Origin of the sequence: Litoribacter populi, assembly GCF_007483685.1 — a bacterium.
Classification (GTDB): domain Bacteria; phylum Bacteroidota; class Bacteroidia; order Cytophagales; family Cyclobacteriaceae; genus Litoribacter; species Litoribacter populi.
The window spans coordinates 1-41,913 of sequence record NZ_VMKN01000002.1; the positions used below are offsets into that span (position 1 = coordinate 1).

Sequence of the window (41,913 nt, forward strand, 5' to 3'; positions counted from 1 at the left end):
CCCGAAAGATCGAATCCCGTTCGACTTGCATGTATTAGGCCTGCCGCTAGCGTTCATCCTGAGCCAGGATCAAACTCTCCATAGTAAAGTGTTTTTCGATGGTCTTAACCCATCATTGTTTCTTGCCTGGATCCAAGCATATTATGCTTGGATGTTTTGTCGTATTTTGTCTTACAGTACTTCAAAGAACTTCTCGCCGGACGTTTCCGGCAAATGAGGTTAAATCATCAACCTGTGGGTTTTACAATGCCATTCCTGCTGAACGGGTTGCAAAGGTAACTCCTTTTTTCAAACCTGCAAAATTTTGGAGAATAAAATTTGTAATATTTTTATCCGCGTTTTGCAGTATTTCAATTTTTCCGCCAGTGGACTTTTCCACTGAACAACCCTTTTTCCGATTGGGTTTGCAAAGGTGCAACCCTTTTCCTAAACTACCAAATCTGAAAAGGAATTATTTTACAAATTCTTAAATCAAACTTAATGTTTATTACACTATCATAACAATAAGGCAAAGTAATTGCAAAATCAATAATGATTCAGTGTATATCAGAATTTCAATAGAACAACAAAGGGATAAAAAAACTCTTACATCAAATAAGGATGATGTAAGAGTTTTTGTGACCTCGTCAGGATTCAAACCTGAAACCTCTTGAGCCGTAATCAAGTGCTCTATTCAGTTGAGCTACGAGGCCATTCCGTTGAACGGGAATGCAAATGTAGTTATTAAATTTAAATCTGCAAAGACCAAACACAAACTATTGATAAAAATTCCTATCCATATATTAGCGTTAAGAATAATTAAGATAAAAACAGAATGTTATCCATGAAGTTTTTCTAATTTAGCCCGCTGAAATTTATTAGACTCCAATTCTTTCATGAAAAGACTTACCTTTATTTTATTTGCCCTATTAATAACATCTTCCTCTCTGTATGCTCAGGAAAGAGCCCGAACTCCTATAGGAGGAAGACCTGATGTAAAAGGCGACCTGTTCCTTGATTTTGGTTTTAATCTATTAAACAATAGACCAACAGATTTGAACACCAGGTTTTTTGCCTCTCGAACCTTTAATGTATATTATCAAAGACCATTTAATATAGGTGAGAACACCGGGCTTACTTTCAACCCCGGAATTGGCCTTGGTTTGGAAAAATTGTCCTTTCAAAGAGACCAAATGCTGATCAATGACCCGGAGAGAGGGCCTAATTCCAGCGAACTTGTGAATATTACAAGTGTATATGGTGAAAATATATCAATAAACGGCCACACTACCGCTGCTAACTATATTGACATCCCGTTGGAATTACGATACCACCTCAATAAAACTGATTATAGCAAAGGATTTAGATTTGCTGTAGGTGCTAAAGTCGGGGTTCTGTTTGATGCACACTCAAAAGTATCATTTGAAACCGAGGAAGGCTTGTCAAGAACAGTAAAAGACAAACAAAACCTAGGCTTCAGTCCAATTAGATATGGGGTATATACGCGGGTCGGTTTTGGAGGCTTTAACGTATGGTCTTATTACGGGCTTAATTCAGTATGGAGAAACGAACAAGGACCTTTTAATACTGAAGCCAATCAGTTTAACTTCGGAATCTCTGTGGCATTATTCTAAAAAGAGAACCTGACGAAGTAAAAAAAAGGAGCGACTAAATCGCTCCTTTTTTTATTTGCCTTGAAACTCAGGTTTTCTTTTTTCTAAAAACGCCATAACCCCTTCTCTAAAGTCGGAAGAGCTACCGGCCTTTTGTTGATAAACGCTTTCCAACTCCAATACCTCTTCCAGTTTCATCCCTGTGGATTGATTAAGCATTTCCTTAATTAGACCTATTGCATAGGTAGGGGCAGTGGTGTAATAGTCTACCATTTTTTGGACTTGAACATCCAGTTCCAATGCAGGGACTGATTTATTCACCAAACCTAGGCTTTCAGCCTCTTTTCCAAAAACTTTTGCGCCAGTTGTCGCAATTTCAAATGCCTTATAAGAGCCCAAAGCTCTAGGAAGGAAAAAAGTAGATCCTGCATCCATGATAAGGCCAATGTTTACGAAGATCTCGGCAAGATAAGCTTCATCTGAAGCAATGATCATATCACAAGCTAATGCCAAGGAACAACCGGCCCCTGCTGCTACACCATTAAGTTTGCAAATAATTGGCTTACTAAGAAAACGCATTTTTAGGATCAATGGATTATAGTATTCCTTAATGATTGACTCGAAAGGCACATTACTTAAGTCCCCTCCTACTGATTTGAGATCTTGCCCGCTGCTAAAAGCTTTATCGTAACCGGTAAGCACAACACATCTGATTTCGTCTGTCTTTTCAATTGTCTTGAATGCTTCCAATAATTCGGATAGCATTTCAGGATTCAGCGCATTATAAACAGTTGGCCTATTGAGTTTCAATTCGACATATTGTTTATATTCTGAATAGATGATGGTGTTATATTGCATAATGTTCAGTTAAAAAGGTAGATATAATAACCAATGAAACAAATGGAAAATCCAAGTAGGAAGCCTCCAGCCACTTCCGCGGGCTTGTGTGTATTAAGATAAAGCCTAGAGGACATTACTGCTCCACAAAGTAAAATAGAAAATATTAGGGGATAAAGTAGTCCGTCAGAATTATACTTCATATGAAGTACTATGACAAATGCTAGCAATCCCGCAAGACCTGTTGTATGAGCGCTTATTTTCCAAAAGGCTGTAATAACGGTCAATATAAGGATGCAGAGGGTAATAAGCCCCAATGTATACCCAATAAGTTCATCAAAATCCATTCTAAAATAAAAAAAATAAGTGGTCAAACCATAAAAAAGCGTAACCATCGAGAACGGGAATACCCGGTCCTCAATGGTTTGCATATGAATACTTTTGATAGCCTTGGTAAGCCGCATACCTATCACGCTGATCAAAGGAATGACCAAAGTGGTAAGCACAATAAGGTATAGAATTGTACTTTTTGCTTGTAAGGGTACGCTTGTGGCTTCAGGGATTAGGTAAAACACAAAAGCGAATACTACCGTGGGAACCAACAACGGCTGGAACACTACGGATAAAATCAGCGCAAGAGTTCTAATCACTATTATAATTCTTTTCTTAATCGGGCTACAGGTATCTGCAATTGTTCCCGGTATTTGGCCACAGTCCTTCTTGCGATATTATAACCTCTTTTATTTAGCAGTTTCACAAGTTTATCATCGGACAAAGGCTTTCTTTTGTCTTCATCACTCACCATCTTATTCAAGACACTTTTCACTTCCCTGTTACTCACATCCTCACCACCTTCAGTAGCAATTCCTTCTGAGAAAAAGTACTTTAGTGGAAAGACCCCAAATTCTGTTTGAATAGCCTTACTATTAGCAACCCTGGAAACGGTAGAAATATCCATATCAATCTTTTCGGCGATATCTTTCAGAATCATTGGTCGCAATTTGGCTTCATCCCCTTCAACAAAGAATTCACTTTGGTAATCTAGGATAGCTTGCATAGTTCTTAATAATGTTTGTTGCCGTTGTTTAATAGCATCTATGAACCACTTGGCTGCATCTAGCTTTTGTTTTACGAAAGTAACAGTCTCTTTGAGTTTCTTATCCTTTTTATCACTTTTATCATAAGCATCAAACATATCCGTATAGGATCTGCTTACCCTTAGATCCGGAGCATTTTTGGAATTTAAGCTAATTTCGAACTTCCCGTTGACATTGTTGAGGATAAAATCTGGTATGATATATTGTGTTTTCATCAAGCCCTCCGACACCCCTCCAGGTTTTGGATTAAGTCTTGTAATCATGTGGATCACATCCTTAAGTTTGGTCTCATCGATACCACATTTCTTTAAAATTTTATCATAATGCTTTTTGGTAAACTCCTCAAAACAATTATTTATAACTGTAAGGGCATACTGTACTGTCTCGTCTTCTGGATGTTCTTTACGCAACAATTGTAATGTCAAGCATTCCTGAAGACTCCTTGCCGCGATTCCAGCAGGGTCAAAAGATTGAATTTTTCTCAATACTTCCTCTACCTCATCAATATCGGTCTCCACATTTTGGCTAAAAGCCAAATCATTAATAATTGCCTCTAAATCTCTTCGAATATAACCGTCATTTTCAATACTACCGATAAGCTGTTGGCCAATCATTCTTTGATTGTCGTCAAGCCTCATAAAATTCAATTGAGAAATCAATTGCTCATGTAGCGAAGTACCACTTGATAAAGGAATCTCCCTATCCTCATCATCGGGACTGTAATTACCGTCCCCTTGCATTTTATAACCTCCATAATCATCTCCGAGATAATCATCTAGGTTCAAATCACTCTCCTCTTTACTTCCTTCATTTTCATAATTATCCTGCATCTCTTCATTGGAATTGTCATCATCCTTACCTTCCTCCAATGCTGGATTAATCTCTAACTCCTCCTCAACCCTGGCTTCCAACTCGGCAGTCGGAACCTGCAACAACTTAATGAACTGTATTTGCTGTGGAGACAGCTTCTGAGATAATATCTGATTTAAATTCAGTTTTTGCATGTGCGTATGCTAATAGAAGTTATTAAAAATTGGTTACTCGATACAGATTATAACAGGGCTCTCTTTTACATATGTAAATTTAGGAAATTACCCCAAAATTTTGATAAAAAGCTTATTATATCGTTTTTTTGCATTCCTTTAATCACAAAGGTAATCACTTATTCAGTTTTGATTGGACACTTTAAATAAATTACCTAATGGCATTTAACAAGCGCATCAAAATTAAACATCTGCTAGACAGCGGAAAAGTCGGCGAACAGGTAACTCTCATGGGCTGGGTAAGAACCAAGAGAAGCAATAAAAATGTAGCCTTTATTGCTTTGAATGACGGCAGCACCATCCATAATTACCAAGTAGTAGCTGACCCCAATGCCATTTCAGAAGACATTTTGAAAAAAGTTACCACCGGTGCTTGTATCAAAGTACAAGGTGAAATTGTAGCATCACAAGGATCAGGCCAATCCACAGAATTGACTGTAAAAACAATTGAAATATTAGGTGAAGCAGACCCTGAAAAGTACCCCCTACAGCCTAAAAAGCACAGTTTAGAGTTTTTGAGAGAAATTGCACATTTAAGGATGAGGACCAATACTTTTGGTGCAGTCTTTAGAGTGAGACATGCCTTGGCTTTTGCTGTCCATAAGTACTTTAATGACAAAGGTTTTTTCTATATCCACACCCCCATCATCACGGCTTCGGATGCCGAAGGAGCAGGTGAAACATTTAGGGTGACCACCTTGGATTTGAAAAACCCTCCGTTGGATGAAAAGGGAAATATAGACTACAGAGAGGATTTCTTTGAGAGAGAAGCCAACCTTACAGTATCTGGACAGTTAGAAGGGGAACTGGCTGCCATGGCACTTTCTGAAATCTACACCTTTGGCCCAACATTCCGGGCGGAAAACTCCAACACGACACGCCATCTAGCGGAGTTTTGGATGATTGAGCCTGAAATGGCATTCTATGATGCCGAAGACAATCAAGATTTGGCCGAAAACTTTCTTCAGTATGTTATTTCCTATGCTTTAGAATATTGCAAGGATGATTTAGACTTCTTGGACAAAAGAGCCGCTGAAGAAGATGCTGGTAAAAAAGCAGATCAAAGAAGTGATATGGGTCTTTTAGAGCGCCTTCAATTTGTTACCCAAAACGATTTTGAAAGAATCACTTACACCGAGGCAATCGATATTTTGAGAAACTCAAAACCTAACAAAAAGAAGAAGTTCAACTATTTGATTGAAGAGTGGGGAGCAGATCTTCAATCCGAGCATGAAAGATTCTTGGTAGAAAACCATTTCAAAAAACCAGTCATCTTGACCGATTATCCAAAAGAAATTAAGAGTTTCTATATGAAACAAAACGATGATGGAAAAACAGTAGCCGCTATGGATATATTGTTCCCAGGAATCGGCGAAATTGTGGGTGGAAGTCAAAGAGAAGAGCGCTTGGACAAACTCACCCAACGAATGGACGAGCTAGATATCCCCCAAGAAGAAATGTGGTGGTATCTGGAAACCCGTAAATTCGGGGCAACTCCGCACTCGGGGTTTGGACTAGGCTTCGAGAGGCTTGTCCAGTTCGTGACAGGCATGGGCAATATCCGAGATGTTATTGCTTTCCCAAGAACACCTGGAAACGTTGAGTTTTAACAAAAATAAGCCACAATTGACATTGTGGCTTATTTTTTGACCTTTTATAAATTTTTATGAATAAATTTAATAATGGAAAAATTTTTAAAATTTCTCAAAACTGAAACTATTGGGGGATTGATAATACGGTTTTCGTTGGCCGGACTCTTATTATTCGGAGGATTTACAAAATTTACACTTATTGGAGCTGAAGGCTATAGCTTACAAGGTGCCATATTAATGGCAGGGATAGAGACTATCAGCAGCTTTTGTCTAATTTATCATTTCCGCAATCCCTTGATGGGTATAGTTGGTGGCCTGCTTGCACTTCTTAGTGTCGTAGTGAGATTCATATTTACTCTATACTGGATAAGAACTGAAGTGTCAAGCATCAACTCATTTTTCGAGTCATTTAATATAATGACCTTAATTTTTAACAATGGCATGTTCCATATTTTCCTACTAATAGGGGCAGCAGTGTATTGCATTGGCAATAGCTACAAGGCATATATTACAGAAAGAATCACGAAGCCTTGGCCACATTAATTTCCTTTATGAAAACGAAAGGTTTTCTTTTCTTGAGTATCCTTATCGGTAACACTTAAGAAATAAGGCCCTGGTTGAAGCCTGTTGATCTCAAAACGATATAATCCTTTCTCAGGAATTTGAAGGTAATAATTTTGCTTATTGCCAATTAAGCTGTAAATCTCAAATTCAAACTTTCGGTCTAATGAATCGGTTTGAAAATATATGAAATCTGTGGCAGGATTGGGGTAGACTTTATCATGAGAGAAAGTCTTGTCATCTAACGAAGCAAATAGGCTCGTCGAAATTGCGAATGTAAATATTAAGAAGAATTTTAGAAAGTAGATTTTTACCATAGAATATATTTTGCTCAAATGGAGCAAAAAACCTACCAAATGAAATAAAAATCAAACTATTATGACAAACCCAAATTTTTATATGTTTCCGGTATTTTTTCAATGACATCTGAGGCGATAGTCCCCCTCCGAAGCGTTTCACCTGCCAATTGCCCAGCTAGTCCATGATGATAAACTCCACACAATGCCGCATTTTCCACACTATAGCCCTGGCCTAAGTAAGATGCTACCACACCCGTCAGCACATCACCTGTGCCACCGGTAGCTAAAAACTGGGAACCAGTAGGATTAAAGTATTGGACTCCCTTGGGAGTAGTAATAAGACTATGTAGTCCTTTTAAAATTAACACACAACCATAAGTTTGACTGAATTCTACTGCTTTTTCGATTCTGCCTTCTGGGTATTTAACATCGTCCCCCACCATTCTTTCAAACTCTTTCAAATGAGGAGTTAAAATCATTTTATCAGTTATCAATTCTTTCAAATCTTCTCGCTCGGAAATTATGTTTAAAGCGTCAGCGTCTATCACCATTTTTCCCTTATAGGACTGCAGAATTTCCTTCAAGGCAATCGCAGTTTTATCATTTGTACCCATTCCGGGACCTATAGCCACGGCATCATACTTATTTAGACTTTCTGGAGTAGAATCTAGTAGATCCATACCCGCACAAGTTTCGACCATCACTTCATGAAGACTCGACTGAATGATAGGCAATCCAAACCGAGGCACAAAAGTAGAAACTAATCCACTGCCAGTTCTCAATGAAGCTTTAGCTGATAACATAATTGCACCTAGCTTACCTAAGGAGCCTCCTATAAGCATCACCTTGCCGAAATCCCCTTTATGGCTGGCCTTATGAAAAAACCGATGCCTTTCTGAAATATCTTTCTCTTCAACAAAATACCTTGAAGATTTATATCCTTTGAAATATTTTTCATCAAGACCTATATCTTTCACAACCAATTCTCCTACGTAAGCAGCATGCTCAGGGAACAAGGCACTAAGTTTGGGAGTTTGAAAAGTAACTGTGAAATTTGCCTTAAAAGCCTCCCCTTGTACTAACTTATCCGCCGGTAAGCCAGTTGGCATATCTACCGCAATACGGGTAATTTTTTGTTTATTTAGACATCTTATCGCTTCAAGATAGTTCCCTTCCAATGGCTTATTCAAACCTATCCCCAGCATAGCGTCAATGACCACATCACATTGAAACTTATCCCAATCAACCTTTTCAACTGGTTTATTAACAATATTGGTAGGCAAAATACTTAGATTGGAATTATAATCTGCTGTACCCTCATGTGAATCACCTAAGGTAAAAACGCAAACAGGATAGCCTTGACGGGATAATAGTCTAGCTATAGCCAAACCATCACCACCATTGTTACCAGTCCCACAAAAAACAGCTATGTTTTGCCTTCTGTTGAAGTTCTGCATATACCAGTGGCAAAAAGCCTCAGCTGCAGTCTCCATAAGTTCTAAGGAAAGAATTCCTCTATCTTCCAAGTAAGATTCTTCGAGGCCTTTAATCTGTTGGGCGGATAAGATTTTTAACATTGCAAAAAAGTTTTTTTGTCCAGATGCCCATAATAAATCAAAAAATGAACCAAACAAAAAAAGCCGATTTTTCAATCGGCTTTTTTTGTATTAGATAGTTTAAATCGCTATTAATCTACTCGACCTACTGCGGCATAAAGAACTCTTCTGGCGTCAACTTCTCTTAGTTCAAACTGAACATCAGAGATTGGACCCATTTTAACTTCTCTATCAGCTTTCATTGAAATTGTAATCTGATCTCTTTCCGCCTCAGACAATTTGTCTCTTTCTTGGTTTACCCACTGAGCGATGTCATTGGTACCGATGAGAACATCGTTGGCCTGAATTCTAGGCTCTGTACCATATCTGCTAGCATCCTTAGGTGCACCAACATACAGGTAGGAAATCAAACTTTTCTTTTCAAGTTTCTGAAGCTGTGTCGCCTGAGGGATTCTTTGCTCCACTAGGATCTCTTGCTCTCTCAATACGGTGGTTACCATGAAGAAGAACAAAAGCATAAAAATAATATCGGGCAAAGCTGAGGTAGGGATATTCTCCGATACCTTATTCTTTTTCTTAAACTTTGACATATTAGTTTCCTCCTCCTATTTTATCAGGTTCAGCAATAGAAATCGCCATAGGGATTCCTTCTTTACCTCTGTCAATTAGCTCCTTTTCTGCGGCATTTCTTCCGGAAAGGGCTCTATATTGATCGGCGGTAATACCTACTCGCTCTGCATAGATTTCAAAATAAGCTCTTTTGGCAATATCGAGAACTTCAAGATAACGCTCATAGCTAGTACCCCTGTTGGTTTTGATGGAAATTACTGCTCCACCAGCCATTGGGTGATCTGAAGATCTGCTGTCTCGTTCAGCTTGATTTCTTAAAGATGCAGGCAAGCTATTGAACAATGCTTGTGCCTCTTCATCCGGCGCACCGAAATTCAAAAGAAATGACTTGATTTCATCTGATAAACCAGCGGTTGTCTGTCTCACTTCTCCTTCTACCAACAACTGATCGTTAGCATTAACAAGAATGTTGAAGATATTACGCTCGTTCAATTTAATTTCTGGCGGCGGCTGATTTGGATCTTGCTTAGGAGGAAGGATGTTCAAAACCCCCTTGTCCGAAGCAATCGTCGTAGTGACCAGGAAGAAGATAAGGAGCAAGAAGGCGATATCCGCCATAGACCCTGCATTCACTTCCTGAGCCATTCTGCCTTTCTTTCTTGCCATTATTTAATAATTTTATTGATTTCAGTCACTATAATCCCCAAGATTGCGAAGCCGAATAGGAAGTAAACTGTGATCAGAATTCCACCTACCAACTGGGACAATGCCGGAGTCAAGTTGAATGGTGCCGCTGCATATCTTGGTATCACTTCGCTGTCAGCGATGCTGTAAGCAATGAAGAATAATACAAGTAATGCTACGATACCTATTCCTGTTTTTATTAGACTTTTTGGATTATCTAATGATTTGATCAAAGGCATGACAAGAGCTGCCACCACTCCAACCGCAATCAAAAGATAACCTACATATAAGAAAATATCCGTAGTATCCATATTGATTTGATTCTTAAGTTATTGATAATTTGAATAAGTTACAAGATTAACTAGGATTATCTAGTCAACTTGTACTTCACAAGGATATCTACCAATGTGATAGAAGCATCCTCCATATCATTAACCAAAGAGTCGATTTTAGCTACGCAATAGTTGTAGAACAACTGAAGGATAATCGCAACGATCAAACCAGCAACAGTAGTCAAAAGGGCGATTTTAATACCACCAGCCACAAGGGAAGGAGAGATATCACCCGCTGCCTCGATAGAGTCAAATGCACCAATCATACCGATTACAGTACCCATGAAACCAAGCATCGGAGCCAAAGAGATAAATAGAGAGATCCATACTAGACCTTTTTCCAATCTACCCATTTCTACTGATCCGTAAGCGATAATGGATTTTTCTACCATGTCGATACCTTCGGAGTATCTCATCAAGCCTTGAGTAAAGATAGAGGCAACAGGACCTTTAGTGCTTCTGGTCACGTCTTTGGCGGCTTCGATTCCACCTTGCTCTAATGCTTCCTCAACTCTAGCCAACAATTTCTTGGTGTTGGTAGTAGAAAGGTTCAAGGTAATGATTCTCTCAAGCGCTACAGCAAGACCCAAAATCAAACAGATCAATACTGGAGTCATGAAAGTAGGATCACCTTCGATAAATTTGTCTTTAATTACTTGGTGGAATCCTCTATCTTCTTCGATGACATCATCATCTGTAATAGCCGGACTGGTTTCTTCCACCTGAGCTTCTTCTTCCTGTACTACTTCAGTAGTATCGACTACAGCTGTATCTTGATCAACTGCGTCTTGAGCTTTCGAGATCACCGGATTCATCAGAATTCCGGATAGCATGAACAAAGCGATTAACTTTCTCATAATTTGGTTTTTAATAGACTTTAAATAAAGGTTAAACGGTTTCTAATTGTAATGATTTAATTTTAAAGTTATCATTTTTTCCATTCAAATAGCAAAATTTGTTACCATTAATTTCAAAAATAATATCTAATTCCTCCACTTTCGATTCTTGGCACAAGCTAAAACATCTTTTCTAATATCTATAAAGCTTTTTATGTAAAAGGAATCGTAGTAAGTTAAGCGGAGGATTTCATTTATGCTATTCTATCAACTTCAACAATGAAACTGGAATAAAGCTAGAAAACATCATTGGGGATAGGTATGCAGAGAGGAAGGGATTCGAACCCTCGATACCCTTTAGGGGTATACACGCTTTCCAGGCGTGCTCCTTCGACCGCTCGGACACCTCTCTGTATTTGTGTTGCAATCGTGGCAACAAATAAATATATTAATTTCCCCCCATGCAACATTTTCTCCCCTTAATTATTTAAAAAAATGCCTTTGAACGGATTTAAAAGAATGACAAAATTTTACCTCCTTGATGATCAAGCTCTTAAACAAGCCCCATTTTCAATGAAAATTCCATTTCTTATCCCCCTAATTGCTCGTTAAAGACATTTCTCCTGCTAATGGGGTCACCAGCTTTCTCCTGATCTCCTGCTCACTGGTCTCGTTCCCTAGCAGGTACATCATTTTCGTTACTGCGGCCTCCGTCGTGATATCACCACCACTTAGTACGCCTACCCTTTTGAGGTCTTTACTGGTTTCATACCTCCCCTGGATCACTCGCCCCCCATTACATTGGGAAACATTGAAAATATGGACACCTTTCTTCATGGCTTTTTCCAGGGTTTTGATAAACCAACTCTCACTTGGACTGTTGCCCGAGCCGTACGTTTCCAAAACAACTCCTCTCAACCCTTCAATATTAAAGCAGCTATCAAGCACCTTTTGGGTAATGCCCGGAAAAAGCTTAATCACCATTACATTGTTATCCATTTTACTGCTATAGCTAAGGCTTCCGCCCTCCTCAAATGGTCTGATGGCAGCAAAGTTATAGTCGATCACAATCCCTGACTCTGCCAAAGCTGGATAATTTTCAGACTCAAATGCATCAAAATGTACACTCTGAACCTTTTTTGACCTATTGCCTCGAAGCAACATGTGATTAAAGTATAGGCAAACTTCCGGCACAATTGGATTTCCGTTGGCCTTGGAAGTAGCAATTTCCAAACTCGTCATCAGATTTTCCCGGGCATCTGATCTCATGGCTGATATCGGCAATTGGGCACCAGTGAAGATGACAGGTTTTCTCAACCCCTTAAGCATGTAACTCAACATAGATGCCGAATAGGCCATGGTGTCTGTGCCGTGGAGCACCACAAAACCATCATAGGAATCGTAGTTCTCATATATTATATAAGCCATGTCAATCCAGTGTTGCATATTGACATTGGAGCTATCAATCGGCTCAGGGAAGGATATCACTGTAATGGCAATATTCATATGGGTTAGAGTCGGGATTTTCTCTAAAATTTGTCCGAAATTAAACGGAACCAATGCTCCGCTTTCATCATATGCCATACCCAAAGTTCCTCCCGTATAGATTATCAATACGGAGGATTCTATATCGCTTTTGGCTGCTGTATTGAGCCTTACTATCTTATAATTCATGATTTAACAGAGCTAAAGAGTTCTTCTGTATTTTGGGTGGTTACCTCTGCCACTTTGTCGAGAGTGTTTTCGGTTAAGTCTCCTACCCTTTGGGCAATGATTGGAATGTACTCTGGAGAGTTTCTCTTGCCCCTATACGGCACCGGGGCCAAATATGGCCCATCAGTTTCCAAAATCAATCTATCCAAGCCCACTTCTGGCAAAACTTTGTCCAACCCACCATTCTTAAAGGTTGCCACACCGCCTATTCCCAGCATAAAACCCAGGTCCAAAATCTCTTTTGCTTGCGTCAGGTTTCCCGAAAAACAATGAAATACACCGGTAAGCCCTTCCTTAAACTCTTCCTTCACCACCTGTATGGTCTCATCAATAGAATCCCTGCAATGCAGCACTATTGGGTATCCTTTATCTACTGCCCATCCAATCTGAATCCTCAAAGCCTCCTTTTGATGTTCAAAATAAGTTTTGTCCCAATATAGGTCAAGCCCAATCTCTCCCACTGCTGCAAATGGACGCCTTTTCAACCAGTCTTCCATCACATAAAGCTGCTTTTCAAAATCTTTATCCACATCGCATGGATGTAGGCCCATCGTAGGGATGCACACCTCAGGATATTTTTGCTCTGCCTCCAACATGGCATCAATGCTCTCCACGTCGATGTTAGGCATATAAATTTTATTTACCCCTTTACCCAGACAACTTGCTATGACCGCATCTCGGTCTGAGTCGTATTTTTTGGAATAAATATGGGCATGGGAATCCACTAGGTACATAATAGGTTTATTTTGGGTTATTGAATGGATAGGTCCTCCCTTTCCAAGTTATTTTAGCAGGCCAAAAATAGTACACTATTGTTGACCATGAAATGATTAAATAATAAAATTCAAAGAGCAGTAAGCTACTTGCGGCCAAACGTGTATTTGTTTTTAATGCAAAATACCTTAAAAATACCCCTTGGATAAATATCTTTAAGCCCCAAACCACCCCGCCTATGAGAGTGGATTGCAAAATCAGAAAGATGATAGATGGAAAAAATAACACTTGAATTGCCAGTAAGGCTTTCCAGAAAATACCCAACCCCATAGCTCCACGCATCCAACGTTTTCGTTGCTGCAACAAATCTTTATAACTTGGGATCGCATTGGTAAGAACCAAACTTTGCTCCGAAACCTGATGGATGCTTTTATACCCAAAGGATGAAAAGGCTTTGGCCAGCTCAAAATCTTCAGTTACGGAAAATGGCAGGCTTTCAAAACCTCCCACACTTTCATATGCCTTTCTGCTTACGAGCATATTATTTCCCATCGATGTGACATTATTATTAAAGTCAACCATTACCTTAACCATACCTAAAGTCAGCCACCAATCCAGAGATTGAAGTTTCCCAAATAAGCTAACCTCCTCCAAAGTAGTAATCCCAGTAACTAAAGATGCATTGGCGTCCAATACAGCACTCACCATTTCCTTAGCCCATTGGGACCCAACCCTACAATCTGCATCAGTGAAAAGTAAAAAATCCCCTTCAGCCAGCTTTGCCATTTGGGCCAAAGCATTAGCCTTTCCATTCATATTGAAATTATCAGGAGAGGGCAAAATGTTCAGTAACTCCCAATTTCTTTGAGACTCTGTCCAACCTTGCATGATATTGCCGGTATTGTCAGTGGAACCATCATTACCTAATATCACTTGAATTTTGTCGTGGGGATATTCCAAACGTGCAACTGCTGCCAAGCAATCTTGAATATTTGCCTCCTCATTTCTGGCTGGCACCAGAATGCTTATGCTAGGCCATACTTTTTTATAAGATTTTACATGGTTTTTAAACCTGAAGGCCAAACAAATGAAAAGCAATATGAATTGAATAAGTAAAAAAGCAACTATAAAGCTGGCCACCCAAATCATAATGCATCGAACTCAAATCCCTTATCGCTCAATTGAAATAACACCTGCTCTAAAATATAGGGAGTCTTTTTAGCTGTCTTTTCCTGGTCATGAAACACTAACACACTACCGTTTTGGGTATACTTCACTGTTTTTAAAATGCTTTTTTCTACAGAAAGACTTTGGGAATAATCACCGGAGAGCACATCCCACATGACGATTTCGTGAAATTCTCTCACGGCTTTCCATTGCCTTTTTTTGATCTTCCCATAAGGAGGGCGAAAAAAAATGACTTTTTGCCCCAAAAGATCCTCTAAGTAATTTCTTCCCTTATGTACATTCTCAAGATACTTTGATGCTCTTGTCCACAGCCCATTCAAGTGATTGAAGGTATGGTTGCCGATTGTGTGTCCTTGGTGTTGCACTTCCTTAGCCAAAGAAGGATTTTTGGAGGCATTTGCCCCCACCATAAAAAATGTGGCTTTTGCCCCGAATTTTTCCAATACCTCCAGCACCCCGTCAGTGACTTGAGGCACGGGGCCATCATCAAAAGTCAAATATACTTTTTGATGCTCGCCGCTCTTCCGCCAAATGAATTCCGGAAAGGTTTTTTGGACTCGTTTGGGCACTTTATGGATAAACATGCCAGGGAAATAATTATTTAAATCTCAAACTCATCAGGGTAATGTCATCCTGACGATTTTTACCATTGGAAAATTCCTGTAAATCCTGGAGAAACTTGTCGTGGAATTCAATTGGGTCCATACAAAGATTTTCCTTTACAAACTCCCCAAACCTTTCGTCTCCATATTCTTCATCCTCATCATTAAAAGTTTCAGTCAATCCATCAGTATAAAGATGCAGGGTAAAGCCCTTAAGTCCGTCCCTTTTTCCAACTGAAAGAAACGGTAACTCCTCAAAAGCACCCAGAATAGTAGTGCCCGCCTCGAGCGGTTCAATTTTCTTCTCTCCTTCCCAACAAAGAATCGGAGGATTGTGTCCTGCATTTACATAGACAAGCTCTTGCGTCTTGTAATTATAATACCCCAGAAAGAAAGTGATAAACCGCTCCCCTTTGGTGTTTTCAAAAATGGTATAATTCAATTGGTGTACTATCATTTCCAAATCAGAACTACTTCGCAAAAGTGTGCGAAGTGCTGCTTGGAAATTTGACATCAACAACGCTGCAGGCATTCCTTTACCGCTTACATCAGCTATACAGAAAAAAACCTCGTCTTCAGATTTTTTGACAAAATCATAATAATCTCCCCCTACAGTACTGTGGGGCACATAGGTGACTTTTGCCTTCAATCTATCTGTTTCGGGAAGTGATGAAGGGAAAAGCATGCGTTGTACATTGCTGGCAATCTCGATTTCCTTCTTAAGCCTCTCCTGTTCAAGTTGCTTTCTTGCAAAACGTTTATTCTCCAAGGCCACCACCAGAATATTGGTCAAGGCCTGGGTATAATCCATGTCTAGCTCCCCATCTTTTCTTTTCAGTAGAAGGATTGCTAGCATTTTGTCTTTATGATATACTGGGATATAAAAATCGAGTTCGGAAAAGGAATATTCCTCAGGCATCACTAAGCTGAGTTTCCCCATTTCCTTGTTGTCTTCTACATCTCGGTAAGGAATAAGTTGCGGGATTTTCTCTTTAACGCCATGTGAAACCCTCGCCTCGAAACCATCCTGATTGGCCACATATAGCACCAATGACTTAATATTAAGATGGACAAGGGTGGTGAATTTATAGATATTCAATAGAACTGACTCAGACTTATTTTCATTAATAGCCTGGGTAATTTCCAACAGAGCTTTAAGTTCAAGCTCTTTTCTTTGAAATTTTACCGTTTCAGCTGTCAGTTCCATAAAGGGGTTATTCTCGAGTATTGTGATACATTAGACCTTTCTTAGTGGCAAGGTAAAAGTATTCCTTTCCATCTTGTAAAATATCGGCCTTTTCAAACATTTCACTGTCCGGCTCTATCATACATTTGATGTAGCCTTTCCCATAAAGTTGTTGCAAGATAGCCAAAAGCTGTTCATCATCCCAACCCATGGCCTCCTTTAAGTAGGCAAATGATTGTACAAAATACAGCTCGTCCATAAGATCAAACTCAGCTTCAGACATGTTGTTTTTCATCTTTTAACGTGGGAAATACCGCTCTCCCTTTCCAATATAGCGTTGTAAATAAAACCTTCCAAACTATCAGAAGGGTATAGACTGGATGAATTGCACTTGCTATTAGGAGGGTGGATTTGGGAAATTGAGGCAGGTAGTGATTAAGCCCCTTTCCTAAATAATAGCAGTCAGCCAAGCCTTTGAATATCCAAATTACAAAAAAATATCTTGAATTTTCATTCAATGGAAAAAGTAAACTAAAAGAAAACAGAAATAATATAGAAAAAACTGTCATAATCATCGGTGGAAGCTTATCAACCCAATTTTTATTTACACTCCATTTGCTAGCCCATCTAGCCCTTTGGACAAGAAGGCTTTCCCAACTGGCCTCGGCTTTTGTTTTCACAAGCAGATCTAAGGAAGGATCCCAAAGGATGGACTCCGAACCCCAATTTCTTTCTATTTTCTTTAGCAAAAACTCATCATCACCACTAAGGATATCCTTATTATCCTCATACCCCCCCACCTCTAAAAATGCCTCTTTTTTATACCCCATATTGGCAGCGCTGCACATAAGGGGTTTCTTTACCGCAAAACCAAAATTGGTTACTAGCAAGATACTCGCCCATTCACCAAGTTCAAACTTACCCAACCAACCGAACCCCATAGTAGGCAAAACAGGGCCACATACCATTTTCACGTTTTGGAATTCAAATCGGGCAGTCATATATTTCACCCAATGTTTAGGCAAAATGCAATCTGCATCCGTCACCAAAACCACATCATGTTTAGCTTGAGCTACTCCTAATTCTACTGCATCTTTTTTCCCAATTCCATGGCTATCAATAACCCTCCAATCAGTTAGGCTTCTTCTTTCAATCTCATTTTGAAGGAAAAGATCACCGCTGTCTGTACTTCTGTCATTCACAAACAACACCTCTGCTGGCTCATTTTCCTCAAGGCTATCAATTAATGTTGGAAGATTATAGAGTTCATCTCGGAAGGGAATCACAACAGTTTGTTTGTGACCGCTTCCTCCCGAGTGAATCCTCAGAGATTTTCTGGGCCATTTGGACGCCAAAATCCCAAGGACCAGAATGTAAATAAAAATCGCACCTATATATAATATGAGCATTGTTAAAAAGTGAAGGTTCCCTTTCTACCTATTTTATAAAGCTGCAGACATGAGAAAATCATGCATTTATGAAGGCACATCATAGGAATTGCATTAAATTGCGACGATGGTCAAATTAGCGAAATTAAAACCGAAAGAAAAAATAATCCTTGGCATTGACCCAGGCACCAATGTAATGGGTTATGGACTGTTACTGGTAGAAGGCAGTAGTTATAAGATTTTGCAATACGGAGTCATCCATCTGAAAAAATACGGCTCCCATGAGTTGAAGTTGAAAAAGATCTTTGAGCGGGTCACTGGAATCATTGATGAATTTCTTCCTGATACTATGGCATTGGAAGCACCTTTTTTTGGGCAAAACGTACAATCCATGCTCAAGCTTGGCCGTGCCCAAGGGGTAGCAATGGCCGCAGCTTTGGCTAGGGACATCCCAATTACCGAATATTCCCCTAAAAAGGTGAAGCAATCCGTAACGGGTAATGGTAACGCATCAAAGGAACAAGTGGCTCAAATGCTGAAAACCTTGCTTAAGATCGAAGAATTGCCAAAACTACTGGATGCGACAGATGCCTTAGGCGTGGCCCTCTGCCACCACTTCCACGAAGGCCGCCTTCAATCCCGCGGCCGCACCGCCGGCTGGAAGTCATTCTTGGAGGAAAACCCGGACAGGGTGAAGTAAAGGGACGCCGAGTTTCGCAGATTTTTAAATGGAGTTTCGCAGAGTCTGTTCTACCCCAAAAACTCACTTACTTTTTAAAACCCTCCTAATTTCTGATTTTAAGCTTTCGACTTGGAAATTCAACAATAACCCAACTTTGCACCCCGTCAACTTTAAATAAGTTAAAACCTGAGCAACATGGACTTCTGTTAATTTCTCAACTGCTTTAACTTCTACAATCACCTTGCCCTCAACTTGCAAATCGAGACGATAACCATGTTGCAACTCAAGCTTTTTGTAGGTTAAAGGCAAAATTTTCTGCTACTCCACTGACAATCCCTGCTCAATTAACTCATATGCAAGGCACCTCTCATATGTGCTTTCTAAAAGACCGGGGCCTAATTCTGAGAGCACTCTAAAAGCACAAAACAGAATCTTTTCTGTGATTTTATCTATTTTCATTATACCTGCTAAAAAATTTAGATTAAAAAACTCAGTGCTTCCTCTGTGCTCTACTCAGTGTCACTCTGTGAAAAAAATCTGCGAAAGGGCTCTGCGAAACTCTTGGCTAAACTCTGCGGAACTCCGCGTACCTTTGTTTATAAAGCTTCCCTAATCCGCTCCGCAATTTCCGCCAACTCATTCTGCTCGAGCTTTAACTTCGGGCGGGTGAAGTTGATATCGTCCATGGTGCGGAGGGGGACTAGGTGGATGTGGACATGGGGAACCTCCAAACCGATTACCGCCACCCCTACCCGGGTACACTTGATAGACTTGTCTATTGCCTTGGCCACTTTTTTGGCAAAGACATTTAGTCCCGCAAGCACATCGTCCTCAAGGTCAAAAATATAATCCACTTCCTGTTTGGGCACTACCAACACATGTCCTTTAACAAGGGGCTGAATGTCGAGAAAAGCAATGTAATAGTCATCCTCGGCCACGATATGGCCTGAGATTTCTCTGTTGATGATTTTAGTGAATATTGATGCCATAGTTTTATTACAAAAAAATCCCGGTTGAGCTACAACCGGGACATGATCTTAATAATTAATTTCCAATACTTCAAACTCAACAGTACCTGCAGGTGCGTTGATTTGGGCTATTTCACCCACCTTTTTACCCATGAGGCCTTTTCCAAAAGGGGACGCCAATGAAATCTTGTTTGCTTTCAAATCTGCCTCTTCCTCCGAAACAAGCATATAGGTTACGGTCATACCGTTTTTGACATTCTTGATCTTTACGGTACTCAAGATACCTACCTTGGAAGTATCCATTTTGGAATTGTCCAACACCCGGGCATTTCCTACTACTTCTTCAAGCTTCGATATCTTAAGCTCCAAAAGACCCTGGGCGTCTTTGGCAGCATCATATTCGGCATTTTCACTCAAGTCCCCTTTGTCGCGGGCCTCGGCAATCTGCTTGGCAATATCATGTCTGCCTTTTGTCTTCAACTCTTGAAGTTCATCCTTGAGTCTCTTCAAGCCTTCTTCAGTGTAGTATTGTATTTTTCCCATGTCTATTTTTGAATTACTATGGCTATGAAAAACAAAAAGAACGGTCTCATTGCTGAAACCGCCTTTCCCTAAATTTCTTATAATCTGTATTACAAAGGTATGGTATTAGTAACGTATAAGCAATTTTAAGGTTTAAAAAGTAGTTTCAAAGCCTAATCTCACCCAATTGAGCAACCAATGGCCTCAAAGCTTCCCTATCCATTTTGTCTTTACTTTCCCGAATTCCTTTAAATCGAAGCATCAACTTATAAACAAATCCAATCTTTTTAAAATCAATTTTACCGTAAATCTTATAATAGCCTTTCAACCCGTTCCTGACATGCTCTGGTATCAAAAGATAGGAGGCCTTAGATTCCTCAGAATCCGAAGGAGACATTCCAACCACCAATAAATACACATCCTTTTCCTTTAGCTGATCCCAATTATCAACAAGAAACTTCATGCCCCCCACTTCCCCTACATAGATTGAACTACAAACTACAATCCTGTCGTAATCCTGCAGCTTGCCAGTGTCAATGTCTTTCATAGCTACAAGGTCACCCTTACCCAGATCTTCCTGCAGCCATTCAGCATACTGCTTGGCACTGCCAAATTTGGTTTGATATAGAATTAAAGTTTTCAAAGCATATTTGATTTTTAGTTGAACTTTTTCTTGTCAGGTGACTGATGTCATAAAACCAAAAACTGTCATATCAGCTGTGTATCAATCTAATCGATAAACATAGAATTTTCTATAAGTATCATTGCTGACAGGTCTTATCTAAATAAATCCTTACTTTTTACCTTAACGAGATAATGCTTTTCGTAGTTTTTTCTCTAGGTAAATTGAAGTGGAAAGCCTGCCTTTTAACTGCAAATTGAAATTCTATATAATGCTTAAAATACGAATGATGAAAAAAATGAATTCCTACCAAGCAATCCCATAATCCTCTCCATGGTTACTACTTCCACCCCAGAAGGTGCCGTGCTCCCAATCAAACCAGATTGCATTGATCGGGCCAGAAGTCCTCTCTTGGAAATCCATTTTAAAGCCTCGCTTTTTCAGGTCATTTCTTATCCAATTGGGAGTCTCGGAACTCAAGGTAATGGCTCCCGGCTTGCTCTCATGGGCGCCAAAAGAAGACTGCATCTGATAGCTGTTGATATTGGCCGCCTCTGCAGCTTCCTGCACGTTCATATCAAACTCCACCACATTAAGGAAAAATTGCAGCAGGTTTTGATCTTGGGTATCTCCACCTTGCACGGCAAAAGAAAGGAATGGCTTACCATCTTTCAAAGCCATGCTTGGGGTCAAGGTTACTCTTGGGCGCTTACCTGGGGCAAGTACATTGTACGGATTCAGCTTTTCATCCAGCACAAAACTCTGCATCCTTTGACTTAGACCAATTCCGGTTTCCCCCGCAATCACTGCTGGCACCCAGCCTCCACTTGGCGTAATGGATAAAACCCAACCCTCTGCATCGGCTGTCTGAACAGTGGTGGTCCCTAACAGAAACTCTTGCAAGAATGGATCTTCCAATCCCGAAATAGGTTTTCCAGGTTCATGGAAACTCAAGGACTCACCCCTTTTTTCCAATAAATGCTTATAAGGGTTCGATCCCCCCTGAAAAGGATAAGGCTCCCCTGGCCCCATATCCTCCACATTGTTCTCTTTAATCAATTTAGACCTTTCCTTAGCATATGCTTTGGAGAGAAGTCCGTCCATAGGGCTATAGGGTTCAAAATCTGGATCTCCATAATAAAAATCCCTGTCAGCAAAGGCTAAACTCATGGTTTGATAAATGGTATTGATATAATTAGCTGAATTATACCCCATTTTTTTCAAATCAAAATTTTCAAGGATATTCAAGGACTGAAGCAATGCCGGCCCCTGCGTCCATTCTTTCAATTTGAAGACATCAATCCCTTTATAATTCACATGCAATGGATCCTCGATTTTAACCTGCCAGTTTGCAAGGTCTTCCATTTCAAAAAGCCCCCCCTGTACCTGAACGCTCCTTACGATTTCTTCAGCGATGTCGCCGGTATAGAACCTGTCATATGCCAATTGAAGCGCTTCCTTCCTGCTTTTCCCTTCCTCCAAAGCCTTTTGCTCTGTATCCACAAGCTTTTTCAAGGTTTGGTAAAGATCCTCTTGCACGAATATTTCCCCTGCCTTCGGAGCTTCTCGTTCTTCACCCAAATGAGGCAAAAAAACAGCTTTGGAGTAAGACCAATCTTTGATTTTATCTTTGTTGGCTTCAATTTGATTGGCCGTTTGCGCTTCTATAGGGTACCCTTGTGCCATCTGCATAGCGGGAGCCAATACTTCCTTCAGGCTCATAGTCCCATATTCAGCAAGCATGGTAATAATACCGCCAAATGTCCCAGGAGTAGTAGCTGCTAAAGGCCCAAAAGCAGGCGGGTATTCCATATCGTTTTCTTTGAAATATTCAACTGTTGCCCCTGATGGTGCTACTCCTAATGCATTAATACCAAAAACCTTCTTTTGCTTCGGATGATAGATCAGGGCCTGTGTCTCCCCTCCCCAGCTCAACACATCCCACATTGTACAAGTGGCCGCCAACATAGCACATGCCGCGTCCACTGCATTGCCCCCTTTCTGAAAGGTCATCGCTCCCGCTGTAGCAGCCAGAGGTTTTCCAGTGATTGCAACCCAGTTTTTACCATGTAAAACTGGCTTTTGAGTAGTTTGGGCATTTAGGTTAAACGTAATGATAATTAGAAAGACTGATAAAAATTTCTTCATGGTTATATTTAAGGTAAGCGAATATTAGTACTGAAAAGATAAGAATTGAATTATTCGGAAGGCTCTGGCCAAAGTGGCTCATAGCCATCAAACAATGAATTGTAAAAGCTAAAAACCATGTAAAGGCTATTGTTTTCGTTTAGGTTCAGCTTATTTGTCGATATAAACCCATGAACTTCACTCTCATTCCCTTCAAAAATCTTTATAAGCTTTTTCTTCCTCCTAGGCACTTCCAACAAATGCTTACCCTTTACATAGTAATAGATATTCTTCTTCTTGATCTCATCATCCCTATTCCCAATCATCAAAGCGGTGTTATAGTTAGCACGCTTCAAAGAAGTGACCGTCCGCCGAACTAACGGAAGCTCCCCATCAACCAAGATCTCAAAAAATCCAGAGACAGGAGCATTATCCTCCAAAAACTCCATTCCATTGACAAAATATCGCGGTACTTGGTGGACAGAATCAATCCACACCAAATTGTGCACCCGCAATCCTGGGATGGTTTTGACCTTGTCACTATTTGGGGAAATCGCCTCAAATTGATGGCTTTCTATATTATATCGCACCAGGTGATCGGTGAGAATTTGCTCATTCTTATAGAGCATGAGCGTTGTTTTGTTCCATTTTGGATCTAAATAAAAATTCCCCAATACACGTTTGGGCTCTTCCGGGATGCCATACACCATGTTTCCCCCTACAAAATTTGGGCGGTTGCGTAGCGTTTCCTGGATATTGGTAGCCCTGATCGTTTTTTGCAAACCTTCGGTCTGGCCTAGTACTGGGGAGATTATTCCGAAAAAAATCACCACATTGAATATTACCTTTTTCATATCCCTCTCATTTACATTTAAATATAAGACTTCTCATTAAAAAGTAATAGTTCGGCACACATAAAATCGTAGACCAACTAGGTAAGGAAGAATAACCTTTTATGCCTCCACCCCTTCTCCATAAGTTTTCTGTGATATACAATAAACCCTTAACTACGAGAAAACTCCAACTATCCTGGGCTATACCCACTCCGTATCCACTCCGAATCCAATCCGTACCCTCTCCGTATCCACTCCGTATTATATCATAGTGGATACGGTTTAGAAACGAGTTGAAAAGGATGTGGATTTGAAGTGAGTTTATTGCAGGGTATACTAAAACATTTCCCTGACTTATGGCAGAATTAAAGTAAACCAGGTTTTAAAGGCAGGCAGACCCACTTAAGTATAAGGTAAAAAATGTTTAGAATGCTCTTTTGATTTTTTGGGCCAAAACCTGGTTGATTTTTTCATAGGACTGGTGGGTCCAGCCAGCGACGTGGGGGGAGAAAAGCACATTTTCTCGTTGAGCTAACTGCTCGAAGGATAATTGCTGGGCTTGGGTCATGGTGCCGAATTTTTCGTTCTCCAGCACATCTAGCACAGCTCCTTTCAGGATTTTTTCCTGAAGGGCTTCATTGAGGGTATCGAAACTGATGAGTTCGCCCCGAGCGGTATTGATAAAATAGATGGGTTTTTGGAATTTCTCCAAGAGGGCAATATCGATAAAATTTCTGGTTTCAGTGGTTAGGGGAACATGAAGACTTAAAATATCGGCCTTTTGAAAAATCTCTTCCCATGAGGATTCCGCAGCATATTTGTCACCGTAAGCGGTTCGGTATTTGTCATATGCAAGCACTTCTACATCAAACCCACTTAGGCGCTTGGCAAATGCTTGCCCCATATTTCCGTAGCCGATGATCCCTACTGTTTTGCCTGAAAGTTCTTCGCCTCGATTTTCTTCACGCCTCCAGATCCCTTTCCGAACCTGTTGATCTGCTCTATTGAAATAATTGAATAATACCAAAAGCATCCCGACGGCATGTTCGGCCACTGCATCCCGGTTCCCTTCTGGCGCGTGAAAAAGTTGTACATTTTTAAAATCTAAAAAGTCTATATCAATATTGTCTAACCCAGCTCCGGCCCGGCCGATAAACTTTAGATTAGTAGCCTTTTCCAAAAGCTCCTGGTCCATTTTTGTTTTTGATCTTATGATCAGGCCTTCATATCCACCCACGCATTCTATGATGCCCTTTCGGTCGACCTCAGGCTTATAATCCACTTGATGCCCCAATTCCTCTAAAAGAGGAACAATACTCTCATGCATTTCATCAATGATCAAAATCCTCATATCCTTTCAGTCAGTATAAATAAAATTTAACCATATCAATGTTCATCACTCATCTGAAATCGAGCAACGGCCATCCTTCATTCTACAAATTCAACAACAACATGGCCACTCCAAAATAAACCGCCAAGCCCAATAGATCATTAGCTGTGGTAATAAATGGGCCTGATGCTAAGGCGGGATTCACACCCATTCTATTTAAGACAATAGGAGTAATCGTACCCATAAAGGAGGCCATCAAAACAACACAAAACATTGCCAGTCCTATGGTAACTCCAAAAATAAACTCATGTTTATATACTAAAACCACTACGGCAAGCACAAAACCTCCCAAAACTATTCCATTAACCAAAGCTATCAGAAAACCTTTCACAAATCTTTGCCAAGGCGTATCGCTAAATATGGATTTGGCCGCCAAGGTTTGTACAACAAGGGATGAAGACTGGATTCCGACATTCCCTCCGGTGGCTGCAACCAGTGGGATAAAGGACGCAAGTGCGATCACTTTCTGCAGGCCATCTTCGAAGAAGTCAATGATTCCCGCACCCATCAACCCTCCAATTACACCGATAAGCAACCATGGTAATCGAGCCTTCGCAATACGAAAAATGCTATCACTTTCCTCCACATCGTCAGAAAGACCGGTCATCGCTTGAATATCCTCTTCAGATTGTTCTCTAATCACATCAAGAATATCATCAATGGTGATTCTTCCGACCAGTTTATTCTTGACATTAACAACGGGAATGGATTCCAAATCATATTTCCTCATGATTTCAGCTATCTCTTCCTGCCTCATGTTCGTAGGAACCGATATTTGGTCATCTTCAAAAATATCGGCAATCTTGGTATCAGCCGATGAAAGAATAATTCTTTTTAGGCTGACCCTACCCAAAAGCCTTTCCTTATTATCCACCACATAAATGGAGTAGATCTTCTCCACATTTTCCGCCTGTCTACGGATTTCGTTGATGGTCTGCACTACTGTCCAGTTCTGGTTTGCCTTGATAAATTCTTTGGCCATAAGACCACCCGCACTGTCCTCGTCGTAGCGTAAAAGGTCCAGAATATGGGCAGACTTCTCCTTTTCTTGCAGATGGCTTATTACATCTTCCCGCTCGTTTACTCCGAGTTGGTTGAGGATATCCACGGCATCATCAGAGTCCATGTGGTCAATGAGGGCAGCCAGTTCGGTCTGCTCCATGGCTGTGATGATTTTGTATTGGTCATCTTCATCAAACTCAATAAGGATATCTGCCGCTAACTCATCATCCAGCACCCTGAGCACGTACAAGGCTTCCTGCATGGGAAGTTCGTCCAACAAGGCTGCTACATCAGCCTCATTTGCTCCCTCCATGGATTCCTTGATAAATACCTTATCCTCGGCCTCTATGGCCTGCCGGAGTTGCTCGAGGTACTCTTTTGAGAGTTCAAATATTTTTATTTGTTCCAAGTTGCTTGAATTTGATTCGTTAAAAATATGAAATCCTGCACGCCCAACTGCTCGGCCCGCTTGTCTAGCAATGGCAATTCCCTAACCTCTTCGGCCATTCCCATTGACTTGAGTGCATTTCTTAATGTTTTTCTCCTTGTAGAAAAAGCCTGTTTGACTACCCTAAAAAACATTTTCTCATCACAATCCAACTTTTCCGTATCATTTCTTTTAAGCCTTATGACGCCACTGTTCACCTTTGGCGGAGGATTAAATACCCCTGGAGGCACGGAAAAAAGATATTCTATATCATAAAATGCCTGAAGCAATACACTCAATATGCCGTAATCCTTATTACCTGGAGGGGAAGCTATCCTTTGGGCGACCTCTTTTTGTAACATGCAAACCACCTCAGGCACCTTGTTGCGGTCTTGCAACACTTTAAAAAATATCTGTGAAGAGATATTATAAGGGAAATTCCCCACCACAGCATAATTCCCTTCAATTACCTTTCCAAAATCATGATTAAGAAAATCTGCTTCCACAATCTTTTCCCCCAGTTCTGGATACTTCTTGTGAAGATAGGCTATGGACTCTGTATCGACATCCACAAGGTATAAGTCCCAGGGCTCCTGCAGCAGAAAATCCGTCAAAACCCCCATCCCTGGTCCGATCTCGAGCACTTTTTTTACTCCCAGATGACCAGTCATGCCTTTGGCTATTTTTTCGGCTATTCCCAAGTCTGTTAGGAAATGCTGGCCTAGGTGCTTTTTAGGTTTGACTTTGTCCATCTTAATTTCTCTGATAAAAATTCGTTAAATTGCGTCTCAAAATTAAGATATTATATGTTAACTGCCATACGTTTAAAAAAGAGCCTTGAGAATAGCTCCTCCCTTCAAGGAATAATCTACCTCTCGAAAGAGGAAGACCTAGAGGCATATCCTTTTGAGGAAAAGGAAAAAGCCTTCATCAAGGATAGACTTTTTATTAAAAACAAAGAGCAGGTAACATTTGCAAACGGCACCCATCAATTATTACTATTAAAGCAAAAAGAAAGCTCTTCAGACACATATAGAGCGGAATACGCCAGAAAGGCTGGTGCGAAGGCTTGGGGATTTCTCAAAGAACTAGGCAATCCATCTATTTATGGCTTCGGTAAGGGCACCCACTTGGTTGCATTTATTGAAGGATGCATGTTGGCCTCTTATTCTTTTCAGAAATATAAAAGTGAAAAGAAATCATTTCCTTCCTCTATTGAAGTTATAGCAGAGAGCTTGTCTCAAGAAGAGTCGGACTACCTTCAGCTTTCAGTCAACGCTACGTTCATCGCCAGAACCTTGGTCAATGAACCGGCCATCTATCTGACAGCTCCACAGCTTGCGGAGGAAATTGAAGCTTTAGGAAAAGAATATGGGTTTGAAACTGAAAGCTATGATGAAGCCCGCATAGCCTCCCTTAAAATGTCCGGACTTTTGGCCGTCAATGCCGGAAGCGAATTACCGCCCACTTTCAACATCATGTGTCACCGTCCAGAAAAACCAATTAATAGCAAACCCATTGTACTGGTTGGCAAAGGTGTGGTTTATGATACAGGAGGACTCAGTTTGAAACCAACAGCCAACTCCATGGACCTCATGAAGTCAGACATGGCTGGGGCTGCCACTGTGGTGGGCACCATGTGCGCCATAGCTAAACTAAAACTTCCCATAGAGGTAATCGGCCTTATCCCGGCCACAGACAACAGACCTGGCTATAATGCCGTCACTCCAGGTGATGTGATTGAATATCCAAATGGTAAAACTGTAGAAATTCTCAATACCGATGCTGAGGGGAGGTTGATATTGGCCGATGCACTTATCTTTGCAAAGAAGTACCAACCTGAATTGGTCATCGATGTGGCAACACTGACAGGGTCAGCTATGGCGGCCATTGGAAAGGAAGGCGCTGTGATGATGGGCACCGCCTCTCAGGAGTGGAAAAGTCAACTGCAAGCTGCAGGTGAATCTACCTGTGAGCGCTTAGTGGAGTTTCCCATTTGGGAAGAATATGACGAGCAGTTGAAATCAAACATTGCTGACATCACAAATTTGGGTGGGCCGACCGGCGGGGCAATCACAGCCGGAAAGTTTTTACAACATTTCATAGATTTTGAGTGGATACATCTGGACATTGCAGGTCCTGCCTATTCTAAATCCACAGAGAGCTATAAGCCCGCTGGGGGAAGTGGATTTGGAGTCAGACTGCTAACCAGGTTTTTATCAAATTATACCAATAGCACTAAATGAGCAACCGGAAAAACAAACCCGTAATCGGGATTACAATAGGAGATATCAACGGCATCAGTGCCGAAGTGACCATGAAGGCCCTTTTGGACAACAGACTACAAAAACTCATTACGCCTGTCATCTATGCTCATGGCAAAGCAATCACCTATTACCGCAAACACTTACAGCTGGATGATTTCAATTTCATGCAGATCAAAAACGTGGATGAAATTCACCATAAAAAAATTAATGTTATAAATGTGGTGGAAGAATGTCCAGAGGTGATTCCAGGTGTGGAAACTATGGAAGCCGGTAAGATGGCCTTGGCGGCAATTGACCAAGCCATTTCAGACCTAAAGGCCAATAAAATCCAAGCTATGGTCACCGCTCCACTTAATAAAAACAATATCAACAGCGAGGAGCTGAGCTTCGTAGGCCATACCGAATACCTGACTCAGGCTTTTGAAGCTAAAGACAGCATGATGTTTATGGTGGCAGATGACCTTAGGGTGGGGTTGGTTTCCGGGCATGTTGCCTTGAAGGATGTACCAGCGCAAATCACACAAAAAAGGATCCAAGAGAAGCTTCAAATAATGATTAAGTCTCTTCAGAATGATTATGGGATAAATAAACCAAAAATCGCCGTGTTGGGTTTGAATCCACACGCTGGAGAAGATGGGTTGTTAGGCGCCGAAGAGGAGGAAATCATAAAGCCGGCCATCCGAACGTTTAAGGACAAGGGGGAAATGGTATTTGGACCTTATCCTTCTGATGGATTCTTTGGAATGATGCACTTCAAGAAGTTTGACGGAATTTTAGCTATGTATCATGACCAGGGGTTGGTGCCATTTAAGACTTTGGCCTTTGAGACAGGAGTGAATTTCACTGCTGGCCTGCCTTTTGTGCGAACTTCACCAGACCATGGTACTGCCTATAATATCGCCGGAAAGAATATTGCCGATGAGGGATCCATGCGTTCAGCCATCTTTTGCGCCTATGATATTATCAGGCAGAAGGGTGACTGGGAAGAAGAGGACTAAAATAAATGCGGTTCAGTTTTAGTTTCTGAAAATACTTCACTAAATTTGCGGTCTTAAATTAGAAGGAGGAAGCGTGAAATTCTTTAAAGCTTACGATATTGAAATCATCAAACTTAAGGAAGGGAAGCATGAATTCACCTTTCCGGTTACTGATGAGTTCTTCAAACACTTTGAGGACAATGTAATTGTAAACAAGGGGGATTTAACAGCCTTGATTACAATTTCGAAGGAGGCTAATTTAATAGATGCGATATTTGACATCAAAGGGAGTGTGGAGCTTACCTGCGACCGGAGTCTAGAGCTATTTGACCACCCACTGGAAACCAGTCAACGAGTCAGGTACAAATACGGTCCGGAGGAAGCGGAGATCAATGAGGAAATCTTTATGATCACCAGAGACACTCCGAACATCAATGTCGCCCAATTGATATATGAATTTATAATATTGGCGATCCCGGCCAAAAAAATCCATCCGGACCATGTATATGAAATGGATGAAGATGATTTTGATGCAGAGGGTGAGTTGGTATACAGTTCCGACGAAATTGATGAGAATGAGCCTGAGCAGGGCGAAGAATCATCTGATTCAGAAGAAAATACAGATCCCAGATGGGAAGCGCTTAAAAATTTAAAGAAAAAAGATTAATCTAAAAATTGCATAGAGATGGCACATCCTAAACGAAAAATTTCGAAAACCAGAAGAGATAAGCGAAGAACGCATTACAAGTTGACCGCTCCTGGCTTGGCACAATGCCCAACCACTGGTGAATTCCACCTTCCACACAGAGCTTACTGGTTGGACGGTAAATTATACCACAAAGGTCAAGTGATCATGGAAAAAGAGGTTTTGGCTTAAGCTGACCTTTCTACATACTAAAAAAAACCATCTGAAAACCGCAGATGGTTTTTTTTTCATCTTTACCAAAATATGAATTGGTCTTTCCATCCTCTCAAAAGCATTTATAGATATGTTTTTCTTGGGGTATGGGACTTTAGGTCATGCCTTTACAATTCTAGTGACCAAAATCCTTGGTGGTAAAGTACTTTTTAAATAATTTTGAAGGCCGTAATGTAGAGTACTTATATATTAAAACTTATAATTAGTACTTTACAACAATTATAAGGGATATACTAAATAGAAATAGCATCTTAATCATCCACTATTTCCAGGGTATTTCCCCAAATCAAAAGTAAATGGAAAAAATAAGAGCTGTAATAGCCGGAGTACATGGTTGGGTCCCCGAATATGTGTTGACCAACAAGGAATTGGAAACCATGGTAGAAACCAACGATGAGTGGATTATCTCTCGAACAGGAATTAAAGAAAGAAGAATTCTAAAAGGAGAAAATCAGGGTACTTCGGTGATAGGCACCCAGGCTGTAAAAGGCCTATTGGAGAAAACAAACACAAACCCTGAAGATATTGACCTAATTATCTGTGCTACGGTAACACCTGACATGGTTTTTCCGGCCACTGCTAATATTATAGCTGATAATGTGGGTGCAAAAAACAGCTTTAGCTTTGATATCTCTGCAGCTTGTTCTGGTTTTCTATATGCATTGACTATAGGCAGCCAGTTTATTGAGACAGGCAAGCATAAGAAAGTAATTATAGTCGGTGCAGATAAGATGTCGGCCATAGTAGATTATACTGATAGGTCTACTTGTATTATCTTTGGTGATGGTGGTGGAGCGGTTCTTTTGGAGCCAACTACCGAAGAAGTCGGTGTTATGGACTCTATTCTTCACTCAGATGGATCTGGAGCCCCTTTCTTACACATGAAAGCTGGTGGAAGCGCCAGACCAGCCACATTGGAAACAGTAGCTGCACGTGAACATTTCGCTTATCAGGAAGGCTCTACGGTGTTCAAATTTGCGGTAACCAACATGGCTGAAGTAAGTGCTAATATTATGGCCAAAAACAATCTCTCCGCTGAAGATGTATCTTGGTTAGTACCACATCAGGCCAATAAGAGAATTATTGACGCCACAGCCAATAGGATGGGCGTAGGACCTGAAAAGGTGATGATGAATATTGAAAAATACGGTAACACCACGGCAGGCACTTTACCACTTTGTCTTTGGGATTACGAGTCTCAATTGAAAAAGGGAGATAATATTATTCTAGCTGCATTTGGCGGCGGGTTTACCTGGGGATCCATTTACTTAAAATGGGGCTATGACCCGAAATAACTAACGAAACTAAATAACCTTAAATAAATGGCAAGTACTGCAGATTTCAAAAATGGTCTTTGCTTGGAGTTCAACCATGATATCTTTACCATCGTGGAATTCCAGCATGTAAAACCTGGGAAAGGCGCTGCGTTTGTGAGAACAAAGCTGAAAAGCCTGACAACAGGAAAGGTCTTGGACAAGACCTTCAATGCGGGCGAAAAAGTGACCACTGCCAGGGTGGAAAAAAGGCAACACCAGTTCATCTATGCAGATGACATGGGCTATCATTTCATGGACACAGAAACTTTTGAGCAGATTCCAATAGAAGAAAAACTGATCGAAAGACCAAAACTTCTTAAGGAAGGCCAAATGGTGGATATCTTAATCCACGCTGAAAACGAAACTCCTCTAGGAGTTGAATTACCACCATTTGTGGAGTTGATGATCACCTATACCGAGCCAGGCATCAAAGGAGATACAGCAACCAATGCTCTGAAACCTGCTACCCTCGAAACAGGGGCAACTGTAATGGTACCTTTGTTTGTAGACCAAGATATTATGATCAAGGTAGACACAAGAGACGGTTCTTATTCAGAAAGAGTTAAATAAAAAATCTTTTAGCCATGCATACTCCTATTTGCATGGCTTCACTGTTTTTATACACACAGAAACTGACAATCAAAACATAAGTTTCCTAACTTCAAAAAATTATGAAAGCGCAAGAAATTCAAGAACTAATAGATTTCATTTCTAAGTCAGGTTTGGCTGAGGTCAAAATTGAGACTGATGAGTTCAAACTTTCCATTAAAAAGAACTCAGAGGTAGTGCAGGTGAAAGCCGCTGAAGCATCAGCCCCAGCACAATCAAACCCAGCTCCAGCACCATCTAATCCAGCTCCAGTAACCCCTACCGAAGCTACAGCTCCTTCAGCTCCAGCTGCAGACAATAGCAAATACATTGAAGTGAAGTCTCCGATGATCGGAACGTTCTATAGAACTCCTAATCCGGATACTGAAGCATTTGTAAACGTGGGAGACACAATCAAAGCTGGTCAGACGGTATGTATCATTGAGGCAATGAAGCTGTTTAATGAAATTGAATCAGAGGTTTCTGGTAAAATCGTTAAGGTATTGGTAGAGAATGCCACACCTGTTGAATACGACCAACCATTGTTCCTAGTAGATCCGGCAGGATAAACTTCAATTTTGTTTAAACTAACTTAATCAACTGTGTTTAAGAAAATACTTATTGCAAATAGAGGAGAGATCGCCCTTAGGATAATCCGTACATGCAAAGAAATGGGGATCAAGACGGTGGCGGTATACTCCACTGCTGATAAAGACAGCTTACATGTTCGTTTTGCTGACGAGGCCGTTTGTATTGGCGCTGCTCCATCAAGGGATTCCTACCTAAATATTCCACGTATAATTGCTGCCGCAGAAATCACCAATGCGGATGCCATCCATCCTGGATACGGCTTTCTTTCTGAAAATGCCGAGTTTTCCAGAATCTGTGATGAATATAACATCAAGTTCATCGGTGCAAGTGCTGAAATGATCAATAAAATGGGTGACAAGGCCACGGCCAAAGCTACCATGAAAGAGGCCGGCGTTCCGACTATTCCAGGTTCTGAAGGACTTTTGAGCTCTTTGGAGGAAGGTATTAAAATTGCCGGGGAGATGGGCTATCCAGTTATCGTTAAGGCTACCGCTGGTGGTGGCGGTAGAGGGATGCGTATCATCAAACAGGAAAGTGAGTTTAAGAAAGCTTGGGATGACGCCCGCCAGGAATCTGCCGCTGCTTTTGGCAACGACGGCCTGTATCTTGAGAAATTTGTGGAAGAACCGCGTCACATTGAAATCCAAGTGATCGGCGACAGCAACGGCAGAGCATGTCACCTATCTGAAAGGGATTGTTCTATACAAAGACGTCACCAAAAGCTAGTGGAAGAAACCCCTTCACCGTTTATTACAGACGAACTCAGAGATGCTATGGGTAAAGCTGCTATCAAAGGAGCTGAAGCCATTGGTTATGAAGGAGCGGGAACTATCGAATTTTTGGTGGATAAGAACCGTGACTTTTACTTCATGGAGATGAACACCCGAATTCAGGTAGAGCACCCTATTACAGAAGAGGTAACCGATTTTGATCTTATCAAAGAACAAATCAAAGTAGCTGCAGGCGAAAAAATAAGCGGCAAAAACTACTACCCAAAGCTTTATGCCATGGAATGTAGGATCAACGCTGAAGATCCAACTAGGGACTTCAGGCCTAGCCCAGGTAAAATCGTCAATCTTCACCTCCCAGGTGGACGTGGAGTGAGGATTGATAGCCACGTATACGCAGGCTACGTCATTCCACCTAACTATGACTCCATGATAGCCAAGCTAATCGTAAGTGGACAGTCAAGAGAAGAAGTTATAGTAAGGATGAAGCGAGCCTTGGAAGAGTTTGTGATTGATGGCATCAAGACCACCATTCCTTTTCATTTGGCATTGCTAGATGACCCAGAATTTAAAGCTGGAAACTTCACAACCAAATTCTTGGAAACGTTTGACTTTTCACTCATCAAAGGTTAAAAGATCAAAAGGCTGCTTTCAGAAAGCAGCCTTTTTTATTTTGAATAGTAGAGCTCTTAAAGCTTCTCTCCCTCTATTTCTCTCACTAAGTCCTCGTACCAATCCTCCCCATATTTCCTAATCAATGGTTCTTTCAAAAACTTATAAATAGGCACTCCAAGCTTTTTACCTAATGAACAGGCTGGATTGCAGATTTCCCACCTATCATAATTCAAAGCATCAAAATCATCGTATTTTTTGACTCTTATAGGGTATAGGTGGCAGCTAATTGGTTTTTTGAAATTGGTTTTCCCATCCAGATATGCCTGCTCCATTCCACACTTTAGAATTCCTTTTTCGTCATACAATGCGTAGGCACATTCACGGTTGTCACCAATAGTCGGTGTACCTTTTTCTCCCTCTTGGTCATAAACCCAAACACCCTGTTTTTTGATAGCAGCTTTTCCTTCCTCTGAAAGATATGGCTCAATGGCAGGATAAGCCTGCTCCAAAATCGCAATCTCATCATCTTCCAAAGGTGCCCCTGCATCACCTTCTACGCAACATGCACCTTTACACTTTTCCAAATCGCACACGAAAAAGTGATCCTTTATATCATCACTCAGCACAGCTTTCCCCACTAATATCATATTCTTACTCTTTAATTATATTACAAAGGTAAAGAATAAATTGCGGACTGACCTTACAAAAAAATAGCCGCCCCCAAAGGAGCGGCATAACCCTGCACTATGAAGTTAAAGCATGAAATGCTTTGTAATTCTAACCTATTCAGGACCATTATGTTTTAGAATCTAAACTCAAACCCAGCGGTAATAAACCTAGGCAAGCCAACCCTGATCCCTTGTGGTCTTCTATTGGAAATATAGCGCTCATCGGTCAAGTTTTTCACCGTAAGGTTGAAATTGGTGTTCCACTTGGCCACAGTATAATTTACAACTGCATCCATCACAAAATAACTTGGAAGTTGTCCTGTTCGTCCGTTTGCTGAAGGAGCAATACTATTTTCCAAATCGGTAAACTGCTGTCCAACGTAATTCCCAACTAACCTAGCACCCCATCCTGATTCAGTTTCTAAAGTCAGGGCGGTGTTGATTAGCCATTCCGGTGCATATGGAGTCCTATTACCTGAGATATTCATTTCATTTATAAATCTGTCTTCAGAGAAAGTAGCATTAATAAATGTAGCATTGATATCATACAATAATTTGGTTCTGCTTAAACCCAATACCTGACTAAAATCCATCACTAGTGCTGTCTCCAGTCCCGAGTGTCTTGTAGCCCCACCATTGACCACCCCGAAACCGACACCTCCTGAAGATTCTGAAACTGGGATGATTTGGTTTGAAAATTCCATATGGAAAGCAGTCATTTCCATAAATATCCAACTTAATAAATCTGACCTAAAACCTAACTCATAGTTCCAGCTTTGCTCAGCGTCCAATTCATACACATCTCCTACGTTGGATATAGCATCTTTAATTCTAGGAGGGGCAAAACCTTTATGAACACCACCAAACATATTTAATTTTTGGGTGGGTCTATAGTTAAATCCCATGCCTGGGATCACCTCAACAATATGGCTTCCGGCTACCAGGGAGGTATCTCTGATACCAACACCGGGGAAACTTCTTCTATTAATGTCTCTAACATAATCGAAGCTCTCCATCCTTACCCCACCACTGAAGCTGAACTTATCGCTCAGGTGAAGTTTATTTTGCGCATAGGCACTGATCGCGTGCCCAGTTCTAATTTCATCCTCTACCAGATCCCCGCTTCTAACACCAGCCTGAGTACCATTTATTCTCTGCTCAAATGCTCTTTCATAAAGGAATCTAGTCCCAACGATCAGTTCATTCTTTTTGGAAAAAAGGTTATGATCAATTTCCAACCTTGGCTCTATACCGGCCACTTCAAATTGTCTATTTCTATTTCCAGTAGAGTTTCTCATATAAAGAGCTCCGCCTGCGACTTCTGTGTCGCCCCACACCGTTCCAGTCCAGTTTGCAGGAGGTGTATAACCTTCGCCTCCTCCTACTGCGAAATCTTGACGGTTCCAGTTCCTGGTAGTAGTGTAGCCATAAGCTATAGTCCTTAATCTTACCTTTTCGGAAATCTTGTATTTATGACTGAAACTTAAAGAATATCTTTTAACATCAAGTTGGTCATCTGGCGCTATTCTCACATAATCCTGCCCGCCTGCATCAAACATCGTCTGGGTAAGGCCAACGTATGTGGAATTAGAAATCTCATTATACACGCCAAGTTTTACACCCAAAGTAGACCTCTCGTTAAGGTCAAAAAGAAACTTGGTATTAAAATCGGTGATATCAAACTGAGTGGGACCTACATTGTCCGCTCTTTTCTTCAAAAGATTAACTTGTACTCCGGTGGTTCCAAAAGTATTGCCATAGCTAAGCATACCGGTAAACAAACCACCTTGTCCCCCTTGAATTCTCACTGCACCCTCCTGCTCTTGTGGAGGAGTAGCCGTAATATAGTTTACGACCCCACCAATTGTTTGAGGACCGTAAAGAATTTGACCGGAACCTTTCAAAATCTCCACACCGCTCATACGATCGATCGCTGGCGTATAGTAAAGTTCAGGTTCTCCATAAGGTGAAAGAGCTACAGGTACTCCATCTTCTAAAACTAAAACTGAACGACTACGGTCTGGGTCTAGGCCTCTGATACCAATGTTTGCCCTCATCCCCATACCTTCCTCATCCACTACATGGACGCCTGGTGATCTTCTCAAAGCTTCGTTGCCACTTAGCGGGTTCAGTGCTTTTAATTCCCTTTTATCTATGAAAGTAACCGCACCGGGGACCTTACTAAACATTCTATCTTTCTCGGAAATTACGGTAATCTCCGGCATATCAACTCCTATTTCGGCAAAAATCAAATCGAGTTCTTTAATAACCCCATTTTTCACTTCCACATCCCGAGTGATGGCCTTATACCCCATAGCCGACACCTTCACCGTGTAAACTCCATCTTCAAGATCAAAAATCTCAAATGAACCATCAATATTGGTGAGAGTACCTTTCACCGTACCCAACACTTGGATATTAGCATAAGGAATTGGTTCGCCATCTTTTGACTTAACTTTTCCCGTTAGAGCCAGATCTTTTTCTTCTTTAGAAATTAATGCAAAAGAATGTTGGGAAGAACTTAGGACAAAAACCAAGGTTACCAAACAAATGCCGAGTAATGTACAGATCCGATTCATATATCAATCAATCCTTATTTAGATTTAATTTAATTAACGTTACAAATGTATTCTCTATTTAAACTTAATCCAAATAAGGTTTTAGGAATTTTTAATAGATTTTTTTTATCAATCTCCATAATTAATTTGAAGACTAATAAATGGAATTATTTATGGAACAATTATTGTTATCTTTGGCAAAACTCAGGCAGAAAAATTCATTTTTGCCTAGGGTAAATCATCTAAAACATTGTAATTTGCAAGATGCAAGCCGATTTGTCGCCGTCCCGTCTTTGGGCGGGAAGGAGGAAAGTCCGGGCAACAAAGAGCGCCATACTTCCTAACGGGAAGGGCCCCACTCCTATGATGTGGGGTACAGATAGTGCCACAGAAAACAAACCGCCGCGAAACGATGTCTCGGGGTAAGGGTGAAAAGGTGGGGTAAGAGCCCACCGCTCCTACAGTGATGCAGGAGGCAGGGTAAACCTTATGGGTTGAAAGATCAAATAGGCTCCGGTCCAAGGGCTGCTCGTCCAATCCCGATCCGTCGGGAACCCGGAGTGGGTAGATCGATAGACCCTGCTTGCGAAGGCAGGGCTAGATAAATGACAAATGGCTTTTGCCCTCGGGCAAAGGTTACAGAACCCGGCTTATAGGCTTGCATTTTTTCTTTTATTATTAATAACACATACACATTATGCCTAAAATTTTGATCGTTGATGACGAGCGCGTCATCAGGGCTACCCTGAAGGAAATCCTAGAGTATGAGAAGTATGACATCTCAGAGGCTGCAGATGGAGAAGAAGGCCTAAAGAAAATTCAAAACGAGGAATTTGATTTAGTGCTTTGTGACATTAAAATGCCAAAAATGGACGGTTTGGAGGTTCTAGAAAATGCTTCCAAAATGGAGCGTCAGCCCCAGTTCATTATGATTTCTGCACACGGCTCGATAGAGTCAGCAGTGGAAGCCACCAAAATGGGGGCATTTGACTTTATCCCCAAGCCACCCGATTTGAATAGGCTACTACTTACGGTAAGGAATGCTTTGGAAAAAAAGAACTTGGTCACAGAAACTAAAGTCCTAAAGAAAAAGCTATCCAAGAAGCTTGACATGGTAGGAGCTTCTGCGGAAATTCAAACCGTAAAAGACACTATAGAGAAAGTGGCTCCCACTGAAGCAAGAGTCTTGATCACTGGACCAAACGGAACGGGTAAGGAACTTGTGGCACATTGGCTCCATCAGAAAAGCAACCGCTCCACTGCTCCATTTATAGCAGTTAACTGTGCAGCCATTCCGGCTGAATTGATTGAAAGTGAACTTTTCGGTCATGAAAAAGGTGCTTTTACCTCTGCAAACAAACAGCGACAAGGGAAATTTGAGCAGGCAACTGGTGGTACTTTATTTTTGGATGAAATCGGAGACATGAGTCTTTCTGCACAAGCCAAGGTTTTGAGGGCCCTTCAAGAACATAAAATCACTCGTGTGGGTGGCGACAAAGATATTAAAGTGGACGTGAGAGTTCTGGCCGCAACCAATAAAGACTTAAAAAAAGAAATCGAAGACGGAAAATTCAGAGAAGATCTTTACCATCGTTTGAGTGTAATCCTTATTCAGGTTCCGGCGTTGAAAGACAGAAAAGAGGACATCCCTTTGCTTGTTGATAAATTCTTGGGTGATATAGCTCAAGAATATGGAACGGCTAAAAAGACGGCCGATCCGGCAGCTATTTCTAAACTTCAAGAATTTCCCTGGACAGGTAATATCCGGGAATTAAGAAACGTAGTAGAGAGGTTGGTAATCTTAGGAGGTCAAACCATTTCGGAAGATGATATAAAAAAATATGCTGACTATTAAGTCAGCATATTTTTTTTATCCTTTTACCTCTTCGGCAATTTCAGCCTTAGCGTAAGCCGGACAAGGTTTGCTAGAGGCACATGCTCCTAGGCCCAAAAAGCCCAATGCCAAAATAACAGCTAATAATCTTCTCATATCTTTAAAATTTTTACAGAAACCCAAATATGTTTATTTCTCAATGGAATACAAAATTAAATTGAAAACTTTTCATTCCCTACCAAAACTAACGATGGATGAAACCGATTAAATATCTCTCCTGTGCTTGTATACGAATAATTTTTTCGAATTTTTAAAACATTCAGCCTTCACAAAATATTTCAAAGTTAGGTTCAACATAAGAAAACAAACCATGCTTAGTATCTTTAAAAAGAAATCGAAAATAGAAGTGCTGCGTCAGAAGCACAAAAAGCTTTTAGAGGAAGCTTTCCAGCTTTCCAAGATAGACCGACAGAAGAGTGATCATAAATATGCCGAAGCAGAGGCAGTGGCAAATGAGTTAGAAGCTATGAAAACCAAGGCGCCCTAATTCTTACTATTGGCGTCAGGATAGAATTCCAGTTTAATAATTATAGGAAAGTGGTCAGAACCAAACTTGGCCAACTTGTTCAAACTGATCAATAGAAAATCTTTGGTATAGAAAAAGTGATCCAAGGGATAGCGAAAGAAGGGCACAAAAACATTATAGGTATTGAAAAAGCCCCTTCCCTCCCGGGGGTCCCATAAACCAGACCGCTTCTGAAACAACTCCGAAGTTGCGGACCAGGCAACATCATTCAAGTCGCCGGCCAGAATAGATGGCTCATTCTCTTCTTCCTGTTTTCAGCGCTGGGACACCCAAGGCTAAAAACCGAATAAATCAGCCAATTTTCTTTGACTTTCGTTCAGGATTATTGTTTTAGAAACGGTCTGCTGGCTCGAAGGAATGGTTACTCTTACCGTGTAGATGCCTTTTGCTATGTCAATGGCCTTTTCTGGACTCAGTTCCGACTGCTTTTCCTTCAACAGCCTTTCCAGCTCCTTGTACACTTTGTAGGCCACGAATGCTATACATATATGGGCTTCTATTCTTCTTTGGGCCCTATGATATACCGGCCTTATTTTTAGGTCACTTTTGGCTATCCTGAACGCCTTTTCTATTTTCCACAGATTGTTGTAGTTTTCTATTATTTGGTCTTTCCCCAGTCGTGTATTGGTGATATAGCCTTTCAGGCCGTCCCACCTGGAATCCTGTTCAAATCTTGCCCGGTCGATCTCAATTTTGATTTCGCCCTCCATTTTTAGGTACTTGTTGTAGCCCCTGTTGTTGATGTGCGATTTATTGAGCTTTCCCGACCTGAGCTGCTTCTCCAGCTTCTTCAGGCCCCTTTCCCTGTTGGACCGGTCTTTTCTGGCCCGCTTCTCAGAATAGCTGACAACCATTTTGAGCCCTTCTTCCCAATCCAGGATGGTGCTCTCCCCGTTGCACAGCTCAAGTGAAAGAACCTTTGATTTTTGGCCCTTACCGCCGGTCTTCAGCCTGGCTCCCAAAATGAACTCATATCCCTTTTCAACGAGGTCTTCAATATTCTTTTTTGAAAGCAGGCCCGAATCAGCTATGATGACGGGGGCGGGCAGGTTATATTTAGTCTTGAACTTCTCAATAACCGGGATCATCGTGTGGCCTTCAAACTTGTTTCCCTCGAAAATTTCATAGGCCAACGGATATCCCTCCAGCCCGACAAGAAGGCCCAGTACGATCTGTGGATTCTGATGTTTTCCCTCTTTCGAAAAACCTGTTTTTCTAAGGTCATCTTCCTGGTCTATTTCAAAATAGAGAGTGGTCACATCATAAAACACGACATTGATCGATCCCCCGAGTATTTTCCTGGTATGCTCAAAGCTGATCAGCTGGACGGTTTCTTTATAATTGTTGTACAGCTTGTCCATATACCTGTACAGGGCATGGACCTCGATGGAAAGCCCATGGAAATTGAAGAGGTACTCAGTGGTCTTGAGTTTACTGCCCGGAAAACACAGCCTTGAAAAAACCAGCCACCTGAATAGTTCATCCTTGACAGCGTTAAAGCCAATCATGTCAAAAATTTTCCCCAATAAAAGCTCTGTTCCGGTTACCGTAATTCCCGCAATATTGTCGAGAACGTTTTGAACAGCCTGCTTTTCGTTGTTGAATGGGAGCTCCAGTAGCCCACGTTGGGACTTAATCCACTGTTCTCCTTCCTTGACAAGTCTTTCTACTGTGTCCAAATCCGGGCTGCTGCCGACGGTTTTGACGACTTTATATTTACCAGATTTTTTCTCGATTACCTGGACACTGATTTTCCCGCTTTTATTGGGTTTTTTCCGGACAAACATGGGTGAAAATAAGGAAAAAGAAGGCTGGGACACCCATTGTCAACCACTAAAAATTATGATTTAATTGAAAATCAATTATTTAATCAAAAATGGGACTGACGACTGTCGAAAACAGG

At 41.0% G+C, this 41,913-nt stretch carries 42 protein-coding genes, 2 tRNA genes, 1 rRNA gene, 1 other RNA gene and 2 pseudogenes; 15 read left to right on the top strand and 33 right to left on the bottom strand.

The features are described from left to right. The 3 genes from FPL27_RS15725 to FPL27_RS15730 form a co-directional block, all read right to left on the bottom strand. Nucleotides 1-85: ribosomal RNA gene (locus tag FPL27_RS15725) — 16S ribosomal RNA — on the bottom strand; the annotation flags it as partial. Nucleotides 86-241: 156 nt separating this feature from the next. Next, nucleotides 242-379, bottom strand: a complete 138-nt coding sequence (locus FPL27_RS19855; RefSeq protein WP_185974385.1) for a hypothetical protein — start codon at nucleotides 377-379, stop codon at nucleotides 242-244. Nucleotides 380-618: 239 nt separating this feature from the next. Further along, nucleotides 619-692: transfer RNA gene (locus FPL27_RS15730), tRNA-Arg, on the bottom strand. A 183-nt stretch (nucleotides 693-875) separates the two neighbouring features. Between FPL27_RS15730 and FPL27_RS15735 the strand changes: the two genes are divergently transcribed. Beyond that, on the top strand, nucleotides 876-1,613 hold the full coding sequence (locus FPL27_RS15735; protein ID WP_143962200.1) for a porin family protein: 738 nt from the start codon (nucleotides 876-878) through the stop codon (nucleotides 1,611-1,613). Between the two features lie 51 nt (nucleotides 1,614-1,664). Here the strand turns inward: FPL27_RS15735 and FPL27_RS15740 are convergent, their stop codons facing one another. Genes FPL27_RS15740 through rpoN form a run of 3 tightly spaced genes read right to left on the bottom strand, consistent with a single transcriptional unit; the run spans nucleotide 1,665 to nucleotide 4,530 of the window. Next, nucleotides 1,665-2,450, bottom strand: coding sequence for an enoyl-CoA hydratase/isomerase family protein (locus tag FPL27_RS15740; protein WP_143962201.1), 786 nt, complete (start codon nucleotides 2,448-2,450; stop codon nucleotides 1,665-1,667). A gap of 5 nt (nucleotides 2,451-2,455) precedes the next feature. Further along, complete coding sequence (locus FPL27_RS15745) at nucleotides 2,456-3,079, bottom strand: phosphatase PAP2 family protein (protein WP_143962202.1); 624 nt, start codon at nucleotides 3,077-3,079, stop codon at nucleotides 2,456-2,458. 2 nt (nucleotides 3,080-3,081) lie between these two features. Then, complete coding sequence (gene rpoN / locus FPL27_RS15750) at nucleotides 3,082-4,530, bottom strand: RNA polymerase factor sigma-54 (RefSeq protein ID WP_143962203.1); 1,449 nt, start codon at nucleotides 4,528-4,530, stop codon at nucleotides 3,082-3,084. Nucleotides 4,531-4,727: 197 nt separating this feature from the next. On the opposite strand from rpoN, the gene asnS reads away from it, so the two are divergent. Together asnS and FPL27_RS15760 are read left to right on the top strand one after the other, a co-directional pair. Next, a complete protein-coding gene (gene asnS / locus FPL27_RS15755) occupies nucleotides 4,728-6,179 on the top strand; it encodes an asparagine--tRNA ligase (protein ID WP_143962204.1) in 1,452 nt (483 codons plus the stop codon). A gap of 72 nt (nucleotides 6,180-6,251) precedes the next feature. Beyond that, nucleotides 6,252-6,704, top strand: a complete 453-nt coding sequence (locus tag FPL27_RS15760; RefSeq protein ID WP_143962205.1) for a hypothetical protein — start codon at nucleotides 6,252-6,254, stop codon at nucleotides 6,702-6,704. On the opposite strand, the gene FPL27_RS15765 is transcribed toward FPL27_RS15760, so the two are convergent. From FPL27_RS15765 to FPL27_RS15830, 14 genes are all read right to left on the bottom strand, one after another. Next, the gene (locus FPL27_RS15765; RefSeq protein WP_143962206.1) at nucleotides 6,701-7,039 is read right to left on the bottom strand and encodes a T9SS type A sorting domain-containing protein; all 339 of its coding nucleotides are present in this window, start codon (nucleotides 7,037-7,039) and stop codon (nucleotides 6,701-6,703) included. The two genes, FPL27_RS15760 and FPL27_RS15765, sit on opposite strands and share 4 nt — an antisense overlap. A 59-nt stretch (nucleotides 7,040-7,098) precedes the next feature. Continuing rightward, entirely contained in the window at nucleotides 7,099-8,673 is a 1,575-nt protein-coding gene (locus FPL27_RS15770; protein ID WP_235893478.1) for an NAD(P)H-hydrate dehydratase, read from the bottom strand. A gap of 35 nt (nucleotides 8,674-8,708) precedes the next feature. Continuing rightward, nucleotides 8,709-9,167: an ExbD/TolR family protein gene (locus tag FPL27_RS15775; RefSeq protein WP_143962207.1), complete on the bottom strand. Its 459-nt coding sequence runs from the start codon at nucleotides 9,165-9,167 to the stop codon at nucleotides 8,709-8,711. A gap of 1 nt (nucleotide 9,168) precedes the next feature. Further along, the gene (locus tag FPL27_RS15780) at nucleotides 9,169-9,813 is read right to left on the bottom strand and encodes an ExbD/TolR family protein (RefSeq protein ID WP_143962208.1); all 645 of its coding nucleotides are present in this window, start codon (nucleotides 9,811-9,813) and stop codon (nucleotides 9,169-9,171) included. Then, entirely contained in the window at nucleotides 9,813-10,142 is a 330-nt protein-coding gene (locus FPL27_RS15785) for a hypothetical protein (protein WP_143962209.1), read from the bottom strand. The genes FPL27_RS15780 and FPL27_RS15785 overlap by 1 nt, the downstream gene beginning before the upstream one ends. Nucleotides 10,143-10,198: 56 nt before the next feature. Next, on the bottom strand, nucleotides 10,199-11,020 hold the full coding sequence (locus FPL27_RS15790; protein WP_143962210.1) for a MotA/TolQ/ExbB proton channel family protein: 822 nt from the start codon (nucleotides 11,018-11,020) through the stop codon (nucleotides 10,199-10,201). Between the two features lie 303 nt (nucleotides 11,021-11,323). Then, a tRNA-Ser gene (locus tag FPL27_RS15795) sits at nucleotides 11,324-11,411 on the bottom strand. 185 nt (nucleotides 11,412-11,596) lie between these two features. Next, nucleotides 11,597-12,673 (bottom strand): asparaginase, encoded by a 1,077-nt coding sequence (locus tag FPL27_RS15800; protein ID WP_143962211.1) that lies wholly within the window; start codon nucleotides 12,671-12,673, stop codon nucleotides 11,597-11,599. Beyond that, nucleotides 12,670-13,446, bottom strand: coding sequence for a TatD family hydrolase (locus FPL27_RS15805; protein ID WP_143962212.1), 777 nt, complete (start codon nucleotides 13,444-13,446; stop codon nucleotides 12,670-12,672). Before FPL27_RS15805 ends, FPL27_RS15800 begins: the two co-directional genes overlap by 4 nt. Nucleotides 13,447-13,453: 7 nt before the next feature. After that, entirely contained in the window at nucleotides 13,454-14,524 is a 1,071-nt protein-coding gene (locus FPL27_RS15810; RefSeq protein WP_235893479.1) for a glycosyltransferase, read from the bottom strand. A gap of 47 nt (nucleotides 14,525-14,571) precedes the next feature. Next, nucleotides 14,572-15,198: a polysaccharide deacetylase family protein gene (locus tag FPL27_RS15815; RefSeq protein WP_143962214.1), complete on the bottom strand. Its 627-nt coding sequence runs from the start codon at nucleotides 15,196-15,198 to the stop codon at nucleotides 14,572-14,574. Between the two features lie 13 nt (nucleotides 15,199-15,211). Next, a complete protein-coding gene (locus tag FPL27_RS15820) occupies nucleotides 15,212-16,417 on the bottom strand; it encodes a PP2C family protein-serine/threonine phosphatase (protein ID WP_143962754.1) in 1,206 nt (401 codons plus the stop codon). 13 nt (nucleotides 16,418-16,430) lie between these two features. Beyond that, nucleotides 16,431-16,697, bottom strand: a complete 267-nt coding sequence (locus FPL27_RS15825; protein ID WP_317129453.1) for a hypothetical protein — start codon at nucleotides 16,695-16,697, stop codon at nucleotides 16,431-16,433. Then, the gene (locus FPL27_RS15830) at nucleotides 16,678-17,811 is read right to left on the bottom strand and encodes a glycosyltransferase (protein WP_143962215.1); all 1,134 of its coding nucleotides are present in this window, start codon (nucleotides 17,809-17,811) and stop codon (nucleotides 16,678-16,680) included. The genes FPL27_RS15825 and FPL27_RS15830 overlap by 20 nt, the downstream gene beginning before the upstream one ends. A gap of 106 nt (nucleotides 17,812-17,917) precedes the next feature. Here FPL27_RS15830 and ruvC point away from each other — a divergent pair, with 106 nt between their 5' ends. Beyond that, nucleotides 17,918-18,490, top strand: a complete 573-nt coding sequence (ruvC, locus tag FPL27_RS15835) for a crossover junction endodeoxyribonuclease RuvC (protein WP_143962216.1) — start codon at nucleotides 17,918-17,920, stop codon at nucleotides 18,488-18,490. A gap of 63 nt (nucleotides 18,491-18,553) precedes the next feature. On the opposite strand, the pseudogene FPL27_RS15840 reads toward ruvC, so the two are convergent. From FPL27_RS15840 to rsmA, 9 genes and pseudogenes are all read right to left on the bottom strand, one after another. Continuing rightward, nucleotides 18,554-18,931, bottom strand: a pseudogene (locus FPL27_RS15840) (GxxExxY protein). 137 nt (nucleotides 18,932-19,068) lie between these two features. Continuing rightward, nucleotides 19,069-19,461 carry an HIT family protein gene (locus tag FPL27_RS15845; RefSeq protein ID WP_143962217.1) on the bottom strand — a complete coding sequence of 131 codons (393 nt, stop codon included), beginning with the start codon at nucleotides 19,459-19,461 and terminating at the stop codon, nucleotides 19,069-19,071. Nucleotides 19,462-19,509: 48 nt separating this feature from the next. Further along, nucleotides 19,510-19,983 (bottom strand): transcription elongation factor GreA, encoded by a 474-nt coding sequence (gene greA / locus FPL27_RS15850; RefSeq protein ID WP_143962218.1) that lies wholly within the window; start codon nucleotides 19,981-19,983, stop codon nucleotides 19,510-19,512. Between the two features lie 145 nt (nucleotides 19,984-20,128). Next, nucleotides 20,129-20,605: a flavodoxin domain-containing protein gene (locus FPL27_RS15855; RefSeq protein ID WP_185974403.1), complete on the bottom strand. Its 477-nt coding sequence runs from the start codon at nucleotides 20,603-20,605 to the stop codon at nucleotides 20,129-20,131. Nucleotides 20,606-20,890: 285 nt separating this feature from the next. Beyond that, nucleotides 20,891-22,732 carry a gamma-glutamyltransferase family protein gene (locus FPL27_RS15860; RefSeq protein ID WP_143962220.1) on the bottom strand — a complete coding sequence of 614 codons (1,842 nt, stop codon included), beginning with the start codon at nucleotides 22,730-22,732 and terminating at the stop codon, nucleotides 20,891-20,893. 50 nt (nucleotides 22,733-22,782) lie between these two features. Then, nucleotides 22,783-23,565 carry a hypothetical protein gene (locus tag FPL27_RS15865; protein WP_143962221.1) on the bottom strand — a complete coding sequence of 261 codons (783 nt, stop codon included), beginning with the start codon at nucleotides 23,563-23,565 and terminating at the stop codon, nucleotides 22,783-22,785. A 403-nt stretch (nucleotides 23,566-23,968) separates the two neighbouring features. Further along, complete coding sequence (locus tag FPL27_RS15870; protein WP_143962222.1) at nucleotides 23,969-24,895, bottom strand: 2-hydroxyacid dehydrogenase; 927 nt, start codon at nucleotides 24,893-24,895, stop codon at nucleotides 23,969-23,971. An 82-nt stretch (nucleotides 24,896-24,977) separates the two neighbouring features. Further along, complete coding sequence (gene mgtE, locus FPL27_RS15875; RefSeq protein ID WP_143962223.1) at nucleotides 24,978-26,345, bottom strand: magnesium transporter; 1,368 nt, start codon at nucleotides 26,343-26,345, stop codon at nucleotides 24,978-24,980. Next, nucleotides 26,333-27,115 carry a 16S rRNA (adenine(1518)-N(6)/adenine(1519)-N(6))-dimethyltransferase RsmA gene (gene rsmA / locus FPL27_RS15880; RefSeq protein ID WP_143962224.1) on the bottom strand — a complete coding sequence of 261 codons (783 nt, stop codon included), beginning with the start codon at nucleotides 27,113-27,115 and terminating at the stop codon, nucleotides 26,333-26,335. The genes mgtE and rsmA overlap by 13 nt, the downstream gene beginning before the upstream one ends. Before the next feature lie 54 nt (nucleotides 27,116-27,169). Here rsmA and FPL27_RS15885 point away from each other — a divergent pair, with 54 nt between their 5' ends. The 8 genes from FPL27_RS15885 (at nucleotide 27,170) to accC (ending at nucleotide 34,382) form a co-directional block, all read left to right on the top strand. After that, nucleotides 27,170-28,609 (top strand): leucyl aminopeptidase family protein, encoded by a 1,440-nt coding sequence (locus FPL27_RS15885; protein WP_143962225.1) that lies wholly within the window; start codon nucleotides 27,170-27,172, stop codon nucleotides 28,607-28,609. Next, on the top strand, nucleotides 28,606-29,628 hold the full coding sequence (pdxA, locus tag FPL27_RS15890) for a 4-hydroxythreonine-4-phosphate dehydrogenase PdxA (protein ID WP_143962226.1): 1,023 nt from the start codon (nucleotides 28,606-28,608) through the stop codon (nucleotides 29,626-29,628). The genes FPL27_RS15885 and pdxA overlap by 4 nt, the downstream gene beginning before the upstream one ends. Before the next feature lie 73 nt (nucleotides 29,629-29,701). Next, on the top strand, nucleotides 29,702-30,274 hold the full coding sequence (locus FPL27_RS15895) for a YceD family protein (RefSeq protein ID WP_143962227.1): 573 nt from the start codon (nucleotides 29,702-29,704) through the stop codon (nucleotides 30,272-30,274). Nucleotides 30,275-30,292: 18 nt separating this feature from the next. Continuing rightward, on the top strand, nucleotides 30,293-30,484 hold the full coding sequence (gene rpmF / locus FPL27_RS15900) for a 50S ribosomal protein L32 (protein WP_143962228.1): 192 nt from the start codon (nucleotides 30,293-30,295) through the stop codon (nucleotides 30,482-30,484). 338 nt (nucleotides 30,485-30,822) lie between these two features. Further along, nucleotides 30,823-31,821, top strand: a complete 999-nt coding sequence (locus FPL27_RS15905) for a beta-ketoacyl-ACP synthase III (protein ID WP_143962229.1) — start codon at nucleotides 30,823-30,825, stop codon at nucleotides 31,819-31,821. Between the two features lie 27 nt (nucleotides 31,822-31,848). Then, the gene (gene efp, locus FPL27_RS15910; RefSeq protein WP_143962230.1) at nucleotides 31,849-32,412 is read left to right on the top strand and encodes an elongation factor P; all 564 of its coding nucleotides are present in this window, start codon (nucleotides 31,849-31,851) and stop codon (nucleotides 32,410-32,412) included. 101 nt (nucleotides 32,413-32,513) lie between these two features. Continuing rightward, a complete protein-coding gene (gene accB / locus FPL27_RS15915) occupies nucleotides 32,514-32,999 on the top strand; it encodes an acetyl-CoA carboxylase biotin carboxyl carrier protein (protein WP_143962231.1) in 486 nt (161 codons plus the stop codon). Between the two features lie 33 nt (nucleotides 33,000-33,032). Beyond that, nucleotides 33,033-34,382 (top strand): acetyl-CoA carboxylase biotin carboxylase subunit, encoded by a 1,350-nt coding sequence (gene accC / locus FPL27_RS15920; RefSeq protein ID WP_143962232.1) that lies wholly within the window; start codon nucleotides 33,033-33,035, stop codon nucleotides 34,380-34,382. 56 nt (nucleotides 34,383-34,438) lie between these two features. Here the strand turns inward: accC and FPL27_RS15925 are convergent, their stop codons facing one another. Together FPL27_RS15925 and FPL27_RS15930 are read right to left on the bottom strand one after the other, a co-directional pair. Continuing rightward, entirely contained in the window at nucleotides 34,439-35,011 is a 573-nt protein-coding gene (locus FPL27_RS15925; RefSeq protein WP_143962233.1) for a DUF3109 family protein, read from the bottom strand. A 155-nt stretch (nucleotides 35,012-35,166) separates the two neighbouring features. Next, nucleotides 35,167-37,611 (bottom strand): TonB-dependent receptor, encoded by a 2,445-nt coding sequence (locus FPL27_RS15930; protein WP_143962234.1) that lies wholly within the window; start codon nucleotides 37,609-37,611, stop codon nucleotides 35,167-35,169. Between the two features lie 242 nt (nucleotides 37,612-37,853). On the opposite strand from FPL27_RS15930, the gene rnpB reads away from it, so the two are divergent. The 3 genes from rnpB (at nucleotide 37,854) to FPL27_RS15945 (ending at nucleotide 39,971) form a co-directional block, all read left to right on the top strand. After that, nucleotides 37,854-38,259, top strand: an RNA gene (rnpB, locus tag FPL27_RS15935) — RNase P RNA component class A. A 28-nt stretch (nucleotides 38,260-38,287) separates the two neighbouring features. Further along, nucleotides 38,288-39,445: a sigma-54-dependent transcriptional regulator gene (locus FPL27_RS15940; protein ID WP_143962235.1), complete on the top strand. Its 1,158-nt coding sequence runs from the start codon at nucleotides 38,288-38,290 to the stop codon at nucleotides 39,443-39,445. Nucleotides 39,446-39,794: 349 nt separating this feature from the next. Beyond that, nucleotides 39,795-39,971: a Lacal_2735 family protein gene (locus FPL27_RS15945; protein WP_143962236.1), complete on the top strand. Its 177-nt coding sequence runs from the start codon at nucleotides 39,795-39,797 to the stop codon at nucleotides 39,969-39,971. Here the strand turns inward: FPL27_RS15945 and FPL27_RS19860 are convergent. After that, a pseudogene (locus FPL27_RS19860) lies at nucleotides 39,968-40,246 on the bottom strand (endonuclease/exonuclease/phosphatase family protein); the annotation flags it as partial. The gene FPL27_RS15945 and the pseudogene FPL27_RS19860 overlap by 4 nt on opposite strands. Before the next feature lie 39 nt (nucleotides 40,247-40,285). After that, the gene (locus FPL27_RS15950; RefSeq protein WP_143962237.1) at nucleotides 40,286-41,797 is read right to left on the bottom strand and encodes an IS1634 family transposase; all 1,512 of its coding nucleotides are present in this window, start codon (nucleotides 41,795-41,797) and stop codon (nucleotides 40,286-40,288) included. Nucleotides 41,798-41,913 lie beyond the last annotated feature (116 nt).

Bases quoted from the DNA above. Each gene is read 5' to 3' on its own strand.
- FPL27_RS15735 (WP_143962200.1), top strand. From the start codon at position 876: ATGAAAAGACTTACCTTTATTTTATTTGCCCTATTAATAACATCTTCC.
- FPL27_RS15740 (WP_143962201.1), bottom strand. From the start codon at position 2,450: ATGCAATATAACACCATCATCTATTCAGAATATAAACAATATGTCGAA.
- rpoN (WP_143962203.1), bottom strand. From the start codon at position 4,530: ATGCAAAAACTGAATTTAAATCAGATATTATCTCAGAAGCTGTCTCCA.
- asnS (WP_143962204.1), top strand. From the start codon at position 4,728: ATGGCATTTAACAAGCGCATCAAAATTAAACATCTGCTAGACAGCGGA.
- FPL27_RS15760 (WP_143962205.1), top strand. From the start codon at position 6,252: ATGGAAAAATTTTTAAAATTTCTCAAAACTGAAACTATTGGGGGATTG.
- FPL27_RS15765 (WP_143962206.1), bottom strand. From the start codon at position 7,039: ATGGTAAAAATCTACTTTCTAAAATTCTTCTTAATATTTACATTCGCA.
- FPL27_RS15775 (WP_143962207.1), bottom strand. From the start codon at position 9,167: ATGTCAAAGTTTAAGAAAAAGAATAAGGTATCGGAGAATATCCCTACC.
- FPL27_RS15780 (WP_143962208.1), bottom strand. From the start codon at position 9,813: ATGGCAAGAAAGAAAGGCAGAATGGCTCAGGAAGTGAATGCAGGGTCT.
- FPL27_RS15785 (WP_143962209.1), bottom strand. From the start codon at position 10,142: ATGGATACTACGGATATTTTCTTATATGTAGGTTATCTTTTGATTGCG.
- FPL27_RS15790 (WP_143962210.1), bottom strand. From the start codon at position 11,020: ATGAGAAAGTTAATCGCTTTGTTCATGCTATCCGGAATTCTGATGAAT.
- FPL27_RS15800 (WP_143962211.1), bottom strand. From the start codon at position 12,673: ATGAATTATAAGATAGTAAGGCTCAATACAGCAGCCAAAAGCGATATA.
- FPL27_RS15805 (WP_143962212.1), bottom strand. From the start codon at position 13,446: ATGTACCTAGTGGATTCCCATGCCCATATTTATTCCAAAAAATACGAC.
- FPL27_RS15815 (WP_143962214.1), bottom strand. From the start codon at position 15,198: ATGTTTATCCATAAAGTGCCCAAACGAGTCCAAAAAACCTTTCCGGAA.
- FPL27_RS15825 (WP_317129453.1), bottom strand. From the start codon at position 16,697: ATGAAAAACAACATGTCTGAAGCTGAGTTTGATCTTATGGACGAGCTG.
- FPL27_RS15830 (WP_143962215.1), bottom strand. From the start codon at position 17,811: ATGCTCATATTATATATAGGTGCGATTTTTATTTACATTCTGGTCCTT.
- ruvC (WP_143962216.1), top strand. From the start codon at position 17,918: ATGGTCAAATTAGCGAAATTAAAACCGAAAGAAAAAATAATCCTTGGC.
- FPL27_RS15845 (WP_143962217.1), bottom strand. From the start codon at position 19,461: ATGGCATCAATATTCACTAAAATCATCAACAGAGAAATCTCAGGCCAT.
- greA (WP_143962218.1), bottom strand. From the start codon at position 19,983: ATGGGAAAAATACAATACTACACTGAAGAAGGCTTGAAGAGACTCAAG.
- FPL27_RS15860 (WP_143962220.1), bottom strand. From the start codon at position 22,732: ATGAAGAAATTTTTATCAGTCTTTCTAATTATCATTACGTTTAACCTA.
- FPL27_RS15865 (WP_143962221.1), bottom strand. From the start codon at position 23,565: ATGAAAAAGGTAATATTCAATGTGGTGATTTTTTTCGGAATAATCTCC.
- FPL27_RS15870 (WP_143962222.1), bottom strand. From the start codon at position 24,895: ATGAGGATTTTGATCATTGATGAAATGCATGAGAGTATTGTTCCTCTT.
- rsmA (WP_143962224.1), bottom strand. From the start codon at position 27,115: ATGGACAAAGTCAAACCTAAAAAGCACCTAGGCCAGCATTTCCTAACA.
- FPL27_RS15885 (WP_143962225.1), top strand. From the start codon at position 27,170: ATGTTAACTGCCATACGTTTAAAAAAGAGCCTTGAGAATAGCTCCTCC.
- pdxA (WP_143962226.1), top strand. From the start codon at position 28,606: ATGAGCAACCGGAAAAACAAACCCGTAATCGGGATTACAATAGGAGAT.
- rpmF (WP_143962228.1), top strand. From the start codon at position 30,293: ATGGCACATCCTAAACGAAAAATTTCGAAAACCAGAAGAGATAAGCGA.
- FPL27_RS15905 (WP_143962229.1), top strand. From the start codon at position 30,823: ATGGAAAAAATAAGAGCTGTAATAGCCGGAGTACATGGTTGGGTCCCC.
- efp (WP_143962230.1), top strand. From the start codon at position 31,849: ATGGCAAGTACTGCAGATTTCAAAAATGGTCTTTGCTTGGAGTTCAAC.
- accB (WP_143962231.1), top strand. From the start codon at position 32,514: ATGAAAGCGCAAGAAATTCAAGAACTAATAGATTTCATTTCTAAGTCA.
- FPL27_RS15925 (WP_143962233.1), bottom strand. From the start codon at position 35,011: ATGATATTAGTGGGGAAAGCTGTGCTGAGTGATGATATAAAGGATCAC.
- FPL27_RS15930 (WP_143962234.1), bottom strand. From the start codon at position 37,611: ATGAATCGGATCTGTACATTACTCGGCATTTGTTTGGTAACCTTGGTT.
- FPL27_RS15940 (WP_143962235.1), top strand. From the start codon at position 38,288: ATGCCTAAAATTTTGATCGTTGATGACGAGCGCGTCATCAGGGCTACC.
- FPL27_RS15945 (WP_143962236.1), top strand. From the start codon at position 39,795: ATGCTTAGTATCTTTAAAAAGAAATCGAAAATAGAAGTGCTGCGTCAG.
- FPL27_RS15950 (WP_143962237.1), bottom strand. From the start codon at position 41,797: ATGTTTGTCCGGAAAAAACCCAATAAAAGCGGGAAAATCAGTGTCCAG.